Source organism: Mesomycoplasma ovipneumoniae ATCC 29419, assembly GCF_028885435.1.
In the GTDB taxonomy this organism is placed as follows: Bacteria; Bacillota_I; Bacilli_A; order Mycoplasmatales; family Metamycoplasmataceae; genus Mesomycoplasma; species Mesomycoplasma ovipneumoniae.
Genome location: NZ_CP118522.1, coordinates 230,687 through 288,357, shown reverse-complemented (window position 1 = coordinate 288,357; position 57,671 = coordinate 230,687). Strand labels below are relative to the sequence as shown.

39 protein-coding genes, 1 tRNA gene and 1 pseudogene (2 of these 41 running past the window's edge) are annotated in these 57,671 nt (G+C 28.9%); 25 read left to right on the top strand and 16 right to left on the bottom strand.

Features of this window, described 5'->3' with window-relative positions:
- A protein-coding gene (lysS, locus tag PWA39_RS01185) for a lysine--tRNA ligase (RefSeq protein WP_069099209.1) crosses the window boundary here: on the top strand, positions 1 to 642 show its 3' end. 825 nt of this gene lie to the left of the window's left edge; 642 of the gene's 1,467 nt are visible here — the last part of the coding sequence; its start codon lies off the left edge, out of view; its stop codon occupies positions 640 to 642.
- Between the two features lies 1 nt (position 643).
- Entirely contained in the window at positions 644 to 1,477 is an 834-nt protein-coding gene (locus PWA39_RS01180) for an HAD family hydrolase (protein ID WP_069099208.1), read from the top strand.
- Positions 1,478 to 2,143: 666 nt separating this feature from the next.
- Here PWA39_RS01180 and PWA39_RS01175 read toward each other — a convergent pair.
- The 4 genes from PWA39_RS01175 to PWA39_RS01160 all read right to left on the bottom strand — a co-directional run bounded on the left by PWA39_RS01175 (position 2,144) and on the right by PWA39_RS01160 (position 6,751).
- On the bottom strand, positions 2,144 to 2,842 hold the full coding sequence (locus PWA39_RS01175; protein WP_069099246.1) for an N-acetylmannosamine-6-phosphate 2-epimerase: 699 nt from the start codon (positions 2,840 to 2,842) through the stop codon (positions 2,144 to 2,146).
- A gap of 10 nt (positions 2,843 to 2,852) precedes the next feature.
- On the bottom strand, positions 2,853 to 4,697 hold the full coding sequence (locus tag PWA39_RS01170; protein WP_069099245.1) for a sodium:solute symporter family transporter: 1,845 nt from the start codon (positions 4,695 to 4,697) through the stop codon (positions 2,853 to 2,855).
- Positions 4,698 to 4,747: 50 nt separating this feature from the next.
- On the bottom strand, positions 4,748 to 5,629 hold the full coding sequence (locus PWA39_RS01165) for an N-acetylneuraminate lyase (protein ID WP_069099244.1): 882 nt from the start codon (positions 5,627 to 5,629) through the stop codon (positions 4,748 to 4,750).
- A gap of 258 nt (positions 5,630 to 5,887) precedes the next feature.
- Positions 5,888 to 6,751: an ROK family protein gene (locus PWA39_RS01160; protein ID WP_069099243.1), complete on the bottom strand. Its 864-nt coding sequence runs from the start codon at positions 6,749 to 6,751 to the stop codon at positions 5,888 to 5,890.
- A 388-nt stretch (positions 6,752 to 7,139) separates the two neighbouring features.
- Here PWA39_RS01160 and PWA39_RS01155 point away from each other — a divergent pair, with 388 nt between their 5' ends.
- Entirely contained in the window at positions 7,140 to 9,125 is a 1,986-nt protein-coding gene (locus tag PWA39_RS01155) for an AAA family ATPase (RefSeq protein ID WP_240534006.1), read from the top strand.
- 383 nt (positions 9,126 to 9,508) lie between these two features.
- Here PWA39_RS01155 and mnmE read toward each other — a convergent pair whose 3' ends face one another.
- Together mnmE and PWA39_RS01145 are read right to left on the bottom strand one after the other, a co-directional pair.
- Positions 9,509 to 10,837 (bottom strand): tRNA uridine-5-carboxymethylaminomethyl(34) synthesis GTPase MnmE, encoded by a 1,329-nt coding sequence (mnmE, locus tag PWA39_RS01150; protein WP_069099242.1) that lies wholly within the window; start codon positions 10,835 to 10,837, stop codon positions 9,509 to 9,511.
- A gap of 51 nt (positions 10,838 to 10,888) precedes the next feature.
- Positions 10,889 to 12,505: an ABC-F family ATP-binding cassette domain-containing protein gene (locus tag PWA39_RS01145; protein ID WP_069099241.1), complete on the bottom strand. Its 1,617-nt coding sequence runs from the start codon at positions 12,503 to 12,505 to the stop codon at positions 10,889 to 10,891.
- Positions 12,506 to 12,678: 173 nt separating this feature from the next.
- Between PWA39_RS01145 and PWA39_RS01140 the strand changes: the two genes are divergently transcribed.
- Positions 12,679 to 13,701, top strand: a complete 1,023-nt coding sequence (locus PWA39_RS01140) for a hypothetical protein (protein WP_240534005.1) — start codon at positions 12,679 to 12,681, stop codon at positions 13,699 to 13,701.
- Positions 13,702 to 13,895: 194 nt separating this feature from the next.
- Here the strand turns inward: PWA39_RS01140 and PWA39_RS01135 are convergent, their stop codons facing one another.
- Positions 13,896 to 14,507: a DDE-type integrase/transposase/recombinase gene (locus tag PWA39_RS01135; protein ID WP_274827461.1), complete on the bottom strand. Its 612-nt coding sequence runs from the start codon at positions 14,505 to 14,507 to the stop codon at positions 13,896 to 13,898.
- Between the two features lie 8 nt (positions 14,508 to 14,515).
- Positions 14,516 to 15,142 (bottom strand): hypothetical protein, encoded by a 627-nt coding sequence (locus PWA39_RS01130; protein WP_274827475.1) that lies wholly within the window; start codon positions 15,140 to 15,142, stop codon positions 14,516 to 14,518.
- 392 nt (positions 15,143 to 15,534) lie between these two features.
- On the opposite strand from PWA39_RS01130, the gene PWA39_RS01125 reads away from it, so the two are divergent.
- The 14 genes from PWA39_RS01125 (at position 15,535) to ruvB (ending at position 39,399) form a co-directional block, all read left to right on the top strand.
- Entirely contained in the window at positions 15,535 to 16,614 is a 1,080-nt protein-coding gene (locus PWA39_RS01125; RefSeq protein WP_069099227.1) for an ABC transporter permease, read from the top strand.
- Positions 16,614 to 17,579, top strand: coding sequence for an ABC transporter permease (locus PWA39_RS01120; protein ID WP_069099226.1), 966 nt, complete (start codon positions 16,614 to 16,616; stop codon positions 17,577 to 17,579). The genes PWA39_RS01125 and PWA39_RS01120 overlap by 1 nt, the downstream gene beginning before the upstream one ends.
- Complete coding sequence (locus PWA39_RS01115) at positions 17,580 to 18,989, top strand: ABC transporter ATP-binding protein (protein WP_069099225.1); 1,410 nt, start codon at positions 17,580 to 17,582, stop codon at positions 18,987 to 18,989.
- Positions 18,979 to 20,310, top strand: a complete 1,332-nt coding sequence (locus PWA39_RS01110; protein WP_069099224.1) for an ABC transporter ATP-binding protein — start codon at positions 18,979 to 18,981, stop codon at positions 20,308 to 20,310. The genes PWA39_RS01115 and PWA39_RS01110 overlap by 11 nt, the downstream gene beginning before the upstream one ends.
- Positions 20,297 to 26,398 (top strand): PDxFFG protein, encoded by a 6,102-nt coding sequence (locus tag PWA39_RS01105; protein WP_069099223.1) that lies wholly within the window; start codon positions 20,297 to 20,299, stop codon positions 26,396 to 26,398. The genes PWA39_RS01110 and PWA39_RS01105 overlap by 14 nt, the downstream gene beginning before the upstream one ends.
- A gap of 8 nt (positions 26,399 to 26,406) precedes the next feature.
- Positions 26,407 to 29,085, top strand: coding sequence for an ABC transporter substrate-binding protein (locus PWA39_RS01100; protein WP_069099222.1), 2,679 nt, complete (start codon positions 26,407 to 26,409; stop codon positions 29,083 to 29,085).
- Positions 29,086 to 29,420: 335 nt separating this feature from the next.
- Positions 29,421 to 31,082, top strand: a complete 1,662-nt coding sequence (locus tag PWA39_RS01095; RefSeq protein ID WP_274827474.1) for an IS1634 family transposase — start codon at positions 29,421 to 29,423, stop codon at positions 31,080 to 31,082.
- Positions 31,083 to 31,155: 73 nt separating this feature from the next.
- Complete coding sequence (locus tag PWA39_RS01090; RefSeq protein ID WP_274827473.1) at positions 31,156 to 31,278, top strand: hypothetical protein; 123 nt, start codon at positions 31,156 to 31,158, stop codon at positions 31,276 to 31,278.
- Positions 31,279 to 31,982: 704 nt separating this feature from the next.
- Positions 31,983 to 33,332, top strand: coding sequence for an asparagine--tRNA ligase (asnS, locus tag PWA39_RS01085; RefSeq protein ID WP_069099635.1), 1,350 nt, complete (start codon positions 31,983 to 31,985; stop codon positions 33,330 to 33,332).
- Between the two features lie 16 nt (positions 33,333 to 33,348).
- Positions 33,349 to 33,990 (top strand): RDD family protein, encoded by a 642-nt coding sequence (locus tag PWA39_RS01080; RefSeq protein WP_081311160.1) that lies wholly within the window; start codon positions 33,349 to 33,351, stop codon positions 33,988 to 33,990.
- A gap of 2 nt (positions 33,991 to 33,992) precedes the next feature.
- On the top strand, positions 33,993 to 36,251 hold the full coding sequence (locus PWA39_RS01075; RefSeq protein ID WP_069099634.1) for an ATP-dependent helicase: 2,259 nt from the start codon (positions 33,993 to 33,995) through the stop codon (positions 36,249 to 36,251).
- Between the two features lie 2 nt (positions 36,252 to 36,253).
- Positions 36,254 to 37,681, top strand: coding sequence for a hypothetical protein (locus PWA39_RS01070; protein WP_069099633.1), 1,428 nt, complete (start codon positions 36,254 to 36,256; stop codon positions 37,679 to 37,681).
- Between the two features lie 103 nt (positions 37,682 to 37,784).
- The gene (gene ruvA / locus PWA39_RS01065; RefSeq protein ID WP_069099632.1) at positions 37,785 to 38,450 is read left to right on the top strand and encodes a Holliday junction branch migration protein RuvA; all 666 of its coding nucleotides are present in this window, start codon (positions 37,785 to 37,787) and stop codon (positions 38,448 to 38,450) included.
- Positions 38,428 to 39,399 carry a Holliday junction branch migration DNA helicase RuvB gene (gene ruvB / locus PWA39_RS01060; protein WP_069099631.1) on the top strand — a complete coding sequence of 324 codons (972 nt, stop codon included), beginning with the start codon at positions 38,428 to 38,430 and terminating at the stop codon, positions 39,397 to 39,399. Before ruvA ends, ruvB begins: the two co-directional genes overlap by 23 nt.
- Positions 39,400 to 40,036: 637 nt before the next feature.
- Here ruvB and PWA39_RS01055 read toward each other — a convergent pair.
- On the bottom strand, positions 40,037 to 41,917 hold the full coding sequence (locus tag PWA39_RS01055; protein ID WP_069099630.1) for a DUF2779 domain-containing protein: 1,881 nt from the start codon (positions 41,915 to 41,917) through the stop codon (positions 40,037 to 40,039).
- A 22-nt stretch (positions 41,918 to 41,939) separates the two neighbouring features.
- Positions 41,940 to 43,097, bottom strand: coding sequence for a hypothetical protein (locus PWA39_RS01050; RefSeq protein WP_240534049.1), 1,158 nt, complete (start codon positions 43,095 to 43,097; stop codon positions 41,940 to 41,942).
- A gap of 205 nt (positions 43,098 to 43,302) precedes the next feature.
- On the opposite strand from PWA39_RS01050, the gene uvrB reads away from it, so the two are divergent.
- A complete protein-coding gene (gene uvrB / locus PWA39_RS01045; protein ID WP_069099629.1) occupies positions 43,303 to 45,297 on the top strand; it encodes an excinuclease ABC subunit UvrB in 1,995 nt (664 codons plus the stop codon).
- Between the two features lie 15 nt (positions 45,298 to 45,312).
- Positions 45,313 to 46,173: an L-threonylcarbamoyladenylate synthase gene (locus PWA39_RS01040; RefSeq protein WP_081311159.1), complete on the top strand. Its 861-nt coding sequence runs from the start codon at positions 45,313 to 45,315 to the stop codon at positions 46,171 to 46,173.
- Positions 46,174 to 46,290: 117 nt separating this feature from the next.
- On the opposite strand, the gene PWA39_RS01035 is transcribed toward PWA39_RS01040, so the two are convergent.
- The 6 genes from PWA39_RS01035 to PWA39_RS01010 all read right to left on the bottom strand — a co-directional run bounded on the left by PWA39_RS01035 (position 46,291) and on the right by PWA39_RS01010 (position 50,502).
- Positions 46,291 to 47,286 carry an IS30 family transposase gene (locus PWA39_RS01035; protein WP_274827472.1) on the bottom strand — a complete coding sequence of 332 codons (996 nt, stop codon included), beginning with the start codon at positions 47,284 to 47,286 and terminating at the stop codon, positions 46,291 to 46,293.
- A 112-nt stretch (positions 47,287 to 47,398) separates the two neighbouring features.
- Positions 47,399 to 47,475: transfer RNA gene (locus PWA39_RS01030), tRNA-Ile, on the bottom strand.
- A gap of 60 nt (positions 47,476 to 47,535) precedes the next feature.
- Complete coding sequence (rpsI, locus tag PWA39_RS01025; RefSeq protein WP_010321069.1) at positions 47,536 to 47,931, bottom strand: 30S ribosomal protein S9; 396 nt, start codon at positions 47,929 to 47,931, stop codon at positions 47,536 to 47,538.
- Position 47,932: 1 nt separating this feature from the next.
- Positions 47,933 to 48,370 (bottom strand): 50S ribosomal protein L13, encoded by a 438-nt coding sequence (gene rplM / locus PWA39_RS01020; protein ID WP_069099661.1) that lies wholly within the window; start codon positions 48,368 to 48,370, stop codon positions 47,933 to 47,935.
- A 117-nt stretch (positions 48,371 to 48,487) separates the two neighbouring features.
- A complete protein-coding gene (rsmA, locus tag PWA39_RS01015; protein WP_069099660.1) occupies positions 48,488 to 49,273 on the bottom strand; it encodes a 16S rRNA (adenine(1518)-N(6)/adenine(1519)-N(6))-dimethyltransferase RsmA in 786 nt (261 codons plus the stop codon).
- Positions 49,267 to 50,502 (bottom strand): TatD family hydrolase, encoded by a 1,236-nt coding sequence (locus PWA39_RS01010; protein ID WP_069099659.1) that lies wholly within the window; start codon positions 50,500 to 50,502, stop codon positions 49,267 to 49,269. Before PWA39_RS01010 ends, rsmA begins: the two co-directional genes overlap by 7 nt.
- Positions 50,503 to 50,586: 84 nt before the next feature.
- On the opposite strand from PWA39_RS01010, the gene PWA39_RS01005 reads away from it, so the two are divergent.
- From PWA39_RS01005 to PWA39_RS00985, 5 genes and pseudogenes are all read left to right on the top strand, one after another.
- Positions 50,587 to 51,579, top strand: coding sequence for a ribose-phosphate pyrophosphokinase (locus PWA39_RS01005; protein WP_069099658.1), 993 nt, complete (start codon positions 50,587 to 50,589; stop codon positions 51,577 to 51,579).
- 18 nt (positions 51,580 to 51,597) lie between these two features.
- A pseudogene (gene rsmG / locus PWA39_RS01000) lies at positions 51,598 to 52,205 on the top strand (16S rRNA (guanine(527)-N(7))-methyltransferase RsmG).
- Between the two features lie 75 nt (positions 52,206 to 52,280).
- Positions 52,281 to 52,496, top strand: coding sequence for a hypothetical protein (locus PWA39_RS00995; protein WP_044285877.1), 216 nt, complete (start codon positions 52,281 to 52,283; stop codon positions 52,494 to 52,496).
- Entirely contained in the window at positions 52,477 to 54,516 is a 2,040-nt protein-coding gene (locus tag PWA39_RS00990; RefSeq protein WP_069099657.1) for a heavy metal translocating P-type ATPase, read from the top strand. Before PWA39_RS00995 ends, PWA39_RS00990 begins: the two co-directional genes overlap by 20 nt.
- Before the next feature lie 923 nt (positions 54,517 to 55,439).
- Positions 55,440 to 57,671 carry the 5' portion of an AAA family ATPase gene (locus PWA39_RS00985; protein ID WP_069099656.1) on the top strand. It continues 705 nt past the right edge of the window, so the window shows 2,232 of its 2,937 coding nt (coding positions 1-2,232); its start codon is at positions 55,440 to 55,442; the stop codon falls past the right edge of the window.

Below are 57,671 nucleotides of genomic sequence, written 5' to 3'. Positions count from 1 at the left end.
CAAACTGAAAATTTAATTCGCTTTTTGTTTGAAGAACTCGGATTAAATCAATCAGAACACTGATATGGAGATAATAAAATTGATTTTTCACAAAAATTTGCACGGTATGATATGGTCCAAATAACTTCGGAAAAAATGAATTTTGACCTTAAAAATGCAGATTTTTCAGCTTTAGTTGAGGAAGCTAAAAAACACAATATAAAAATTGAACCATTTTTTACAAAAGGTCATTTAATCAACAAATTTTTTGAAAAATTTGTTGAACCTACTTTAATAAATCCGACTTTTATTACCGGTCATCCCATTGAAATTTCACCCTTAGCAAAATCTGATCCTAATAATCGCAATTTTACGCTTAGAGCAGAACTCTTTATTGCTACAAAAGAATTTGCAAATATGTTTGACGAGTTGAATGATCCTATTGATCAATTAGGTCGCTTTCAAGCACAAATTAACGAAAAAGAAAAAGGAAATCAAGAAGCTTCAGAAGTTGACCACGAATTTATTCAAGCTCTTGAGTATGGAATGCCTCCAGCGGCAGGCTGTGGAATTGGGATAGATCGTCTTGTGATGTTATTAACAAATAATGAATCCATTCGGTCAGTTATTTTATTTCCACAACTTAAATCTAAAAAGGATTAAAATGAAACTATTTTTTGCTTTTGATCTTGATGGAACATTATTGCGCTATGACAATACAATCCATCCTGAAAATGTTAAAATGCTAAAAAAACTCTATGAATTAGGGCACATTTTAGTTGTAGCAACTGGTCGAGGTTTGTCAGCTTGCATTGATTTAGCAAAACAATATCCATATTTTCATTATCTTGTTTCAAATAATGGCACTCTAATTTATGATATTAAAACCAAAAAAACAATAAACAAAGGCACACTTAAAAAATCAGTTGCACTTGATTTATTTAAAGATTGTAAAGATACTAATTCAATTTGTGCTTTTTCAACCCCACACAATCTTTTTGAATATTCTCCCCATAAAAATTATGATTGATTAAAAAATCAGCATATAATGGACCTAAAACACTATACAAAACTGAATGATTTTGAAATTATAGAAATTATTCAAGCAGATCCAATAACACAAATTGCCTTTCGGAATGATGAAAAAGCAATTATAAATCTTCATAAAAAATGGGCTGAAAAGCTAAATAATTTATATAAAGTAACAATAACAAACCGAATTTTTTTGGATATTAATCCTTTAAATGTCGATAAATCTACTGCAATTTTAGAATTACTAGAAAAAAATAACATAAGTACCAAAAAATTAATAACTTTTGGCGATAGTTCTAACGATTATGGAATGATAAAACTAGCTCGTTATGGTTTTGCAATGCAAGATGCAACTCCTGATTTAATTGAGGTAGCCTCAAGAAAAATTGGAAGCTGTAAATCTGACACAATCGCAAGAACTATCGATATTCTTTTAGAAAATAAAGACAAATTATTTTCTTCTTAAAATTACTCCCTAGTTTGCCAGTTTGATGAGATAATCTTAAAAAGTGTCTGATTTTGGGCACTTTTTAACTTTTTTGGCAAAAGTTAATTACCTATTTTAAAACACTGGTAAAAATCAATTTATGGATAAAACAACAAAAATCATAAAAAAATACAACTACTATTTAAACTCAATGCAAATAGAAAACTCGTTTTTATTTGCAGCGAGCCTAAAAAACATATGAAGTTTTGAAAGAACAATAACCAAAAGCCCTAAATTTAAAGATTTCTAAACGGGTAAATTTAAGGCATTACATCATATTTAAAAATATGACGTAAAATTCGCATTTTCTGATTTTATCATGCAAAAAACATAACTAATCCCCCCCTTAATTCTGATGTCTAAATTTATTAACTATTCTTAAGTGATGTTTATTATAACATAATTTTATTTTTGACCAAGCTTTTTTTTTTTTTTTTTGCAAAATCTTAATTTTAAAATAATAAAAATTAAGATTTTAGCGTTAAAAAACCCGTATTTACGGGTATTTTTGCATATTTATATTGACTAAAAATTGAATTTTAGCCATCAAACTGGTAAACTCAGCAAAATTTATGAAAATTTTAAAAATAAAAGCTTCTTGAATTAATCAACAAGAAGCTTTTATTTTTAAATAGGTCTAAATTCTTAGTTAATTTCTTTGCGAATTTTGTCAACAAAAAATTTAGTTATAACATAAGGTCTAGTTATCATTGAACCAACAACGACTGAATGAGCACCAATTTTAAAAGCGTCAATTACATTTTGAGGCTCATTAAAACCACCTTCAGCGACAACTTCTATACCGCTATTGCGGACTTTTTCAACCATTCAACGTAAAAATTCGTAATTATTTTCAATATTATTGTGCTTTTTTGTTGTTTCTGTATAACCGCGCAGCGTTGGGGCGACATAGTCAAATTTTAATCTAATTGCATTTTCAACATCTTCATAGTCAGCACAATCCGCAAGTAAATATTGGTTATTTTTTCGATTTTTATGGAAATAATCAACAATTTCATCAAGATTTTCGGCCGGCCTGTTGCGCAGAGTTGCATCAATTGCAATTATTTGGTTATCAAATTGCATTAATTCTTTGAGTTCTGCCAATGTTGGCGTAATAAAAACACTTGAATTTGGGTATGTTTTTTTAATTAAAGAAATTAAAGGTACTTTTTGGTTTAGTTCAAAAAAATCTTTAACATTGTCAATTTGTGAAGTTCTAATACCATCAGCCCCGCCTAAAAGTGCAGCTTTCATCATTTTTTGCATTATTTTTGGCCCATAAAGCGGCTCATCTTCAAGCGCTTGACATGAGACAATGAAACTATTTTTTAAAAGACGCATTTTTTACCCTTTAACTAGCGATTTTTGCTAATTTTTCCTTTATTTTTTCATATTGATCTAATTTTTCGTCTTGAACTTTTTGAATTTGAGAAAATTCTTGATTTGCTTGGATTGTCTCATTTTCTCTATAGTTAGGGTGCCCAAAAATTAGAATTTGATGCCATTTTGGCATTAAATTTGGCACGGTTTTTGCAACTTTTTTGGCAACTTTTTGCAATTTAGAATCGTTTTTTGCAATTTGTTTTTCTAAGGCAATTAGCTGGTCAAATTCAGGTGTTTTTGTTCAAATTGTTAAATTTGTTAAGTTTTTCTCCTTTTTACTAAAAAAAGTATAAATTATTGAACCGACATAGCCAAAAATAATTGTAAGGAAAAAGGAAATTAGCGCTACATATTCGCTAGCAAATTCAATTGCTAAATTTTCAGGAACAAGTCTTTTGTTTGTAAAGATTCATAAAAATAAAGCAGTAATAAAAGCAACACTAATTCCAAGAACGGCACCAAAAGAATTTGTTCTTCGAGTTAGAATTCCTAACATAAAAACAGCACCAATTGGCACACCAAAAAGTCCAACTACTGCAAGGAAAAGGTTAAATAAATTAGTTTGTTCTGAATATGCCAAAAGAAAAGCAACTAACATTCCTTGAATTCCGAAAAATGTGATTAAAATTTTTGATATAATCAACATTATTCGGTCTTTTATAGGTGCTTTTTTCCGGAATTTACGAATTGGTTGGATAAAGTCACTAACAATAACATTAACTAGTGAGTTCATTGAAGAAGAAATTGTTGACTGACTTGCGGCAAAAACTGCGGCAATAATCAAACCAGAAAGTCCGGTTGGTAAGACTTTTATGATGAAAAATGAAAGAAGTTGATTATTTGCCGCACCTTGACGACCAACAATTTGGTCAATTGCATTTTTGGCATCAACATCAAATCCTTGGGATTTAAAGTAACTATATAACATTGAACCAACGCCATAAAACACAAAAATAGTAATTAAAGTTAAAATTGCGTTAATATAGATAGTTTTATTAGTTCCTGATATGAATTTTGAGGTTTTATATCTTTGGACAATGTCTTGAGATGCTGTATATGAGAAAATAGTCTCAACATATTTTCCTAAAAAAAGAAGGAACATACCACCACTAGCGGCACTTATTTTTCATTGACCAGCATTAAAAATTGACTGATAAATATCACCTTTACTTCAGTCAGTCTGAACTAGTCCAAAAATCAAAATGCAAATAATTCCCAAAAGTAAAACCAGACCTTGGATTGCATCAGTTCACAAAACACCTTTAAAACCACCTAAAAAAGTGTTTAAAATTACGACTATCGCCATAATTCCGATAATCAAATAAATGTCTAAATCAACAAAAAGTGACAAAGTCAGTGCAGGAATATATAAAACAATTGCAATCCGGAAAATGTGAAAAATAGCAAATAAACCACCGCTTAAAGCCCGAATTAGATAATTATAACGACTTTGAAGATAAGCATAGGCGGTATTTGCGGTAATTTGTCGATAAAAAGGGATAATTCATTTAATTAAAACCGGACTAATCAAAATTATTGCCACTTGCCCGACAGATCACATTCATCCTGTTTTAAAAGCAAGTCCGGGGAGACCTAAAAATGTAAGGGACGAAAGCCCGGTAGCCCAAATTGAAAGAGCAATAACAATTGAAGGCACTTTAATTGACTTGGCTACTAAATAAGAATCAGTGCTTTTTTGCTTATTATTTTTTTCTTGGTACCAAAAAAATAGTCCAAGCAACAGCATTGAGAGCATATAAATTGCTAAAATAATTCAATCCGTTGTTGAAAAACTTGATTTATTTTCTTCCATATTTCCCCCTTTTTCAACTTTTTATAATTAAAAATTTGAAAAAGTTGAAGCTAGTCTAAAAATTTTTCTTTAATTTCAAGCGCCTTTTGATTTAGTGTTTTTTGGCAAATTTTCTTAAATGGAAGGCGATTATAACCAGCATTTACACCATAAAGTTGCATAATTGCTTTGATTGTTTGCATTAGTCCAACTTCCAAAAGTGATTGAATATAGTCATTATAGACATGAATTTCATTTTTAAAGGCTAGTAAATCACCTTTTTTTGCTAAATCAAGAATTTTTCTTGCCTTGATTGCGTTTGTGTTATAAGTTGAACCGATAAATCCACGAGCCCCTAAAAGGTAAGCAAGTCCAAAAGCTTCATCAAAAGCATACATTCAAATTTTTTCTGGATAAGTTTTGATTAGTCTTTCGAACAAAAAGATGTCATTTGACCCAAATTTGCAGCCAATAACATTTTTAAGATTTAAAATGCTGCCAAATTGTTCAATGTTAATTTTTGAGCCTGCAAGTTGAGGCAAGTAATAAATAAACATCGGTAAATCAACGTTTTTTGCAATTTCTTCGTAGTAGTTTTTGATTTCATCAAAAGAAAAATTATAATAAAAAGGTGTGATTGCACTGATTGCATCAAAACCAAGTTCTTTAGCTTTTTTTCCTAGTTGGATTGCTTCTTCTAGATTTAAACTTCCAATCTGTGCAATTAAAGTTACTTTATTTTTTGCTTTTTTAGCTACAATTTCATAAATTTTTTGTCGTTCTTCAACAGACATTAGCAAAAATTCGCCGGTTGATCCAGTGACATAAAGACCGTCAACCTTTTGGACATCAATTAAAAAATCAAGAATATCCTCAAGATTTTTAGTCATTAGTTCGCCTTTTTCATTAAAAGGACTTATTAAAGCAGGGAAAAATCCATGATATTTTTCCATTTTAGCCTCCTTCTTATAGAAAAATCTTTTATGTTGATTTTCCTATTTTTTGTATATAAAATAATTATATATAAAAAAACCCGTATTTTTTTCAAAAACGGGATTTTTCTTTATTTTTGTTAATTTCTCTTAATTTATCTATTAAAGATTAAATTTTGCCTTAAAAGATAAAAAGAACCAAGCATATCAGATATATAAAAAAACCCGTATTTTTTGCAAAAACGGGATTTTTTTTGTCAGTTTTTGTTAATTTATTTACTAAAAATTAAATTTTTGCCTTAAAAGATAAAAAGCACCGAGCATACCGGCATTATTTTTGGATTCGGCGATCAAAAGCTCGCATTTATAAGGAGTTTGCTCTAACATTTTTAGGAATTTTTGCTGAATTTTTGCAAAGTATTTCTTATTTATATAGGAAAAACCGCCACCAATAAAGATTTTTTCTAAATTTTGAAAAATTGCAAGTTGATAAGTAAAGTCAACAACTTTTTGGAAATAATCATCAATCATTTTTTGAAAATTAGCGTTAGTTTTATATAAATTATCAAACTTTTCATATTCAGAAATTCTAATATTATAAAGTTTACTAATTTCTTTATCAAGCAAACTAAAAGAGAGTCAATCATCAAGTCTTTGACCCTCATAAATTAGATAACCAAATTCACCAGCAAGAAAATTTTCACCTCGAATTAATTCATCCTTGACAATTCCAATTCCAACGCCGGTCCCTAAAGTAACAGTTGCGTAATTTTTTAGGTTTTTGTGATAAAATTTTTCTGAAATTGCAGCGGCATTTGCGTCATTTTCAACAACAACAGGTAAATTCAATTTTTTTTCTAAAATAGAAAAATCACTGCCAAAATATGGTAAAGTTTTATGATTTACAAAAATAATTTTCTTTTTTTCAACATCAACGCCGCCCATTGTAGCAATAGCGATTCCTTTTATGTCTTTAGAAAAATCTGACTTTTCTAAAATTGAGTTGATAATTTCTTCTAAATTCTCTAGAATTGAACTGATATTGGTTTTAAAAGTTTTTGTTTGGTGAAAAAAATTGTTATTATCAATAATTCCCATTTTAATGTTTGTGCCACCAATATCAAAAAGAATGAATTTGTCCATTTTGCCTCTCTTTTTTAAAATAACTTTTGTTTTTATAGCATTTTTTAAATCTTGCTAGTATAAATTTGGTTCTTTCTTTAAAAAATTATAACTTATAAAAGCAAAAATAAATTAGAATAATAATGAATTAGTATTAAAAATTTTTTGAAATTGTAGTAATTCCAAGCTAATTCGAAAAATCAAGATTTATGATAAAATAATTTATTAATTGTTTAATTAATTTATTTTGTCTTGTAGGTTTTAAAGATAATAAAAATTTACTCATTAAAAACTAAAAATACTGTTGAATCAGTTTTGCAAGATTTAATGGCTAAAAAAATTAAAATTAATTAGAAAAAATAGAAACGTATATTGAAATTATTAGATTTTACTTAATAAAAAAGTAATTATGGATAGAAAAAAAGAGACTAATTTGACATTTATGAACCTAACAGAGGAACAACAGAAAGTTATTGATTTAGCAAAAAAAGGCAAAAATGTTCTAGTTGATGCTTGTATTGGGAGTGGAAAAACAACAGTAATTCAAGCTTTGTGTAATGAATTTCCTGTTGGTAAAAAGATTTTGTACTTAACTTACAATACACTATTAAAAATTGATGCTCAAAACAAGATTAAAAACGATAATGTTACTGTAGAAAATTATCATGGATTTGCATATTCAATGTTAAAACAAAAAGGTATTAATCCTTCTTCCGGGGATCCGATTAAAATATTTTTAGACCACGATATATCTGTTGGAACCTTTCATGTTTTATTAATTGACGAGTATCAAGATATTGCATTTCTAATATCATTGTTATTAGAAAGAATAAAAACACAAAATCCTAACATCCAAATTGTTGCTGTAGGTGATGTCGAACAAAAAATTTATGATAACACTAAATTAAATGTTAAGAATTTTATTGATAAATTTTTAGGATCACATGAAAAAATTAGCTTAACAATTTCCTTCAGAATGCCTAAAGATCACGCTAATATGTTGGGCAGAGTTTGGAATAAAACAATTAAAGGGGTTAATAAAAATTGTCAGATCGAATATATGGAACTCGACCAAATTAAGGAATTCTTATCTAAGCAAAAACCTTCAGATATCTTATGCTTAGGTAAAAATTATGGGCAAATGTCAAAAGTACTAAATTACCTTGAAGATAAACATTGACGTATTTTTAATAAAAAAACTGTTTATGCATCAATTGGGCATGCCGAAAAAAATCTGAATCGTGAACAAAAACCGGCGATTGGAGATGTCGAAAAAAATCCGAATCACGAACAAAAACCGGCGATTTTTACAACATTTGATAGTTCAAAAGGACTAGAAAGACCTATTTGTGTTATTTTTGATTTTACTGAAAGTTACTGATTTAAACGCTTAGAAAAAATTGCTAGTAATTATGAAATTTTAAGAAATCTATTTTGTGTAGCGGCAAGTAGAGGAAAAGAAAAAATCATATTCGTAAAGCCGCCTTACAAAGTTAAAGATAAAAAATTAGTTAAAGATAAAATATTAGATGAAGATACTCTTATAAAAAGCCGATCTAGTAACCATCAAAAAGATAAACTAGAATATTCAATGTCTAGAATGTTTCAACATAATTATGATGAAGATATTATCGAAATGCGCCAAATGCTTGATGTAGAACAAATTCATAAAGAGGATAAAAAGGTAATAGAGGTAAAAAACCGTGATGGATTCATTAATCTTACTCCATGTAATGGAATTTTTCTTGAAGCATCTTATTTCTATGGCTACGACATTAAAAAAGAAATTCAAAATTTAATCCAAAACTGCGAGGATTATAAGCAAAAATTATACAATAAGTTTAATGAAAATAGAAAATCATTAAATGATTTAATACTATTTTATGTTTATTTAGAAACAAATCAAGAAAGATATATTAAACAAGTGCAAACAGATTTTGTCAATGATAATGCTATTCAACGAATGAAAGAAAGATTATCTAAGGAACTTAGTAGAGGAGAAAAAATTCAACAACATTGTTCATTAGAATATGATAATAACGTAAATAGTTTTACAATGAATGTTCGCGGAATAGCTGATGTTGTAAAAGATAATACAGTTTATGAACTTAAATTTGTTAACTATTTAACAGATGATCATTTTTTACAAACTGCTTCATATATGCTAGCCTTAAAAAAGGAAAAAGGTATATTATGGAATGTTAAAAAAAATGAAATGTACAAAATTAAAATTAAAAATCGAGAAAATTTTAGAGTCAAGCTTGCAGAAACAATCTCTAAAGGCCGGTATAAAGAAAAAAATCTCAATCAAAATCAAGCCAAAAAAAGATCATGGAGCATATGAAAACTATTGAGAATCAACAAATTATTGATTTGAATCAAAAATTTGCTATAAATTAACGTAGAAACAAATTTTCAAAATAAGATTTTTCTATCGGAGTTCTGATTGCTAACAGCACTAATCTTAATTTACTTGATAGTGCAACGTATATTTATAGTATTTTAGGCCCAGTTCCTGTTGAATTTAAAAAACAAAATGTTTTGATAAAAACTCATAAAGAAATGATTTTTAAGTTAAAAAATTTCTTAAAATATCACGATATAACAGATTTATTTTTATACACAAGCTTTGATTTTACACTAAACATTTAAAAAAGAATGGTTTTAACCACATAAATTAGCATAAAAATTTGCTCGTGTGATCGAATTTAGCATACATTTATTCATTATTAAAGATAAAACGCCGTCATATGATCATGCTAAAGTGGGAAATTTTTATTATTTTCCTAGACAAAACCGTGAAAAAATTGAATCTAGCAAGTTTTCATCGTCTGTTCTGCCAAAAATAGTTTGTAATTCTCTTCAAGCATTACGCAAATCTACAATTGCAATTTCAGGTCCAAAACCAGATTCTAGACTATTTTTAGCATCAATAATTGCTGTTTTCGCCAATTCTATCTGTGAAATTTGGAATGAATTAGCGACAAACTGATTTTCTTTTCCCAAAAAGGCAAAAATAGTTTTAATTTTTTCAATTAAGCTATCAATTTCTTTGTTTTTAGCACTGATTAATATTTTATCAGCAAATTCTTCCTTATTTTCAATTAGGTCAGATTTATTATATACTTGTAAATATACTTGATTTTTGCTAATTTTTTCACTTAAATCAAGATGTTTAGATTTTTTTTGACTTGCATCAATAACATGTAAAATTAAATCAGATTTCTCCATGTTTTCAAAAGTTTTATTAATTCCAATTTGCTCAATTTTTTGCTTAGTTTTTCTAATTCCCGCAGTATCAAAAACTTTAAAAAGCAAATTGTCGATCACAAAATTACCTTCAACAATATCACGAGTTGTGCCAGGAATTTCACTTATTATCGCCTTATTTTCGTCAATTAAAGCATTTAGAAGCGAAGACTTGCCGCTATTGGGTTCACCGATTAAAGATGTTCTTATTCCTTCATAAATTAGTCTTGAATTATCGGCTATTTTTATTAATTCATTAAAATTTTTTATTAATTCATCAATTTTAGGAATAAGAATCTGATTTGTTAGAATTTCAACATCATCATATTCGGGATAATCAATATTTACCTCAATAGTCCCGATAATTTCTTCTATTTGTTGAATTAATTTTTTAATAAAGTTTGAACTTGCCCCAGAAAACTGTTTAAGAGCAACATTGTGTTGTGATTTAACTTGAGCATGAATTAAATCATTAATCGCTTGAGCTTTAACTAAGTCAATTTTTCCATTTAAAAAAGCACGTAAACTGAACTCTCCAGGATTTGCAAGTCTAGCGAGTTTAGTTTTTAAAATAGTTTCAAGAATTAAATTTGTATTTAAAACTCCGCCATGAGCGTTTATTTCTACAGTTTCTTCGCCGACAAAATTTTTATCTCCAGCAAATCATAGAACTAAAACTTGATCAATTTTAGTTTGATTATCATGAATCCAGCCAAAAGTTATTTCCATGGAATTACCAATTTTCCCGGTAAAAATTTTTTCCATGATCTTAAAGGCATTTGGTCCTGAAATTCTAATAATCGAAATTGCTTGATTTATTGCTCCTGAAGCAATCGCACAAATTGTGTCAAAAACCATTTAATATATTCCTAAATTTAATTTAAAAGTTAAAAAAAGTACTTTTATAGACTAAATTCCTATTTTTTTCTCATATTCAGCCAGCGAACCTTGAAAAAACACAGCCGAATCTTGCTTAATATCCAAAATCGCATTTGCAACTTCTTTTATTAAGGCAAGATTATAAGTTGTAAAAATTGCTCCTGAATCATAAAGTTTTAAACCTTCAATGAAAGAATCAATTGATTCAGAATCAAGATGATTAAGAGGCTGGTCAAAAATTAAAAAATTTGATTCACTTAGCATCATTTTTGAAAACATTAGTCGAACTTTTTCGCCACCAGATGTAACATTGACTTTTTTGAAAACTTGGTCGCCGCTAAAAAACATTCTTCCTAAAAAAGCGCGCATTCTATGGGTTGAATTGTCTTTGTTTTCATCTTGTGTGTTAAAAATTGGCCACTGTGAAATTCAAGAGATTAAATCTAAATCTGAATTAAAAAAATCATCAGTGTTTGCTGGCAAATAATCAAATTTTATTGTTGAACCTCAAGTGATTGTCCCTGAAGTTGGGGCTTCTTTTCCGGCAATAATGTCAAGTAATTTAGTTTTTATCAAATCATCATCAACAAAAACTACCATTTTTTGACCTGGTAAAAGTGTAAATGACACATTTTTAAATAAAAATTCGCCAGTTTCAGGATTTTTATAACTCAAATTTTCAACGTTTAATATTTGTTTTCCAGGTCTTGGAAAAACATTAAAACGAATGTAAGGATATTTTCGCGATGAAGGTTTAATTTCCTCGAGCTGAATTTTCTCAAGGGATTTTTTTCGTGAAGTTGCCTGGGCAGATTTTGAAGCATTTGCAGAGAATTTTGCTATAAATGCTTCTAATTTTGCAATTTGCTCTTCTTTTTTTGCATTAGCATTTTTTTGAAGTTCTCTTAATAACTCAGAAGATTGTTTTCAAAAACTGTAATTTCCAGTAAAAATTTTAACTTCACCATAATCAATATCAACGGTATGAGTGCAAACTTGATCCAAAAAATCGCTATCATGGCTAACAACCAAAACAATATTTTTATAATTAATTAAAAATTCTTCAAGTCATTTAATAGCTTTAAAATCTAAGTGGTTAGTTGGCTCATCCATTATCAAAATATCAGGGTTTCCAAAAAGCGCTTTTGCTAAAAGTACCTTAACTTTATAGGAAGATTTTAATTCTGACATTTTTGAGTATCAAAATTCCTTAGGAATTTCAAGTGCTGAAAGTAAAATTTGTGCATCATTTTCAGCACTTCAGCCACCTAAAAGTCCAAATTGTTCCTCAAGTTCGCCAGCGCGATTATAATCAGCCTCTGTTGCATCCGGGTTTGCGTAAATTTGATCTTTTTCTTGTTGAATTTCGTATAATTTTTGGTTTCCCATTATTACAACGTCAGTAACAATAAAATCATCAAATTCATAGTGATTTTGTGATAAAACCGAAATTCTTTGATTTTGTGATGTTTGAATTGATCCTGATGATGGTTCGATAAAACCAGCTAAAATTTTTAAAAAAGTTGATTTTCCAGCTCCATTTGCGCCGATAATTCCATAAGTATTTCCTTCTGTAAATTTTAAATTTACATTTTGGAATAAAACTTTATCGGCAAAAATTTTTGATAAATCCTTAATTTCAATCATTTTGAGTCTCTTTAAATTATAATTTAGTAAAATATCTAAAAATTATATTACAATTTTTATTAAATTAAAGTAAAAACCTAATAAAAATAACTTCTAAAATTTAATATTAGACCTCTAATTTTCAATAAAGATTAAAAAAGCTAAAATAAAATGATTAAAAAGCGAGGTTTTTGGTGGCAATAAAAAAACATTTTTATAAATTTTTGAATGGATTAGCAATTTTGCCAATCTTTTTGATTTCCTGCTCTCAACCAGAAACAGAAACAAATGTTTCTTCTACTCCATCAATTATTATTCCTATTTCAGAAAACAAGGATGAATTCCAAAAACAAAATCCGCGCTCATTTGATCTTTATGTTTCGGAAGTAAATGCCATTAGGTTGAAATGATTTTTAAATAAACCTAGCTTAATTAATCTTCTACCTGAGGAAAAAAGCAAAATTTATGCTTCTGATGTTGCAAAAAGTTTTGTTTTTGATAATAAAAATCGAATTTTAGCTTTTCAGGACAACTTTGACTCATCTGAGGAAACTAACCCAAATTTTTTGAAAAATATTTTTCAAAAAACATCAGCAGTTTTTTCGGGTAAAAAAATAAATGACCAAAATACCGATCTGTTAATTGATTCAGATCAAGATAATTTTGAAAAACATAAAAAAATTTCTAAAATTTTCCCGCAAAATTGACGCTATATTGAAACTAGGTTATTAAAACCAAATATTATCCAAAAAGACAATAAAAATTATCTTTTAATTAATGCGTACAAATTTATTTTTTCATCCCCTATTACCAGTTCAAATTCTCAAACTAATGAAAAAACTGAGACAAAATCTGATAAAAAAGCTGATAAAAAATGGAAAATAAGTGCCCCAAACATAAAACCAACCCCTATTTTAAGGCTTTTTTGGCATAATCAAAGTTTAGAAAATCCATTCAAAATCAAACTTAATTCAAAAGAAGATTTAAATTCTGAGTATGATTTACAGCTAATTAATAATATTGATCAACCCGAATCTGTTGCTGATTATAGTTTTAATTTTTCTGATTTAAATCCAAAAATACCCGAGAATCCGCTCAAAATTTCAGACACAGACCCTATTTTTCGTGTTGTTATTCAAAGTTTTGCTATTCCATATCCAGACAGTGTCGCTAATTTTGAAAGTGATAATTTTAAATTTGATTATGAATTTGACTAATCAAAAAGCTTTTTCAAATATGAAAATTAGGTTATTTAGATAAGCTTATCGTTTCAGTAAAAAAAAAAAAAAAAACATTTTCGCTAAATAAGTAGAAAAATCTCAGACAATTAGTTTTTTACCTATGATTTTGATTGCACCACTTTTGTTAATTTTTTCTAGCATGTTCATTTTAAAAAATTTGGACAAATAATTTACCTCATATAATAGCTTGGAGTTTTATATGATAAGCAACTTTGAGGCCTTTCATAGTTATACCAATCAATAAATTCACTTATTTTTTGATAAGCAATAGCTACATTTTCAAAATTTTCGCCCTCAATATTAAGCAATTCTCGTTGAAAAACTGCATAAAAATATTCAATAGGTCTGTTTGCAAGGGCATTGCCTTTTGGTGACATTGATTGTTGGATATTGTTTTGTTTTAAAAAATTAGCAAATTTGTAGTTCGCATATTCCACGCCATGATCTGAATGGAAAAATTTTGGTTTAATATTATACTTTTTGATTGTTTGTTTTACTAAGTTTATAGTTTCTTCTGAAAATCTTGTTTTAGAAATCGAAAAATTGAGCAAGTAATTGGATTTTGTTTCAATAATTGAGTGTAGGTAAAATCATTCGTTGTTAATTTTGATAAATTTAATATCAGCAAATCATTTTTCACCAAAATTTTCTGAGCTAAATTCACCTTTGATATGATCTTCAGTCCAAATTCGTGTAAACTTTTTCTCTTTTGGTGCCGGTTTTCCTTGCTTTTTATAAGCAATTGATTTTAATCCTAAAAATTCGTAGTGTTTTTGAAACACGTACGTGCTTACATAATTTCCTGATTTATGTAAATATTATATAGGATGTCGCGGCCTTTTACCTTTCGATATAAATAGAAATTTTCACGAATTCACTCAAGTAAGTCTTCATCATAAATCATTTTCTTTGGTGGTTTTTTCACCCTTATTTTCTCATAAATAGAAGTGCGATTAACGTTAAAAACGCTACAAATTCTAGTGCAATTTTCGATTTTATCTTTATCTTTCTCTTGTTCTTGTTTTAATTTTTTGAGCTCCTCAAGAATAATTGCGGGGTCAATTCCGGATCTTTTAAGAACCCTCTCCACTATTTCTTGATAAATTCCACGATCATTTTCGGAAAGATCGTTAATTGTATATTTCTTTTTTGGTTTGCGTGGAGATTTGATTTTTCCACGAGTACTAATTAAACTTTTCATATCATTATTATAAAACTTTTTTTGCCAATTTCTTATCAAATTATTAGCGTATATATGCAACATTCATTCTTTATCCGCTTTTTTACTTTTAGATTTGTTTTTGTAAATTTCTCTAAATTCTTCTGCAAAATCCAAAATTGCGTTTTTTAGCCCTTTAGATTCGGCAATTTTAATGTATTTAAATTTGTCTTCAACTGTAAATTTGTATTGTTTCATTTTAACACACCTTTTTTGAATGTGTCTGAAATTAATATATTAACTTAAAAACATTTTCGCTTATTTTTTACTTTTTGTGTTAAAATGTTAATTGTTTTTCATAATATAAGGAAATTAATATGCAATTTATTTTAAATATTTTTAAAATGTGAGAGTTTATGTCCATGGTTTTTTCTAAAAAAATCAGTTTTTTTGCATATTCTTTTTTTAATGCCTTTTATAAATCCATTAACTCTTACAAAAATAAAAATATTTTTAATAATATTAAAAACTCGGCCATTTCAAATTTGATTTTGTGAAATTTTTAAAATAGCATTAAATTTAATTTGAAAACGGGCCAAAAACCCGTTTTTTTATTTAAAAACACTTAAAACTAAATAATAAGGAAAAAAATGACCCTAAAAAATGATGGTGAACATCGCAGAGATCTGTTAAAAATAGGCATAAACAGAAAAATTATTGATTATAACTTTATTTATACTATTCCGCCAACAAAGAAAAAGAAAAATCCACTATTTAAATATTTCGGTTTTGAATCGCTTTTTTTTCGCTTTTCGAAAAAAATTGTAAAAATTTTTCTCGAATTCGTAATAGTGGCTTGAATTGTTGCGACACTAGTTTTTCTTCTGATTGACTCAATTCCGGGTGAGCCAGGTTTTCTTCATGGTCTAAATGACGCTCAAAAAACAGCAGAAAAACATCTTTATGGACTTGATTTGCCTCAAGCACAACGATATTTTAATTACCTTTGGAATTTTATTAATTTTGATTTTGGAATTTCATATAGTCTTAGACCTCGTGTCGAAATTAGCGATTTTATTTGACAAAGATTTTTCACATCTTTTTCAATAGGTATCGTTTCAGTTATTTTAACACTTTTAGTTGGAGTTCCGCTTGGAATTGCTGTTGGAAAAAATCCAGGTAAGTTTTTTGACAATTTAGCGACAGTCTGAATTGCGATTTTTTCCTCAATTCCTTCGCTAGTTTTTGCAATTTTTCTTTTAATTTTTGGGCAAAAAGCCGGAATTCCTTACATTTTTAATATACAGGATTTCTCCACTTTTGTCCTACCTGCCATCGCCCTTTCAATTGGATCTGTAATTAGTTATGTGCGATACATTCGTTTTGAACTTAATAATGAGTTAAATTCTATGCATGCTAAATTTGCATATTTAAAAAATTTAACAAGAAATCGCTTCGTTTGAACTCATGCACTTAAGGCATCACTTTTCCCAATTGCAACATTTTTTCCTTTAGTTGTTTTAGGTTCTTTTGTTGGATCAATTTTTGTTGAGAAAATCTTTTTAATTTCAGGATCTGGAGGGATCATGATTGATGCAATTCAGTCAAAAGATAATAATATTATTCTCTTTTTAGTAATTATTTACTCACTTTTGACAATAATTTCTTATACATTACGTGATATTAGTTACGAATTGCTCGATCCGAGAATTAGAAGGAGGGCAAAATAATGAATCAATTTCCGTCAATTGAAAAATATATTGACCAAAACTTAAAACCTAATCCATTTTTACAGCCCTTTTCATACCAAATGTGAAAATTAATGGTTGCTCAGTCAAAAAGTTTTGACCGTAATTATTTTGGTAAGCCTCGAAATAATTTTTACGAAGTTTTCCTTAGATTTTCCCGTTCCTTTTCAGGTGTTTTTGGAATTGTTACTATTATTTTCATGCTAATTTTAGCAATTATTATCCCTTTTACAACTGGATCGCCAACTCAACTTCGACCTGATATGAAAAACTTAAACTATTTTACACAAGGATTTATTTTAGGTACTGATTCTCAAGGTCGTGATGTTTGAGCATTTTTATGACACGGATTGCAGTTTTCCTTAATTTTAAGTTTTATTGTTGCCCTTTTTGATGTTGCACTTGGAACTTTTTTTGGAACACTAATGGGTAATTTTGACCTTTTTGACAAAATTTTTACCTTTATTATTAAAATAGCTTCAAATATACCAACAATTTTAGTAATTATTTTGATGACTTTAGTGTTGCGACCAAGCTTTTGAGTTTTAGTTTTATCATTTTCACTTACTGGCTGAATCGGACTTGCAAATCAAGTTCGTGCTCAAATAAAAAGAGCTAGAAACTTTACATGAGTAATTGCCTCACGTGTTTTAGGGACTCCTTCTTATAAAATTCTCCTTAATTTTGTGCCAGTAATTATTCCACTTTTAATTACAAATATTGTTTTTGTAATCCCAGGTACTATTCTTGGCGAAACTGGTCTTGCCTTTATTGGCCTGTCACTACCAAATGTTCCAACTTTAGGAAATGCAATTAATTCAGGAATTCCAATTGTAACTTTGTATCCTCGTTATGTTTTAATTCCTTCATTCTTTTTAATTTTATTAACTTCCTCAATTCAAATGATTGGAAATTCAGTTCAAGACGCTCTAAGGAGGCAAAGATAAATGATTTCTTATTTTTTGGCCAAATTTTCTGATTGCAAAAATGCTGAAAATCCAACTTTGTGTTATAAATTAGCAAAAAATTTAGAAAAGTTTAAAAAAGACTTAGAACTTTTAAAGCAAAAAAACTTGGATCCAAAGCAATATCAAGAAAAATTCCTTGAACTTAAAGAAGAATTTTTAGCTTATGAAGTTAATATAAAAAAACATTATAAATCAAAAAAATCCTATAAAATCCAAGCTATTTTAAACAGAATTCAACAATATTGACACACAAGTTTTAACCGTTCTCACTTTGATTTTGAAGCTTTTTCGAAAAATGTTCTCTATAAACAAATTGGCAATAAAAAGTACAAAATTGTTGCCCAAATTAAAAATTTAAATTTATCCTTTGTAAATCCAGCCAATCCTTCAATTCGAAACATCGTGATTCGTAATGCTTCAATTGACTTTTATGAAGGTAAAATTCATGCAATAATCGGCGAGTCTGGTTCAGGAAAATCGGTAATTACTTCTTGTCTTTATGGACTTGCGGGTGAAAATGCTGTTGTTGAATCAGGAGAAATAAGATTATTTAACAATCCAGTTCACAATTTTGACTTTCGTGCTTGAGAACTTTCAAATTATCGGGGAAAAATAATTTCTGCTGTTTTCCAAAACCCGATGTCAACTTTGAATCCAACCAAAAAAATTGGTGCTCAAATAATGGAAGGAATGCTGTTAAATAAAATTGTCAAAAATAAAAAAGAAGCCTATGAAAAAGCACTTTTATATTTAAAAATGACAAAAATTGTCAATCCTGAAATGGTTATGAAATTATACCCTCATGAACTCTCAGGGGGAATGATTCAACGAATTGTCATTTCAGCAATTCTTTCACTTGAGCCAAAAATTATTGTTATGGACGAACCGACTACCGCCCTTGATACAACAGTTCAGGCTTTAGTTCTTGATATTATCCGTGATTTGCAAAAAAGACTGAAAATTACGATCATTTTTATAACTCATGACTTAGGAGTGGTTGCTTCACTTGCAAATTACATCACAATTATGTACGCTGGTCAAGTTGTTGAAGAAGGAACAAGAGACGAAATTCTTTTAAATCCAAGACATCCTTATACTTGAGGACTAATAACTTCAATGCCGGACATAAATAAAGGTGATCGTCTTGCCTCAATTCGTGGGGTAGTTCCATCTTCATTAAATTCAATTGTCGGTGATGCATTTGCGGTTAGAAATGATTATGCCTTAGAACAAGATTTTTTTGTTGAGCCAAAATTTTATAAAATAAGTCCAACTCACCGTATAAAATCAGCACTTCTTGATCCAAAAGCACCAAAAGTTATGCCGCCAAAAATTATTTACCAAAAATGACTCCAATTTCAAAAAATGAGGCAAAACAATGAGCAATAATTCTAAATTTTATCTTGAAAAAAACACTTATTTTTTTGGTAAGATCGTCCGTCAAACTTGGCGTCAGTTGACTCCTGGTGTTAAAAAAATGCTTGAATCTAGCGGCAAAAAGCCAATTGTTAGCTTTGAAAACGTCGATATTACTTATGGAAGTGGAAATCGAAAAAACAAAGTTATTCATGACATAAGTTTCAATATTTATGAAGGTGAGGTTCTCTCATTTGTTGGCGAATCTGGTTCTGGAAAGTCAACAACAGGGTCTGCGCTTGCTGGCTTAATTCCGCGAAGTTTTGGGAAAATCACTATTAATAATTTAGAATTGCCAAAAAATACTCGTAAAATCCGGGCTAAAATTCTTGATCAGTTAGTTTCAAATGTGCAAATGATTTTCCAAGATCCACTTTCTTCACTAAATCCTTATAAAAATATTTATGATGTAGTCACCGAAGGAATAGTCAACCTTGAACAGCGCAAAAAAGGCTCAATCAAACTACTATTTTCACAACATTATTATCAAAATACCTTTGAAATGTTAGTGAAAATTCTTAAAAACCAAAAAGTTCCCCTAAATTTAATAAACCAAATTAGCGATTTATTTTACAAAAACACAGCCCAGGCTTCAGTTCCTGAATTATTTACTAATTTAATCAATCACCTTAAAAAAATCAGTGCCATTCACCCAAAAATTACCGATTTTATTGAAAAAAAGTCATTGTTTTTAAACAATCTTTTACAAAAACCGACAAAAGATGTTACTTATAAATACGTTACAGACATGCTTGCATCAGTTGGACTTGATAGCTCAGTTTTATCAAGATTTCCTTTAGAATTTTCAGGAGGACAACAACAGCGAATCGGAATTTGTCGGGCTTTATTGCTTAGACCAAAAATTCTTGTTGCCGATGAGCCAATTTCGGCACTTGATGTTTCAATTCAAGCCCAAATTATCAACATTTTTAAAGATTTAAAGGAAAAATATAATTTGACCATATTTTTCATTTCCCACGATCTTCGAATGGTTGAATATATTTCAGACCGAATTGCCGTTGTTTATCGAGGTCGAATTTTAGAAATTGGCCCAACAAAAGAAATAACCCAAAAATTTTTACACCCTTATACAAAATCACTGATTGAATCAATCCCAACAATTGAATCAAAAGGTGAATCACTTGCTGGATATATTTATGATCCAAAAATGCACCAATATTCAGAATCTAACCAACCTGAGTGGATTGATTTAGGAAATAATCACTATATTTTAGCCACTTTTTCTGAAGTAAAACGTTGGAGATTAGGAGACTATAATTATGAAAAAAACTAGTATTTTAGTTAGTTATTTGCTTGCTGGCGGCGGCCTGACTGCAGCTGTTGGCGGAATTATGGGCGGAATTAAACTTTATGCAAACAATAACGAACTTGGAGTTTACAATCTTGATGTTACCTCAGACACCATTGATGAAACTAAGCAAGGCGAGTTAGTTTATGCTAATTTTTTTAACGCTCAAGGCGAAAATGTTGCCGCATTTGTGCCTGTAGAAGACAGTAAAGATGGCAAATACGAAATTCTTTTAAACCCAAAAATTAAATCAGAAAAACGAGTTTTTACTGAATCAGAGTTTGCTGACTGATTTGCCATAAATTACAACCGCCAAACCCCAATTTTTGAACTAAAATTAGGGGTTATGAAATTTGTTAACGAATACTGGGATGCTATTTCTCCTTCAGAATTTCTTGATTATGCAAAATGATTTACTAAAAATGTTGCATGAGGTCCAGATGCTTTAACTTTAGAACATTTTGCGCTAAAAAAGGGTGTAACACGATCAGGTAATAATTTATTATTAGGTCAACATTCAGCTGTTAGAAAAGAAGAAGCAAAAATAGAATTTTATCCAGATTCATTTTTTGGGTCATTTCCAATTTATTCAGAATTAGCCGGAAGAGGTAATGCACCTGACAATTTAACTTACAAAATTTTTGAAGATGCAATTTCAAAAGAAGCTCTTGATGAATATTTTAAAAAAATTCCACAACAACAAGTTTTAGCAAATTATGACAAAACCAAAGTTGTTGCCGGAATTCCTGCCGCTGATCTTGTTAAAAATGAAAAAATTTACATTTATGATATAGTTAAAATTTTAAAAAATTCATTTGATAATGATTCAGAAATTCTTGCTAAATTAGACAAATTTAAGCAGCCAGAGAATTTTTTTGTCTTTGAAAATGAAGGCCAGACAATTGAAGATGTTAAGAAAAAATTTGAATTGGCAGTTCTCATGTTTGCCCATGAAAATGACATTCAATTGCCTAAAAATTACAGTCTAAATTTCCCGCAAGATTTTGGAAAAACCTATAAAATACGTGATATTTATGACACAATCAGGTCTGATTTGAAAAATGATGAAAATAATACTCCGCGTGGAATTCTTTCTTTAGAACTTGAAGATCCTGATTCCGATCCAACCCCTGAAGACCAAAAAACTCCTGCTAATCGTGCAGAAACAACAGATTTTTTTATTACTCAGAATGTAAATCCTGATATTATAACGCTTATTGCCGCTGAATTAGCAACTAAAGTTTCCCAAAAAGTTGATGAAATTGTAAAAAACGGATTTTATGATCTTTATAATATAAATCACCCAGTTGGAAAAACAATCGGTATTTATCAAAAAGATTCTAATAATAGGCTATTTTTTCCACTTGGTGCTCGTTCTGAAAGTCCTTCAATTGAAGCTCAAAACGAATATCTATCTGAATTTGATGCTAATTTATGATCAGCATATCAAATTCAAGCACTCAAAAAACTATCAAATACTGAATTAGAAGTTGAATTAACAGATTCAAATGATCCTGAAGGTCCAACTAAAACAATAAAATTTAATCTGGATCCCGAAAACCCAGATTATGCCAAAAATGTTGAAGAATTTAATAGCTTTAAAATTGCTGTTGATTGAAAAAATCGAGCAATTCCAAAGGTTATTCAAGAAATTGAAACTCTTAAAGACGGAAAAACCACAACAGTTTATCAACTTTATGGCGAAATTTTTGACGGCCTAATTGATAAAGTTTTAAGAGATAAATTGACAAATGGTGAAGACCTTGTTGGAACTTATGTTGATTTTGAGATTGATCCAGAAACTGGTTTGAAAAAATATACCACAAAACATGGCGAATTTATTGGCTATTCACACTCATCAAGAATTCCGTATATTGCGCTTTTAAAAGCTTCTTCTCCATTTTTTAAAACAACTGGAATTAACTATTTAAAATATGTTGGCGCTCATGAGTACGGACATCACCAAACTTTAAATTATGCCCAAGATAATTCTGACCCTGATTCAAATGTAGTTCTAAACGCGATTTCGACAAATGCAGGACTAGGTTTACAGTCTTTTTATAATTTTGATGTTCTTCAGTTATACCTTAATGCAAGATCTTCAGGGCTAAGTTTGCGAAAAGCATCCCCTAGTTTAAACCCTGAAGATAAAGGAATTTATCCAAACTTTAGCTTTGATAATGGAAATAATTTTGAGAGTGAGTCACAAATTTTTGGTTCAAATGAAAATCAAAATATTGACGAGTTAATTTCTAAAAAATCTCGTAGATTTTTGCAAACTATTGAGGGTCTTAAAACTGCAGCAGACATTCGAAAACTAAAATTATACGATCTTTTTCTTCTAAATTCAATTGATCCAGATTCAGGAACAATAAATCCGGGAACTTCTGGAATTTCTAAATTCTTCCGAAATAGAAATTCAACTTCTCAAGAAAATACTGGAGATGAATCAGATCAAGAGACTAAAAAACAAAAAGGATTTATAAATTCTAACGATATTCAAGGCATTTTTGCTAATTCATTAACCGATGGAGCGGGAAATAAAATCCAATTTGACGAACAAGGAAAAATTCATGTTGCTGATTTTGAGCCAAGTTCGGACCGAAGAACTTTTAGCAATTTAAAAGTTCACTTATTTTATGAAAACGGTAAACCAGTAATTGATCCTTTAACATTTAATAATCCTAATAGTCTTCCTGAATTACAGCAAAAAATTAAGCAAATTCAGGACGAATTTGAGAATAAAATAGTCAAAAACTTTCGCGATAATGGATGAGACTCAAGCCCTCAGTCTTTTACCAGATTTTCGCCATCATCTCCATTCTTTGAAAAATCACTTAATTCAATTTTGCATAATCCTGTTGAAAATCAAGCATTTTTTGGAACAATTATTGGCAAAAACCCGAAAAATTTAAATGTTAGTGTTGAAATTCCTGATTCAGTTTTTGACTTGTCACAATTTCTTAGGCAAGTTGAATTTTCGCTTACCACACCTCAACCAGTTGCTGATTTAGCAAAAAAATTATTGGACAAAGAACAATCTTTCGGATTTAAGTTTCTTGACTTTTTTAAATTGCTTAAAGGAACTCAACCAAGTGCTTCAGGTGAAATCGCCACAATTATCGATGAATTTCAAAAAAACTTTAATTTCAAAGATAGAATTCAACCGCTTCTCAACCAAATTATTAGCATTTCTGGCCAAAGTGATTCAAATTTATATTCAGATTTAAATAATATTTCGACTTTTAAAGACTCGCTTTTCAAAAGAATAACTCAAATAGTCTCAATTCTTGATACTTTATATAGTGTTTATTTTCAGGCTTTAGTTAAATCTGTATCAGATAATACTGCGAATTCTGAATCAGCAGAAAGAATGTTGACTGGAGCATTTCCGAACCAGCTTACAGGCAAACTATATGAAAACTTAGACAAAATTATAAAATTCACTGACAAAAATGGTAATAACATTGCTCCTAGTCACTTATTTTTATCATTAGATGAATTTAACATTTTATCACCAAGAAATCCAGATATTTCACAATTAACTAACGGTCCAATTTTTTCTAGTTTATATTTTGGAAAAATAATTTCAGTAAATGGAAATCAATATTATCAAAATCCAAAATATGACTTTAACGTTAGAATTCAAACTCAACTTCAAACTCAACTTGACAACGTTCTTGATCAGAGTGAATTTGATGAGAAAAAAGATTTATCAACTCGCTGAACTTCACCTCTTGGAAGTCTTTTAAAATTTTCAAATGTTACTGCTGAAAAACCGTTTTTTGGAATTGCCCAAGATTTTAAATTTAATGTTAAAGATTCTAAAATTGATGGTTCTAAAATTTATCTTGATGCTTGAGACAAAACTCTTTTTGGTTTTGATTATCAAAATAATTATTTTGCATATCAAAATGAGAAAAATCAAACAGAATTTTCATCAATTTCAGATTTTTTAGAGTTTATTTCAATTGATCCATTTGCACTTAAAATTTCAAAAAAAGCTGAAGGCGAATTTGTTAGAGATTGAAATTTTGACTATGTAAATTCTAAGTTTGACCTTTACAAATATAGTTTTAATAAATTGTCTGAAAAATTCAAATTAAAAGAAAATCAAACTGAAAATTCAGCGCCTAAATGAACTAAAGGCGAAAAATTTGACTCAAAATTTCAAAAATTATTGTCAATTTTTGAAATTTCTGAAGAAGAATTGCAACAAAATTTACAAAATTTTGCAAATAATTTGATGGAAGCCTTTGAACAATCAACTCTAAACTTGTTGATCAAAAATGTAAAAATTGATAATAAAAATATTGATCACCTATTTTTATCATCTGTTGGATTTATGGGGTTTAAAAATTTTGCTCGAAAAACACAGACAAATTTACCGGCAACCAAATTTGGTAAACTTACAGACATTAATGATAAAATTAAAATTGCATGATTGACTTTTGCAGGATATGACCAAACAAATTCATTAGTTTTAGATGATGAATCATTTGTTAATTCAAATTTAAATGATCCAGAAAAATCAGAAGTTTTTAAATGACTTAAGGACTTTTTAAGTCAAGCAAAAATAGAGGCAAAGGACTTGGATTTGTTCAAATTGCAATACTTAGTAGGGACAAAAACCTTTGTTGACTATTCACTTAGCAGAGATAGTCGAATTCAGCAATTTCAGCGAATGAACTCAGACCTTGAACTTTCATGGTTCCGTGCAAAAAATTCAGCAAGATTTGAAACAAAACCAGATGATTTTTTCAGTAATTATGTCTATAATTTCCCTGAATCTTTAACAAGAGATTTTGTCCAAATTCATTATTCTCCAAGTGACAAAACGCTTGATAATATTATGCCTGGTTTTAAAAATATTTCCGAATCTAACACTGGTAATGAGTATTTTGTTGATGCAATTTATACAAGAAAATGGATTAAAAATTTCATCCCAGCTTTTGATATTGCCCAGGGATATTCACAAACTTTAGTTAGTCCTTTTACTAATTTTTTCCTAACTAATAATGTAACTTCAAAAAATTCAGAAAATTTAAATTCTTTATACAAAAATTTAACTGAAACTTTCAAAAAAGCCCAAGATCAGGAACTTTATAATCAATCTTTTGTAATTAGCCAGAAAGAACAACAAGAAATTGATGAAATAGAAAGTCAACCTAAACCTGAAAAATTCATTGATCAAACTTTAGCTAATATTGAAAACCAGGAAAAAATTCAGAAAATTAAAAACAAATATAAAACCCAAAAAGATGAAATTTTTGCCCAAATTTCAGTTGAATTATCTCGTGTGCTTTCAGCTTACAAAGGCGAGCTTGCTGATTCAAAAAAATATAGTGATGGAAATATTCAACCTGTTGTTGGTAATTTCCGTTGAAGAAATGGTTATATTAACCAAAATGTCTCTACAAATAACGGGTTTTTCAAAGATCGCTTCCAAAGAAAAGTTTTAAATTGAGAATTGTATGATGACAATCTTGAACCTGTTGAGGATAATACAATAAGAATAACTAACTTAAAAGGTGAAAAAGTTACAAACAGACCTGAAGCTTTTTGGTATTATTCTCTTAAAACTCAAGGTGTTGGCCAAAGATCTCTTTCAGGAATTTGACGTGATTCAAAACAAGACAGGGTTGCTTTTTGAGGCTTTTTAAAAAATGAAGATGCTGCTAAAGCTAAATATTTAACTCTTGAGGATGAACAAACAGCCCAAAAATTCTACATTAAATTAGCAAGTAATGACACAAACAACATTTTTTACTTAAAAAAACAGGCTGACTTATCAACAAAATGGACGCTAAAAGATGAAGGATATAGTTCTTGAATTTCATCTTGGTCAATTATTGGTGAGTTTAAAAATGCGCTTCTAAGACCAGGTGCTGAGGGTCTAAAAAAATTCAGAATTTACTTTTCAGACCAAAACAGGCATGAAATTGAAGGATTATTTACATTAGGTAAGTCAAAATATCTTGCTGAAAATGGTAAAAATTTTAATTTAGCCCCAACATACATTGAACAAAAAGAAAATCAATCATTCCTTGTAATTCGACCTCAATTTAAATAGGACTTAATATGAAAAAAATTAAAAAGTTACTAATTTTAAACTCTTTTGTTGTAGTTCCAACTTTTTTCTTGCTCTCATGTGCTTCTGCTCTTGAAAGAAATCGTCAAGAATTTGACTTTGGAGTTTCAACAACAACAATTAACACTTTAAATTACGTAAAAAATAATTCTTCCCACCAAATTCTTAATTCTTTAGTTGAATCTTTTGTAAAACCAGGTCCATCTGCTTCAAATTCATATGGGGCAAAATTAAATTTACCGGCAATTTCCTTTGAGCTTTATAATACAAATCTTCAAAGCACGGTCGGTGATGAAATACTGCAAAACCCAGCAGGTATTACTCCGGATGGTTCTTCTTTTACAATTAGTGATTTTGGACTGGCTCTTGGTTCAGTTGCACCCTCAAGTGGAGGAGCAAAATCCTTTGTTGGAATTCAAAATTCTTCGCAGTCAATTGTCTCAACTTCAATTTTTCTCAATAAAGGTGCCTCAAAATGAGCAAATAATCAACCTGTTATTGCCCAAAATTTTATTGACTATATTTTGTATGTACTAAATATTAATGTTGCATCCCCTAATTTAGTCAAAGTTCTTTCACTAAATATTAAAAATGCCCAAAAAATGATCTCGCTCCAACAAGATTATGTCTCAAAATTTGGAAATCCTTATCTAAATCCTTTTGGTCAAAAAAGATATGTAAAAGATGAAAAAACTGGCAAAGTCAGTCTTGATTTTAACCAAAAAGTCTTTGAATCTCAAAACTCTGGTGATGAAGAATATGTCGGACAATTTAAAGAAAATGCAAGAAATTTTGGAATGTATACAGGTCAAATTTTTGAACAAATGACAAACAAGGAAGTTGTTGAACTAGTTCAGGCTAATTTATCACTAAATCCAAATTTTAGTGCTAATTCAACCGAAATTAACGTTGTTCAAAACAACCAAAGATCAGTAATAAAACTGACAAAAAATCCATTTTTAGATCCTTCACAAGTTTTTGACGGTCCTAATTTGATTCCAAGATACGATTTTCTGCCCGGAGATGAATATGGACTCCGGATCCAATTTGAAGACTCAGCGGCAAAAAAATTCATTAACTTGTTTAGACAGATAATTCATCCTGATATAATTTTCCCAATAAATCGGGAATTTGTCGAGATTGAAGCTGGCGGGATTAATAATTTTGGAACCGATCTTTCAAAATTTTTAATTAATGGTCCTTTTGATATTTCTGAACTTAATTTAGGGTCTCAAGGTTCAATGATTCTAACAAAAAGACAAGGTTATTATTCATCAGATAAAACCATTCCTAATAAAATTAAAGTCTTTTTTGCCGAACAACCCGAACTTTTATCGTCACTTTTCCTTGATGGTTACATTGCAAAAACCAAAATTCCTTCAACTTTTCAGTCTAAATTCTGATCTGAAGAAAGAACAAGAAGATACATGGAAAAACAAACCGGATATGGTACAATTGGAATCCAAGTTAATTTAGATAATGTCAAAAAAGGAAAATCTTACCTTCAAGATTCAGATCTGCGAAAAGCGATTCTTTATGGCATAAATCGGATTGATTTACTGAATTTATACGGTCTTGACCACTCTTTTCCACAGACAACTTGAACTAATTTTGATAGTATACTAACTTCTCGGGGCTATCCTTTGGAGACCTTTTTGGAAAACAGAAACTACCGTTCAGAATTTCTAGATTCAAACGGAAAACAAGTTGAATTTCCAGTTTTAGCCCAAAATTATGGCTCACATTTAGCAAAAGGGGTTTGATTTGAATCTGTCCCAAGAGTCGATTCATCTTATAGTCCGCAGACTTCAAAATTTTTCCTTGAAAGATTTAAAAAGAATAATCCTAATGTTGAAAAGGTTAAACTAACTTTTATTTATAAAGATGATGCCGAAGAAAAAGTTGCTATTGGACTGCAGGACATTCTAGCCCGAAATACCAATAATTTTATCGAAATTGACCCTGTTAGACTTCCTGATGGAATTTACCAACAAAGACTTTCAACTGGTGACTTTGATTTGACAATGAAAAACTTTGACTTTTTCAATATCGGTGGTTCTCAACCTCATTCATATATAAAAGCGTTTTTCAACACAGATGAAATTTCGCCAAGTGATAATAAATTTTCAGGACTTGAGTCTAATCCGGCCTCTTCAATGACTTACTGGAAAATGTGAAATCAAATTTCACCTCAGCAAAGAGCTGAAATTGCAAAAAGACTCGAGATTTCTGACATTTTTTTAAAGAAATTTGAAGAACTAATCACCCGAAAATTGAAACTTGATGCCCAAGGAAAGCCGATTTTTAAACAAGTCTACCTTGACAAGGAACAAAAAATTCCTGCAACTGATTATAATAATAAGCCAATTTTAGTGCCAGAATTTTCTGAGCCCCTAGACGAATATAACAACAGAATTGACTCATTTTTCAATGCAATTTTTACACACAAAGAAAAACAAGAAGGCTGAACTCAGAACAGAGTTTTTGAATTTGTGCTAGTTTTTGAAAAAATAATTCGTGAATTTGCGCCAATTATTCCAGTTATGGAGGTCGATACTTTCTGAACTATCAACCGAATTAGGGCCGGATCAGGAAATTCTTTCCAGTTTGCTTTTGATGTTGAAAATATTAAAGTTAATTTTGTAACTGCAGAAGACGGAAAGCAATAATTTTTAGGATCTATATTTTTAGTCTAATTTTTATTGAAATTAAAAAAATAAATAAAATACCAGTATTTTCTGGTATATTTTTTAATATTTGGAAAATGGGCTAAATACCTGAGTTTGACAGTTTGATGGCAAAAATTCACTTTTTAGTGAATCTAAATATGAAAAAATACCGGTAAATATCCCGAGTTTCCCAGTTTGAAGGCAAAAATTCACTTTTTAGTGAATATAAATATGAAAAAAGACCCGTAAATCGGTGCTTTTTGAATGTAAAACCTTAATTTTAATTGGTAGCATTTGGTAGCATTTTAAGTAATTTTATGGTATAATTATACATTATGAAAAAACAAAATTTGTTTTTATTTAGTGTTTGAGGATCTTCAAAAGATAAACCATATAAATATGTTGGCTGAACACAAGGTTATTCCAAAGATCCAAAACGTTGATTTAGTTTAGGAAATGAGCGGAATTTGGAAAAAATTAATCCAAATGCTGTTCAAATTATCAAAGAAAAATTGAAATTGTTTTCAAATTTAGATGACAAAGATAAAGTCAAGGCTATTTTACTTGATTCTATTAAAAATTCAAGCATAATCAGAAGGTTCGGTTTTTGTTGGCGGGGAATTAATTGAAAAAACTTATTGAAAAGCACAATATTTTTTGAATCACTTCCTAAAAGTAGACATAAAAATATGAAGGAAATTTTTAACTACTTAATTTCAAAACGGATCACTGATCCTGGCAGCATTATTAATGCTTTTGATAAAAAGGATGACTACTCAAATCAAATAAATACTTCCAAAAATAGCTTTTATAGACTTTTAGATCTTGTCTATGAGTCACAAAATCAACTTTTAAATAGTGTCAACAAAATGGTTATAAGCGAACTTGGAAAAAGGGACAGTGAATTTTATTTTGATTCATCAACAGTCTATTTTGAGACATTTGAAAGAAATGGATTAAGAATTCCTGGTTATTCTAAAGATGCTAAATTCAAAGAAGACCAAATTGTCATTGGCTTAGCGTGTGATAAAAATGGTATTCCTTTTCATATTAAAGTTTTTAAAGGAAATACCGGCGATTCTAGTACATTAATCCCTTTTGTATTAGATGTTGAATCCAAATATAATATCAAAAATATGACAATAATCGCTGATCGTGGCATGTCAACTGCCGCAAATATTCGATTTCTTGAATCAAGAAACTATAATTTCATTATTTCTTATCGTGCAAAGGTAGGAACTCAAAAATTCAAAAATTATTTACTAGATCCAAGCGATTATGTTAATGTAAGTGCGGATTTTAAGTATAAAAAGAAGAATTTTATTCATCTTATAAGAATAAAAGATACACCGAAAATATTAGAAGAAGAATTATTACTTACAGTGCAAAAAAGAGCGATAAAAGACAGCAAAGCTCGCGAAGAGCAAATCGAAAGTTTTATTAAAAAGCAAAATAAAGATGGTTTTATTGAAGTAAACAAATTGTTTGGCAAAAAACCTAAATATTTTAAGGAAATTTCAAACATGAAATTTGAATTAGATCAAAGTAAAATTGACAAAGACAAACAATTTGATGGTTACTATGTTTATGAAACAAATATACTAAATTCAAATGTCTTAGACATAGTTGAAAAATACCAAAAACAGTGGAATATTGAAGCTAATTTTAGAAGTCTAAAAGGTTTGTTGAATATTCTACTCGTATTTTTAAGAATTGACGAGCACATTCTAGCTCATACACTTTTGTGTTTTATCTCACTAGTTATTTTAAAAACTATAATATTTAAAATCAACAAACATATTAGTGATAACAAGTTATTTCAAAACAATCAATTAACTGAGGTTAGTTTAGTAACGATGTTGCAAAAATTAAGACAAAGGGTCGAATTTAACACTTTAGATCAGCAAATGATATTTAAAAATCGAGATGGTGTTCCTAGTGATCCGAATATTTGAAATAGGTATGATTTTTACTATGATGTGTTAATAAATCAGTAAAAAAATTGTTATTAACTTTTACCGAAAAACTTAAAAAAGTACCTAAAACCAGATGCTTTTTTAAAATTACCTTATGAAACTGGGAAACTCAGGAAATACCTGAGTTTGACAGTTTGATGGCAAAAATTCACTTTTTAGTGAATCTAAATATGAAAAAATACCGGTAAATATGGGTTTTTTTGACCTAAAACTTTAATTTTTATTATTTTAAAATTAAGATTTTGCAAAAAAAAAAAAAAATGTTTGGTCTAAGAAAAAATTATGTTATAATAACTCTCACTAAGAATAAATTAATAAATTTTGACATTGAATTAAGGGGGACTTGATTATGTTTTTTGTCTAAAAAAGTCAGACATTGCGAATTATCCATTATATTTTTAATATGATGGAATGCCTTAAATTTACCCGTTTAGAAATCTATAAATTTAATGCTTTTGATTATTGTTCTTTCAAAACTTCATATATTTTTTTAGGCTCGATGTAAATAAAAACGAGTTTTCTATTTCCATTGAGTTTAAATAGTAGTTGTATTTTTTTATGATTTTTGTCATTTTATCATAAATTGATTTTTGCCAGTGTTTTAAACTAAAAAAGTAGTTTAGAAATTTCATAATTTTGCTTTTTAAGGTAAAAATTATAGCTTTTTTAGTTTATTTTATTTGATTAATAAGTAGATTTTTCTTTCGCGAGTGTTAGATTTAAAATTTAGTGTTTTTGCATTGATAGTTATTTTTCCTGAGTTTGCCAGAAAAGTTAAAAACCGGACACTTTTTTAAGATTATTTCATCAAACTGTGAAATTTGGGATTTTAATCTAATTTTTATATAATTTAAAAAAAATAGATAAAATACCAGTAATTTCTGGTATAATATTTAATATTTGAAAAATGGGGTAAATAAAATGTCGGTATCAATTAATGAAGTTTTTATACATCCTGAGTTGTATGATCAGAAGAAAATTACAGTTCAAGGTTGAATCACAAATATTCGCGGTAATCTAAAAATAATGTTCATCGAACTGAACGATGGTTCGTCATTTAAAAATTTACAATGTGTTCTTAAAAGTGATAATATTGACTTTACAAAAGTAGAAAATTTAGCAATTGGTGAAGCTATTGAAATTAGTGGTGTTTTTACAAGCACCCCTGAGCGCCAGCAAAATGGTGAGGTTTTAGTTGAGGATTTAGAAGTTAAAGGTCGCAATTATAACAATAATTTTCCGATTCAAAATCAAGAAATTTCCTTAGAAGTTTTAAGGCAAATTCCACATTTTCGTCACAGAACTCGACTTTTTCGTGTGATAATGAGACTAAGATCTTCACTTTTTTATGAAATTCATAAATTTTTTCGTCGTCAAGGATTTGTTAATTTTTCAGCACCAATTTTAACCTCAAATGATGGCGAAGGTGCTGGTGAAACTTTTATTGTTGACGATGAACAAAAAGACTTTTTTAACAAAAAAACAACTTTAGGTGTTACAGGGCAACTTCATGCTGAAGCCTATGCTCTTGGTTTTAAAAAAGTCTACACTTTTGCCCCCACATTTCGCGCTGAGAGATCAAATACTAGAAAACACGCTGCTGAATTTTGGATGATTGAACCTGAAGTGGCATTTTTTGATCTTGATGAAATTATTGAATTAGCGACAAAATTGCTTCAAAAAGTAATAAAGGCTGTAATAATTCGTAACAAAGATGAATTTGCATTTCTAGAAAAAGTTGGCGATAAAAACTTGCGCCGCCGTTTAATTCAATTTTGTGATTCTCAAGTTGCCCAAGTAACTTACGAACAAGCAATTAAATTACTTTCAGAACACATTGATAAATTTGAGGAAAAGAACCTGTTTTTTGGTGCTGATTTAAAAACTGAGCATGAACGGTTTTTATCTGAGCAAATTTTCCGCGCCCCTGTTGTTGTAATTAATTATCCAAAATCGCTAAAAGCATTTTACATGCACCAGAACGATGATGAAAAAACTGTAGCAGCTTTTGATCTTTTAGTTCCAGGAATTGGTGAGCTAATCGGTGGGTCTCAACGTGAAGTTCGTTATGAAAAACTACTTGAACGAATGAACGAACTGAATATGAAAGTTGAAGATTTCCAATGATACCTTGATTTGCGTAAATTTGGTAACCCTGGCTCAAGTGGTTTTGGTCTTGGTTTTGAAAGATTACTAATGTTTGTTACTGGAATTGATAACATTCGTGATGTAATTCCTTTCCCAAGAACAAATAAAAATATTTTAATGTAAGAAGGATAAAATTAAATTGAAAATTGATTTTGTAAAAGCAGGTTTTTGAAGACGTTCCTTTGCAGGATTAATTGATTTTGTATTTCTTTTTCTTACTTTTTTAGTATTTTTCTACCTATTTTTGGTATTAACTGAGTGATCAAAAATAAAATTTTATCTTTGAATTCTGACTGTTTTTTTACTTGTAATTTTTTACCGCATTTTTTTAGTTATTTTTTTAAAGCAAACAATTGGACTGTTTTTAACAAAAACTAAACTTGTTTTTTTTGATGAAAACCCTAATTTTTCCAAAAAATTCTGAATTTTACTAAAAAGGGAAGCATTTTTAAGTCTTAATTGAATATTTTCACTTTTGTTTTCCTCAATTATTTTAGATCTTAGTTTTGGAATTGATCTTAACTTTTTTCAAACTTTTAAAAGTTCAAGTCAAAATTTAACTTTTTTCCAACAAATTAGCTTAAGTTTTCCCGCTTTATTTTCAAAAGTTAACTTTTTCTTCTTAATTGTAAATAACCTCTCAATTTTAGGTTCAAAAAAATTAACAATTATTGATTCTTTTTCTAAAACAACTATTTGCTTGAAAAAAACGCTTATAAAAGCGGATTATTTAAGTTCAATTCATGCAAATTTTAGTTCAATTCATTGGGAGGTTAATTAATCATGTCATCACAAAATATTCTTTCACAACTAAATGACAAACAAAAAATCGCTGTTATTAGTAATAGTTCGCATCTCAGAATCGTTGCAGGCGCCGGAACCGGAAAAACAACTGTCTTAACAAAAAAAATTGCCTATATTATTAATGAATCCTTGGCATATCCCAATCGGATTTTAGCGCTAACTTTTACAAATAAAGCTGCCGAAGAAATGCGAACTCGTGTCGAAAAGTTGGTTCATGAAAAGGCAAAAGACATTCAAATTTTAACTTTTCACTCGCTTTGCAACTTAATTTTGCGAACTGAAGCAAAAAATATCGTTGAAATTGACGAAATTCAAATAGATGATTACCGTTTTAATATAATTGATGAGCAAGATCAGCGTAAAATTATTGAAAAACTTTTAGGTGCAAATCTTAAAACTACTGAAGATAAAGACGATAAAAAAATTAGTGCATTTCAAGCGATTGAATTTATTTCAAGAGCCAAAAATCTAGAGCAATCCCCAGCTCAAGCGCTCAAGCTCGCAAATACTGAGGCTGAATTAATTAAGGCCAATGTTTATAAAAATTATATCGAAAAAACAAGGGAAAATAACATAATTGACTTTGACGACTTACTGCTTTATACTAAGATAGCATTTGAAAAAAGTCCACAAATTGCAAAGCGTTGACAGAAAAAATTTGACTTTGTGCTAGTTGATGAATTTCAAGACACCTCGTTAATTCAGTATTCTATTTTAAAATATTTTATCAAAGATAATACAAAATTATTTGTTGTTGGCGATCCTGATCAGACTATTTATTCTTGAAGAGGTGCCGATCCATCGCTTATTCTTAATTTAGAAAATGACTATCCTGATTTACAAACGGTAATTCTTGACAAAAATTACCGTTCAACACAAAATATTCTTGATGCGGCCAACCATTTAATTGCAAATAATAAAAACCGAATAAAAAAGAATTTAGTAGCTCATTCAACCGAAAAAATTGATATTCATTTTGAAGATCTTGGCAATGAAAGAGGCGCTGAAGTTGATTGAATTTATGAGACTATCCAAAATTTAATCACAAAAAACAAAGTAAATTATCGCGATATTGCAATTTTAGCACGTTCAAATTTTTATTTTGCACAAATAATTAACAAATTTGATGCCTACAATATCCCTTATATAAAACACGGAAATTCTCCTCTTGCTGCAAAAAAAGAAGTTCGTGAAGCTATTTATTTTTTAAAAGTCATTGAAAATTCCGATCCTTATGCTTTTGAGCAAATTATTAATGTGCCTGCAAAAAAAATTGGCGCCATAACAATTAACAAACTGAATGATTTAGCAGCTAAATTTGAACTTAATTTGTACGATTTTTTATTTAAATACTATTCAGGAAAAATCAATTTATTAGATACTCACGGTAAAATTCCGCTAACTATTGAAAATCAAGCCAAAATTAAAAATCTTTTCGAACGAATAACCGCTGCAAGACGTTTCAAGATCGAAATTGAAGAAAAAAATCCGACAGTTTTTAAACTTTTTTCACAAGTTCTTGACTCTTTTTTGAAAAAAATTAACTATTTTAGTTCGATAAAAGATCCTAAACAAGAAGAAGACACAAAAGAACTTTTAGGAAAATATTATGAATCACTTGATAATTGACAAATCCAAAATCCTAACAAAAAATTAGCTGACTACCTTGATTATGCAGTTATTTCTCACTTTGAACAAACTGAAAGCCCAAATCGAATTAACTTATTAACTGTTCATTCTTCAAAAGGACTTGAATTTGAGTATGTTTTTTTAGTTGGGATGAATCAAGGGGTTTTCCCTTCGCAAAAAGTTCTTGACCAAAATCTTGAGAGCGAATACGAAGAAGAAAGAAGGCTAGCATTTGTCGCAGTAACCCGTGCAAAAAAAGTTTTATATATAACAAACGGATTTCGTGGTAGTTTTCATAATGATTTTGGTCGCCGTTGAAAATCTAATCAAAATTCAATTTCACCGTTTATTAAAGAGATGAAAATTAAGGCTGAACAGTTTTATCAATTTCGTAAACTTGATGCAACTGGAAAGCTTAATTACCAAAAAACTGATTCAGAAAATGTTGAATTTGCCCCTGGAAATCACATATCTCATCTAAAATTTGGTAAAGGAATCATTTTGGAAGTGCGCGCTGACTCAATTTTGGTTAAATTTTTCGATATTCCTGGTGATAAAGGGATAAAAACACTTGTTAAAACTCATAAGTCCATTGAAAAAATTTCGTAAAAATGTCTGCACAAGTTCAAACTTATTTAATAGTTGCGCTAATTTTGCTAATTAGTATTTTTTTTGTTTGCTTTTTGATAATAGTTTTACTTTTTGCCAATAATAAAAAAACAAAAATTCTCCCTTTAATTCCTTTTACTTATGATGCCGATTTAAAAAGAATCCGTGTGAGCGATGTTTTTTCACTTCCTAGTTTGAAATATATTGTTGAAAACAACAATTTACTAACAGGACTTTGGGTGAGTCAATCTGATTTTATTTCTCTCCTTGAAGAGCCATACCAAAAATTATTTCTTTCACGGATTGACCATTGAAGGAAAGGATCAATCACTGTCAAATTTCAAAAAAGATTTCTTTTTAACAATAATTTTCAAGTTTTTTTTCAGGATAGCTCAAAAAACGGATTTGTTCTGATCCAAATCCAAAAATCAATTTTTGACATAGCTAAATACAAAAAAACCTTTAAAAATCGACTAGTTGACAAACTAATTCTTGATTTTGCCAGTCCAAGTTTTCTGGTAAGTTTTAGCTTTCCTTTTGAAATAAGTGCCGATTTTGCCAAAAATTTTTATATTTCGTATAACAAAATTCTTCCGTTTTTTGTTAAAATTTCTAATTTTTCCATTTTTCACTTTGAAAATATTTTGATTATGCAAATATGTGCAAAATCGCCTAAAATGTTGGAAAAAATTAGAAATTCATACAAAAATTTTGCAAAAGCCCATAATTTAGGTAACTTTTTGTCTTGAGTCATTATAAATTTAGACAGTCAAATAAATTATGACTGAAAAATAGAAATAAAAAAATTTTTTAACCTAATAACAGCAAAAAAAGCCTCATTTCTTGAGGTAAATTCAAGTAGCGGCCAGTTTAAGTCAATTATTGACAATAAAAGTCAAGCTCAGCAAATATTTAATATCGAAAAGCATTTTCTTGCCCATATTTATCAATTTGATAATAAAAACCCTGTTTATAGCGTCTTTGACTTAGACTTTCATAGCAACCAAAAAATCGATGAAATATTAAAATTTTTAACCCAAAACCCGTCATATGATCATTCACAAAATATTTACAAAATTAACTATATAATCGCACAAAAACTGCGTAATTTTCCAATTGATTTTGGAAAATTAACATTTTTAATTGAAACAGAAATTAATATACCTGAGACAAATATTAGTCATATTCCTAATATTTGTTATCAAAAAATAGTTGATTCTAAGCTTTTTTATTATCTAGCAATTAATAAACCACCTTTTTTATTTATTAAGAATCTTAATGACTTTACCGATTTTAGCGATGGAAATGACATAGTTGTTTCATCACTTGGCGAATATGCTCGTCGCGAAAAAGTAAAAGTTGTTTTTAAAAAGCAAGATATAACAAAATTTAACTTTGGGAATAAGAATTTTCCTCTCTATTACTGATAAAAATAATAAAATTTGCTTCTTTTTCTTAATTTTTTCCTTTTTTTGGCCAAAAACGGTTAAAAAATTAATTTAGGTTGCAACAAATTACTATAAGGGAGCAAAAATGCAAATTTATCAATATGGAAAAATTGTCTCAAAAAATAAAAATTATTTAATTATTGAAAATCAAGGAAGCGGATATTTACTATATGTTCCGCGGATTGACCGTTTTAATATCGATGAAAATAGAAAAATTTATCTTTACGAATATGAAAATGATTATTCAAAAATAACTTACGGATTTGCAAGCTTCCGTGAAAGAATTTTATTTGAAGATTTAATTTCAATTCAAGGGGTTGGTCCAAAAACGGCTATTTCTGTTCTTAATGGCGGTGTGCAAAACACAATTAATTTAATAGCTGCAAATGATTGAAAAGCTCTTTCAAAAATTCCTTATCTTTCCGAAAAAAATGCTAAACAAATTGTTTTTGAATTTCACGGAAAATATAAAAAATTCCTTGAGAATGACAGAAAACAAAATCAGGAAAATATTCTTGAAACTGATTCTAAAGAAGTTGATAGAACTGATGATTTGAATGATGAAATTCTCCAAAATAATTCAGTCGAAGAAAAAACATCATCCGAACTTGAAGAAACGCTAAAAATGCTTGGCTTTAAACCTAACCAAATTAATTATGCACTGACAAAAGTTGAGCCTAATGAAAATTTCGAAAACTTAATAGAACAGGCTATCAAGATTATTTCAAATGCCAGAGAATTTAGAAGTTAGGCCAACAAATTTTGATAATTTTATTGGCCAACAAAAATTGGTTGAAACACTGAAAATTTTAATTTCATCTTCGCAAAAACGCAAACAGGCTTTAGACCATATTTTATTTTACGGACCTCCTGGAACGGGCAAAACCACCTTAGCAAATATAGTAGCAAACGTTCTTGAATCCAAAATTAAGTATGTACAAGGACCACTGCTCGAAAAAAAGGCCGATGTTCTTGCTGTTTTAGCAAATATTTCTCAGGACACAATTCTTTTTATTGACGAAATTCACGGAATTAATAAAAATATTGAAGAGCTTTTATATTCAGCGATGGAGGAGTTTGTTATTGATTTACAAATTGGGGTTGACGGCGAGCAAAAAATTATGCGAATGAAATTGCCACATTTTACACTAATTGCTGCCTCAACAAAACTAGCGCAAATTTCAACACCTTTGCAAAATCGATTTGGCTATATTGCTAAAATTGTCAACTATACAACTGAGGAAATGGTTCAAATTATTTCAAATTCGGCAGCGATTTTGAAACTGGAAGTCAACAAGGAAATTATTAAATACATTGCCAGTTTTTCAAATAACACTCCACGGATCGCTAATAATTTATTAAAAAGAATTCGTGATTTTGCGCTTGTTTTAAATAAAAAGAAAATTGACCGTGAAATTGTCAACAAAACTTTTGACAGCATTGGTATTTATAACCAAGGTCTTTCTCAAATAAACATCGAATATTTAAATACCTTATTCAAAATTTTTAAAGGAAAATCTGTCGCACTCGACGTTCTTGCTAATGTTTTAAAGGAACATCGTCAAACAATTATTAATATAATCGAACCGCCACTGATTGAAAAAGAATTAATTGAAAAAACCCCTAGAGGTCGCCGAATAACTTCAAAAGGTAAGCAATATTTAACTGATTTAACTACTAAAGATGAAAAAAACACCTAAAAAGCGCAACCTTTTTAGGTGTTTTTGTTTCAATATGTGCTAATTTATCCCTATTTTCCAGAGTTTCCTAGTTTAATGGTAAAAATTCACTTTTTATTGAATACAAATATGCAAAAATACCCGTAAATCCGGGTTTTTTGGCGTTAAAATTTTAATTTTTATTATTTTAAAATTAACCTTCGTAAAAAAAAAAAAAAATGCTTGGTTTAAAATAAAATTATGTTATAATGAGTCACACTAAGAATGAATTGATAAATTTTAATATTGAATTAAGGAGGAATTATTGATGTTTTTTGTCTAATGTGCTCTGATAGTGCGAATTATCCATTATATTTTTAAATATGATGGGATGCCTTAAATTTAACCGTTTAGAAATCTATAAATTTATGGCTTTTGATTATTGTTCTTTCAAAACTTCATATGTTTTTTTAGGCTCAATGTAAGTAAAAACGAGTTTTCTATTTGCATTGAGTTTAAATAGTAGTTGTTTTTTTAATGATTTTGCTTTTTAAGTTAGAATTTTAGTTTTTTTAGTTTGCTTTATTTGATAAATAACTAGATTTTTCTTTCATGAGGCTTAGGTTTAAAATTCTGTGTTTTTGCTTTGATAGTTATTTTTCTGGGAAACTGGGGACACCTAAAAAAGCACAACCTTTTTAGGTGTTTTTGTTTCAATATGTGTTAATTTATCCCTGTTTTCATAAACAAATTTCAAGAAATCTCAAACCATTATCATTGCTATAACATCATTTTGGCAATAGATTTGTAAATTTTTTCTAACTTCTATTCACTCAATGTCTCCAATGTAATTGAAATAACGATCAACGGCTTTAATCATTGCCTCAAGACCATTTTTTACGGCTAATTTTTTATAAGGTGTTATTAAGTGATCCAAATTGTAATTATATTTATTAATAAAATTTTCAATTTTTTTAATTGAATAAAAACCTTTAAGATCAGAAATTACAATTCAATATTTTGAAAATGGATCTTTTAAATCAATAGTTTTGGCAATTATTTCATCAACTTTTTTTCGATATGTTTGAATTTTTTCAATCGCCTCATGATATGAATTATTTTCTTGGTAATGCATAAAAATTATGTTAACCATTTCTTTAAGTCTTGTAAGTTCGTATGATTTGTTAAAAACAACGTAAAAATCAGCACTTTCGAGATAAATTTCATCAATTATTTTGCAAAAATTATCTCAACTATAAGTTTTAGGGTCAAAAACAACATTAGTTTTGTTAAAATCCTGAGGCAAAATTTTTCCATTATCAGTAACAACAATTGAAACTTGAGTAACAATTTGTTGAAAAGGTTGGGCATAATCTATAGCTGGAAAAGGCAAGGAAAGTGCTTCAAAATCATATCAAACAATTTTTTTGCCGTTCATTTTATTAATGAAGCTTTCTAAATTTTCAATTTCATTAATAATTATTGAATTACTTCTTTTGAAAAAATTATATCAATATGAATTTGTTTCAAAAGAAATGAGCCTAGATTCATCATTAACAAGTGATAAAATTTTTCTAGAATTTAAAAGTGTTCCACTAATACCAGTCAGTTGAGGATAAAACTGTTCAACAAGGAAAGCAAAGTTAGCACTTTTTTCAAAGGCGCTGTTATCAATTTCGCTAGGTTTAGTAAATTTTGTTACATTTTTAGCATCAATTATCTCATCAATAGCAATATTGACAGGGATCATGTGAACAACTTTTTTATCTTTAACCTTAGAAATTTTTTCAATTTGATTTCTGAATAAGTTGTTTATTATTTTATTGTTTTCCAAAAATGTATTATCCCAAAACTCATCTAAACTAAGGCCATTTTGCTTTGCAATTTTTTTTGCAAGGAAAATATTTCCACTTTCAAAATCAGCTTTGGATACAGTTTTTGCTGATTTATACCTTGAAATTCAGAATGTTTCATGAAATTCAATTTTATTTTTTATTGGATGTTCAACAGTGTTAATTAAAAAATAAGATACTTCATCAATCGGGTTCAAATCACCGGTAATTTCTCGAAGCATATAATTTGATATTCAAAAATCTCAATTTGCTCTTAAATAATCTTTGACTTTAGTTGAGGTAGAAAGTTTTAAAATACTTAATTTTTTGTTAAAAACAAAAAAAACTGACGGATTAGCCGATGCATTTTTATATTCAAAGGCAGGATTAAAAATTATATCACATTTTTGATTTTTGTAAAAATCAATGGTTTGTTCAATTTTTTCATCAATTGAAATTTTAGAAACAAGGCAAACTTTTTTGTCAGCAAACTTTTCTTTTATAGAAAAGTAAAATGTTTTGTTAAAACTTTTAAAAATATTTTCATGTAATTCGGGAAATTTTATTTCATTTTCATGAAAAGAGTCAAAATCTCAAAGTTCTTGACCAAAATCATCATTATCATCTATCTCAATTTCATCCGAATTTTGTGCATCTGGATTGTTTCAAATAAAATATTTTTGTTGAGTATGCAATTTAAAGTAACGAGAAAAATTAATTCTTTCCATTTAAATACAAAACCCTTGATAATTAAGTATCTATTTGAAATTTTTGGTCTAAAATTGCCGGGTTAATTTTCAAAATATTTGGTGAATCAACAAGATTTTGATCAAAAATATGACTGTCAGTAAAAAGTTTGTTATAACCGCCAACAATTTTGTAAAAATTATTTTGTGATCTTCAAGGCAATTTTACTCTAAAAATAAAAGTATTATCTTCATTTTCGACAGGTCTGACATAATTTGCTAAATATTCAATATCTTTATTGTTAATTTGATCAAATCCGGTTTGAACCCCAGTATTTTCACGCTTAAAAACAAGATTATAATTATTTACAGTGTTAGCATTAACTATTCCGCGGCTAAATTTAACCTTAAAATCAACATCAATATTCTGAAGATCACTATGAATTTGCCCCGGGAATTTACTATTAGAAACCTCGACACCAACGATATCGCCATCGGTTCTAAAAGTTAATGGGAATAAATTCTCATCAAAACTTAGCATGTTACCTTTTTGATCATAAAGACCGGAAATTATGTAAGTTGTGTCTCGCTCAAGATTTTTTAGGCTTACATGTAAAGACTGATCAGATCTTAAGTTATGTGTAAAAGTTTGTGTTTCAGGATTAGATCGAAGTGCGTTGGCTTTTCTATATTGAACATCGATTGGCTGTGAGTTCAAAGTTGTATCAGAAATTGAAACCTTAAAATCATATTGGCTTGAAGGGTCAGTTGCATCTAGTTTTTGGAATGAACCAGGAATTATTGTTGGATTTGGATTAGTTTGAAAAACATTTCCGCGAACAAATAATTGCTCCTCTTCTTGACCGTTAATGCGAGTAATTCTAACAACATATTTAGTTTTTGCGTCTAAATTGTTAATTTTTAGCAAAATTTTGGGCTTATTGTCATGAAGTGCGCGAAAAGCTGAAAATTTAACCTGCTCATAGTTTTCGGTGTTTTCTTTTCTCAATTCAACTTTGAATATTTTAGCTATATTGTCTTGTGGAGTTAGTGCAATATTATTTAGCAAAAGTTCGACAGATTTTGACTGTATATTCTGAATTGAAATTTCAGGAATTTCGCTATCTGTGCATGCAACAAAAATAACAGGCACGGTTGCAAATAAACCTGTCTGAAGTGTCAAAAATTTTATTTTTCTTTTAAAATTTTTTATTTTTTTCATTTTCCTCATTCCTAAATAAAAAAATTATACCACAAACTGCTAAAATTATTGCTTTTAATAGTATTTAAAATTTAATTTTTTTCCTTTTTTGTCTAAAAGCCAAAAAAAATCAATCAGACAAAGCACCACAAAAATAAATATAATCGAATAAAGGAAATTTGTGCTAAAATTTCTCTTATTCTCCAAAAAAACGGTCTGATTTCAAATGATAAGTGAAAAAAAATTTAATAAATTCAACCTTAAGTCAAATTATAAACCTAGTGGTGACCAACCCAAAGCAATAAAAAGCATAATTCAAAACATTGAAACTGGTAAAGAATCGCAAATTTTGATGGGTGTAACTGGTTCTGGAAAAACTTTTACAATGGCAAATGTAATTGCCCACTTTAACAAACCAGTGTTAGTTTTGTCGCACAATAAAACGCTCGCGGCTCAATTATATACAGAATTTAAGGAATTTTTTCCTGAAAACAGGGTTGAATTTTATGTATCATACTTTGATTTTTATCGCCCTGAATCATACCTTCCTTCAAAAGATGTTTATATTGAAAAAACAAGTAAAACAAATGCTGATCTTGAAGCAATGAGAATGTCAGCCCTCAATTCCTTGATTGAACGAAATGATACTATTGTTGTTGCTTCAGTTTCGGCAATTTATGGAACTCTAAACCCGAATGAATATCACGATAATTTTTTGCTTTTAAATGTTGGTCAGGAAATAAAACCAAAAGAATTAGCCTTAAAATTAACACGAATTAAGTATCTTAATAACCCAGTTGAGCAAAAACCGGGACTTTTTTCAACAAAAGGTGATGTAATTGAAATTTTTCCAGCATGAGATGAGACTTTTAATATCAGGGTTGAATTTTTTGGCAATACTATCGAAAAAATCAGCACAATTCAGCCAGTTTCAAAAAAACTAATAAAAACCTATTCGGTCTATACAATTTATCCTGCCACTGCATATAGTGTTAAAAAATCTATAATTGACAAAGCAATTGAATCTATTAAAATTGAGCTTGAAGAGCGCTTACTTTTTTTTGAGCAAAATAATAAACTTGTCGAAAAACAAAGGCTAAAAGACCGTGTTAATAATGATATTGACTCTTTAAGTGAATTTGGAATTTGCTCTGGAATTGAAAATTATGCCCGTCATATTGACGGCCGCCAGCAAGATGAACAGCCATTTTCCTTGCTTGACTATTTGCCCCAAGATGCCCTAATTTTTATTGACGAGTCTCACGAGATGGTCAAGCAAATTGATGGAATGTACAAAGGTGACCGAAGTCGCAAGCAAACTCTTGTTGACTATGGTTACCGTCTTCCTTCCGCGCTTGATAATCGTCCTTTAAAATTATATGAATTTGAACAATTTAGGCAGCCTAAAATTTTTGTTTCAGCCACACCAGCTCAATATGAACTTGAAAAAACTGACGGCGAAGTTGTTAGTCAAATTATAAGGCCAACTGGATTGCTTGATCCTGAAATTATAATTGAAAATACTGATAATCAAATGGCAAAAATTTCTAAGTATTTAGATTTGCAAAAAGAAAAAAAGGAACGTACTTTAATTTTAACAACAACAAAACGAAACGCTGAAGAAATTAGCAAATATTTGCAAGAAAAAAAAATGCACAATGTCTATTATTTGCACTCAGAAATGACAACTTTTGAACGTGATGAAATTATTATTAAATTACGTAAAGGAATTTTTGATGCAATTGTTGGTATAAATCTGCTTCGTGAAGGTGTTGATATTCCGGAAGTTTCATTGATTCTTGTATTAGATGCAGGTCTTGCTTCTTTTTTAAGGTCAAAAACATCATTAATTCAAATAATTGGTCGCGCTGCTCGAAATCAATCAGGAAAAGTAGTCCTTTTTACTGACGGAATTACAAAAATAATTCAAGAAGTTATTGATGACAATCTGGCTAAACGAAAAATTCAAATCCAACACAATGAGGAAAACAAAATAATTCCAAAAACGATAAAAAAACCAATTCCTGAAAGCATAAATCCAAATGCTCTAAAATTAAGCAAAGTTCTCCACGAGAAAAAAATGAATAAAAAAGAGATAGAAAAACAGATACAAATTTTAGAAAAAGAAATGAGAAACGCCTCTAATGCTAACCGTTTTGAAGAAGCTATTCAAATTCGGGACTTAATTGCCGAAATTAAACAAAAAGCAGATCAATTCTAAAAATAAAGTGTTAAAATGAAATTGGAATTATTTTATAATAAATCGCACTCATTGCTATGTTTTTATGATAATCAAAAACAAATACTAACAAAAGTAAAAACATCTATTTTTACAACATTTTTTTCAGATTTGGAGTCTAAAACCATTAGATTCAATTTTTGCTTTAATTTAAAAATTCCATATTTTAATAATTTTTTATTTTGACTTGCAAGTCAAAATTTAATTTCAGAAAAACATTTATTTAACGGACTTAATTTGTCTAAAAATAAAATATTTGTTCTAAAATTGTTGAATAATTTCCACATTTTGTTTTGAAAATATAAGATGAACAGTCTTGTCATTTTTATTGAAGATGACCATGAATTTAGCGATTTATTTGCGCAAAACTATGCCGTTTTTAAGGAGCAAATCCATAAAAATTCTAAACTATTTATTTGTTCTACAGATACTGTTGTTGGAATTGGTTCATTTTATCATGATTTGGATCTTGAGGCAATTTATAAAATAAAAAACCGTGATGTTAGCAAAAAAATCGTAACTTTAGTGGGGAAAATATCACAAATACAGCCATTAATTAGTTCAAGCAGTTACAAAATTCTTAAACAAAAAAGCAAAAAATACTGGCCTGGCTCAGTTACTTTTATAATTGAAAAAAAATCATTTAGAATTCCTGGGCTCAAAAAGTCTCAAGAATTATTTATAAAAAACGGACCTGCTTTTGTTACTAGTGCCAATATTTCTGGCCAAAAACCTCTTAATTTTCAAGAAGCACGCCAATTATTTTGACAGATCACAAAATTTTACGATTTTGGCCGTGGTTCAGGTCGCCCCTCAAAAATTTATGATATTGATCTAAAAACTTGAGTCCGAATTTAAAATTTACTTTTTAAAAATAAATTAAAAAAACCTTTCGAAAAAAAGGTCCCAAATTAAAAACATAAATGCAACACATAGATATTTTTGAAATCGCCGTTTGGCGATTTTTTTTAAATCTTAAATAACTAAGTTATCATTAAAGACCTCTAAAGCGGATTTTCAATTAAAAATTTCCCTAGGCATTGAGTTAATTTTACTTATAGTATTTTGTAAATCATCATCACTGATTAGGTTGAAATCAAAACCTTTTGGATAAAATCTTCTAATTAATCCGTTGGCATGCTCATTGGAACCTCTTTGAAATGAAGCATATGGTTCTGCTTTATAAATTATTACTTTTAATCAATATGCCAATATCGCAATTTCCTCAAATTCAATCCCATTGTCACAAGTGATAGTTTTGATATGTAAATTATTTTCATTTGCAAGATCTTTGATGGCTTTATTGATGGTTCTGGGATTTTTGTTTCGCACTTTTTTAGCAAATAATTTTCTAGTTTTTCTTTCTACTAAAGTTAAGATATTATCATGTCCGCTAGCCTTTTTGCCAACTACTAAATCTAGCTCTCAATGTCCAAAATCTTGCCTAGAATCTATGGATTTATCACGTGCTCATATGGGTTTTACATAACCTTCTGGAACTAATCTTTGCACGGCATTTCTGGTTCTTTTTCCGCCTTTTTTGTAATATTTTCTGAGTCTGTCACTCCTAACTAATACCCATTTATTAGTTTTAATTCAGTTAAAAACAGTCTTTAAAGATGGTCTTTCAATGTTCGGGAAATTTTCTGCTATATAAAAATATGTCGCTTTAACTCCGTGGACTTTTTTGTCATATTTTAGTGCAAAAATTTTGCTAAATTCCTCATATTTTCCTAACACAACAAATCTAAAATAATACCTATGATAATATCTTTTCCACCTTTTTGTTATTGCCAAATTAGCTTCATAAACCCCATATTCATTTAGATTTCTTTTAATTTCTCTTGAGACAGTTGAGGGTGCAACATTAAGTTGCCTAGCAATAAATCTAATACTTTTGTTCTGCTGCAATAAAAACTCAATTTTTACTAAATCTTCAAAACTAAAATGTTTAAATTTTCTTTTTTCCATGATACTCCAAAAATAAAAAAATGCAAGTATAATATTATTATACCATACGTTGCATTTTTATCTTCGATTTAGGACCTTTCGAAAAAAAGGTTTTTTTAAAGTCAATTAGATATGGTGGGAACGAATGGGATCGAACCATCGACCTCACGATTATCAGTCGTGTGCTCTAACCGTCTGAGCTACGCTCCCGAAGGTGATATAATTACATTGCTATAATTATATCATATTTTTTTAAAAAGGAAGAAAAAATTACCGTTTTGAAAATTGACGCGCTCTTCTGGCTTTTCTCAATCCGAATTTTTTACGTTCTTTAGCTCTAGCATCGCGTGTCAACATCCCAGACATTTTAAGACTTGGACGATAATCAGCTGAAATTTCTAATAAAGCTTTTGCAATTCCTAATCTAATCGCACCGGCTTGCCCAGAAATTCCACCACCATGAGCATTAACGCGAATATCAAATTCAGAAATTGTATTTGTAATAGCAAGTGGTTGTAGAGCGTCTTTAATTAAAATATCAGATTTTAGGTACTCTTTTGCTATTCGGTTATTAATTTTAAAATGACCATTTCCACGTTTTAAAATAACACGGGCAACTGAAGATTTTCTTCTTCCTGTTCCATAATAAGTTAATTCTTGATTCATTTTAATATTTCACCTCTAATTTTTCAGGGTTTTGACCTTGGTGTGGGTGTTCAATTCCGGCATAAACATAAAGATTTTTTCTTTGTTTGTCCCCTAGTTTTGTGTGAGGTAGCATACCATAAACCGCTTTTTCAATTAAAGCAATTGGTTTTTTTGCTCGAAGTTCTCTAGCAGTTCTAACTTTTAAACCACCAGGATAACCAGAGTGTCTATAATATAGTTTTTGGTCTTCTTTTTTTGCTGTTAATAAAATTTTTTCAGCGTTAATTATAATTATTTTATCTCCCATATCAACGTTAGGAGTAAAAAGCGGAGAGTGTTTTCCGCGCAAACGGCTAGCGACAAACGCGGCTAAACGCCCTAAAATTTGTGACTCTGCATCAATAACAAACCATTTTTTTTCAACTTCATGCGGTTTTATAAATGTAGTTTGTCTCATTTCTACCTTTCTATAAATTTTTTAAAAAGATTTTATAAAAATAATGTAACGACTAAGGGAGGGAGATTTTTAAAATTATACACTATTTTTTGAAATTCAAAACTAAAAAAATAAAAATTATTTATTCTTAATATTGTCAAAGTAAAAATTTGAAATTCTAGCGTAAGTTTCAACATCTATTTCTTGCGGACGTATTTTTTGGTCAAAATTGAAAAAATTAAAAATTTTTTCAATTTGTTCTTGTGACAAAGAATTTTTTAGATTATTATATAATGTTTTTCGCTTGAACTGAAAGCACAATTTTGTAAATTTAAAAAATTGTGCAACTTTTTCAGGGTTTAAATTTTTCCTTATTGAAAAATAAACAATAGCAGAATTTACCTTTGGAATCGGAAAAAAAGAACTTGGTGGCACAATGAAAAGCTTTTTTACTTCAGCAACATATTGGCAGGCTAGCGATAATTTTGAGTAAGATGCTGATCCCGGTGTTGCAATAATTCTATCGGCAACCTCATTTTGCACCATTATTAAGATTTCATCAAATTTCTCAAAATTATCAAATATTTTAAACAGAATTTTCGATGTAATATAATAAGGAAGATTGCCAATAACTGTTTGTTTTTCAGAAAAATTTAGATCTGAAAGTAAAAAATCCTCATTAATTATTTTTATATTCTTGTTTTTAAATTTATTTTCAAGTAGTGGAATTAAATTTTTGTCAATTTCATAACAGGTCAAAAATTTAGCTTTTTGTATTAAATATTTAGTCAAAAAACCGGTTCCAGGTCCTATTTCAACAAGATTTTTATTTGCTAGATCAATACTGTCGACAATTTTTTGTGCAATTTTTTCATCTTTTAAAAAATTTTGACCTAGATGTTTTTTAGGCGATATTTTTAGCATTTTTTTACCTTAAAAATTTTTAGTGCATTTTCATAAACTATTTTAGAAAGCTCCCTTTTTGTTAAATTTTTTAAATTAGCTATTGTTTGATAGGTATTTTCAATTTGCGGAGATGTATTTGGCCAAACTTGACGATTAGGTTCAGGACTTAAATATGGTGTATCAGTTTCACATAAAATTCTTGAAATCGGAGTTTGAGATACTATTTTTCTTAGTTCGACGCTTTTTTTAAAGGTTATTACTCCTGAAAACGAAAAGTAACAATTTTTTCTGCTGACTATTTCTGTAAATTTTTCATAATTTGTTGAAAAATTATGAAAAATAAAGTTAATTTCAGGAAATTTGTCAATTATTAAAAGTACTTCATTAATCGCTTTAAATTCGTCAAGTTTGTCGCGAATATGCAACATTACAGCAATATTATTGCTTTTTGCAATTTCAATTTGGGCAAAAAGTGCATTTATTTGTTCCTGTTGGCCAGGGTTATCTTCATAATAAAAATCAAGGCCAACTTCGCCAATTGCCACTACATTTTTGTCAATGTATTTCGAAAGGTTATTATAATTATCTGTTGTTTTTATTAAATTTGGATGTATTCCAATAATTTTATATATTTTATCAGAATATAAACTAACTTGATTAATTTCTTCAAGATCCTCTCAAGAAGTTCCAACAACAAACAAAAGACCAATATTATCGTCAAATCATTTGCTAATTTCTTGTTTTGGATTTTGAAAATATTCCAAAAAAGGATGGCAGTGCACATCGGTAAAGTTATATTTTTCAATCTCCTTAATTTGGAATGTCAAAACTGAAGAATTTGTTCCCTGAAACGCCGCTCCAAAAAAACCTTTAAAAATGATACTTTTTTGGTCAAGTTTAAGATAAAAATCCCGTAATTTATAGTGTTTTTTAATAAAATCAAGGATAAATTCTCCAATAATATTAATTCAGTTAGAGTCCAAAAGTTCACTAAAAAAAACCAAACTTAAATAGAAAGTTTGTTCTTTTTTAGAAAGAATAAAATGTGCTAAACTAAAGTCTAAATTTTTGTCAAAATCAATAACGGTAAATTCATGATTATTTTCAAAATTTTGGAAATAATCTAAATTGGCAACATTAGTTTTACCATTTTTAATTTTTAAATTTACTTCTAAATTAAATTTTTTAACTGCATTTAGAAGCAAATTTAAATGCCGCGGTGAAAATTGTTCGATTTTTAAATACATTGTAACTTTTCAAAATATTATTAAAATTAATTATATTTTATTATATAATAATATTTTAAATATAAAAATAAACAAGGCGAAAAAATGAACATAGATACAAAGAAAAATGTAATTCTTTTTGGAATGAGAAATTCACTAGATTTAGCAACAAAAATTTCAACTCTAACCGGAATTCCTCTCTCAGGGATTGAACGAATAGTCTATGCTGATGGTGAGGTTTTGCTAAAATCTAATGAAACTGTTAGAAATTCAACCGTTTTTGTTATTGCAAATACATCAAGACCGGTTAATGAAAATATAATGGAACTTTTAATTTTCATTGACTCTTTAAAGCGAGCTTATGCCCAAGAAATTGTTGTGGTTCTTTCATATTATGGTTATGCTAGACAAGACCGAAAATCATCTGGAAGAGAACCAATTACTGCAAAATTAGTAGCTAATTTACTTGAAAAAGCGGGTGTAACTAAACTAATTTTAGTTGATATTCACAATCCAAGTATTCAAGGATTTCTTGACATTTCAGTTGATGAACTTCATGGTCAATATATTCTTGCAAACGAGCTTGTCGGCAAAAACAAGGATTATGTTGTTGTAACCCCGGATCATGGTGGCGCTGTTAGAGCTAGAATTTTAGCAGAAATTCTAGGAAAACAAACAAATTTTGCCGTTATTGACAAGCGAAGAACCGGCACAAATCAAACTGAAGTTCTAGGACTAATTGGAAACGTTGAAAATAAAGATTGCATCATAATTGACGACATTATTGATACAGGCGGAACTATAATAAATGCCGCAAATGTTGTTAAACAAAAAGGTGCAAAATCAGTAATTTTAGCAGCAACACACGGTGTTTTTAGCCACGGATTTGACAAATTTCAAGAAAATGAAAATATTGACAAAGTAATAATTACTGATTCAATCGATAATAGAGAACTTGTAGCAAAATATGATAAATTACTAGTTACATCTTTAGCTGAATTTTTGTCAAAAAGTATACTAGCATGCATCCATTCAACATCAATTACAAGTATTTATAAAGAAATTAAGGAAAAATTAATATCAGCAAACAAAAATTAAAATATTTTCAATGTTTTTATGTATAAAGAAAAAGTAAAGTCACTTGTTGATTTAGAAGTATTTGAAAAACTTGAGCAATACGTAAAATTAATCGAATTTTATAATCAAAAATTTAATTTAACCGGTTTTTCAGGAGATATTCTTTGAAAAGAAGGCATTCTTGAGTCCATTGTTTCAATGGATTTTATAAGAAATTTGTTGAAAAAAGAAAATATTTCAGAAAAACCAAGAATTTTAGATATTGGAGCTGGTGTAGGCTTTCCTTCAATTCCGTATTTAATTTTTGACCCAAAAATAGAGTTGACCATTTGTGAGTCTATGCAAAAAAGGTGCCAATTTTTAAAAAAAGTATCTGAAACTCTGGGAATTAAATTTAATTTAGTTTGTAAATCTGTCCAAGAAATTGAAAACGACAATTTTGATCTTGTGACAGCCCGAGCAGTTGCAAATCTAGAAAAACTCGATAAAATTGTTAATAAAATCAAGGCTAAAAATACAATATTTGCATTTATTAAAGCCCAAAAATTTTTGAAGAAGTCAAAAATTGCAAAAACTGTGACTATCAGGTTGTAGAATTTGCAAATAATCTTGATAAAAAAATTTTTATAGCATTTAAAAAAATATAAAAAATTTAATACATTTATAATGTTTTTTATTGTAAAATTATATCCTAATCAATAATTTTAAATAAAGGAATTAAAATGAAAACAACAAGATATTTTAGTATTGACATTAAATGTGCAAGCTGCAAAGTAGTTTTTGAAAAACTATTTGCAAATTTGGAAGATTTTCAATGGACTGCAAATATCAGTGCTAAAGTTTTGAAAATTACTGCTGACGAAGAAAAATATCCTGACGAATTTATTAGTGAAAAATTAGCTTCTGTTGGTTATACAAGTGAAAAAATCGACGAATAATAGAAAATTTTTCGTTGACTCTAAACAAAAGGCAAAAATAAAAATATTTATTGAGTTATTAATTTTTATTTTTGCCTTTTTTTCTTTTATTTTTGATACTTTAAATAATTACAAAGTTCTAAATTTTAGTCACGATCACAAAATTCATCTAATTTTAGCGTCAATTTTGTTTTTCTTTGCATTTTTAGTTATTTTTCTAGAAAAAAAATATTTTTTAGCATACAAAAACCTTTTAAGAAAAATTTTTACAATGGAATTGCTAATAGCGATTGCAAGCCATGTTTCATTTATTTATTCAGCAATTTCATTTTTGTATAAAATAAGCACCGGTGAAAAAATTAGTATGGAATTTTTTGAAGTCTCAATTATTCTGTTCTTATTTTTTAATGCCGGTAAATATCTTGAAGAAAAACTACAAAAAAAATCAAGCACAGACTTTCAAGGCATACTAAAATTAAAAAATCGCTATTCGCATATAATAGTTGATGGCAAAAAAGAACAAATTTTAACTAGTAAAATTACTCCTGGCAATATTGTTTTTGTTCCAAAAGGCGAAGTTATTCCAACTGATTCAACCCTAAATTCTGATTTTGCAACTATCGATTACTCGTCAATTAACGGTGAGTCTTTGCCGATTGAATTTGTTAAAAATCAAGAAATTTTGTCTGGAAGTATCAATGTTGGCGAGCCGATTTACCTAACTTCAACAAAAAAAGCCCAAGATTCATTTTTAATGCAAACAATTAACAGGCTAGAGTCGATTTTTGAAACTCCTTCCAAAATTGAAAGAGTTTCAACTAAAATAGTTTCACTTTTTACTCCAACTGTCTTAATTTTGTCATTTTTGGCTTTTGCAATCTGAGTCATAATCGGTTATTCACTTGGTGATTTTGAAAAAATTTATACAGGCTTTACACCTCCGCGAAATTCTCATCCACTTTATGTTGGCGCTCATATCGGAGTTGCTGTTTTGGTAATTTCTTGTCCTTGTGCTTTTGGAATAGCAGCGCCGATGGCCATTTATTCTTCTTCGATTTTGGCCTCAAAAAATCGAATTTTATTTGCAAATTCAGAGATTTATGAAAAAATTATTACCACAAAAACAGTAATTTTTGACAAAACCGGAACTCTAACCGAGGGAAAACCAAAAGTTGTTGAATTTCAAGGTGATTCAAGTTTTTGGCCCTTGATTAAAGAAATGGCCCAAAATTCTAAACACCCAATTTCACTTTCAATTCATAATTTTTTACCAGAACATCAAGAAAAATTTGACAATTTTAAGGTTAGCGAAACTCCTGGCCAAGGTTTGGAACTTATTGATTCAGACTCAAATAAATATAGCCTTATTTCTCATGAGTTTGCAAAAAATAATAATTTTTTGATTGATGATAGTTTTAACTTTGACAAGATAGGAAATTACACAGTTTTTGCTAAAAATGATAGAGTTATTGCTGTTTTTTTAATAATTGATCAAGTTAAAGAAAGTGCAAAAAAAGTTGTTAAAAAATTTCAATCTCAAGGTATAAATTGCATTATTGCCTCAGGAGACAATCCAAAAAATGTCGAAAATGTAGCAAAAATACTAGGAATAAAGCAATTTTATGCAAATTTAAAGCCTAATGACAAGTTTGAATTAGTAGAAAAATTAAAAAAAGAAACACCAATTATTTTTGTCGGTGATGGTCTAAATGATATTTTAGCTTTAAAATCCGCCGATCTTTCAATCGCTTTTGAAAGTGGTTCTAATCTTAGTAATTCAATTGCCGATATTTCCTTATTTGAAACAGATCTTGTTATGGTTTATAAATCACTTGAAATTATCAAAAAAACTAATAAATTAGTTAAATTAAACTTTTTGTGAGCAATTTTATTTAATTCGCTTTTTATACCTTTGGCGTTTTTAGGTTTTATAAATCCAGTTTTTTCAATGTCATTAATGCTATTTTCATCAATTTTCCTTATTGTCAACACAATTATTTTCAAAAAAAGACATCAAAAGTTTCTCGAAAAAGCGATTTAAAATATTCATTTTTGTATTTGCCAATCTTACTTGTTTCCAATATTATTTTAATTTTAACCTATGAATTCATAGGTTTTTTTATGCTTTTTAGATTAAAAATTATTCTTTAGCTTTTTGAAAATAATATAAAAACTCCTGAGTTTGACAGTTTGATGGCAAAAATTCACTTTTTAGTGAATATAAATACGCAAGAAATAACCGTAAATTCGGGTTTTTTGAGGCTAAAACCTTAATTTTTACAGTTTTGAAATTAACCTTTTGTAAAAAAAAAAAAAATGTTTGGTCAAAAATAAAATTGTGTTATAATAAGTCACACTAAGAATGAATTAATAAATTTGATATTGAATTAAGGGGGACTTATTATGTTTTTTGTCTAAAAAAGTCAGACAGCGCGAATTATCCATTATATTTTTAAATATGATGGAATGCCTTAAATTTAACCGTTTAGAAATCTATAAATTTAAGGCTTTTGGTTATTGTTCTTTCAAAACTTCATATATTTTTTTAGGCTCAATGTAAATAAAAATGAGTTTTCTATTTGCATTGAGTTTAAATAGTAGTTGTATTTTTTATGGTTTTTGTTATTTTATCATAAATGATTTTTGTGATTGTTTTAGCTAAAAAAGATAGTTTAATGATTTTGTAATTTTGCTTTTTAAGATTATCTATCAAACTTGGAAGCACGGGAGAAAAATTAGAGTTTTATTCTTGAATTAGTATTTATACTGTGTTATTTTCAAAGTTTCTAGGTTCTAATTATTTTTTAAAAAATAAAATTTTAAAAAATTAAAAAAACAATGAATCGCTTTATGAGTCACTAATGCAAAAAAAATGCTTTTTTTAGCGTTTTTTAGGATAAGTTTAATATAATTTACTTATTTTAAAAATTTAATTTATCAATATTTATCAAGAAATACCAAATTATGAAGTTAATTAAAATTGAAATTGAAGGTTTTAAATCCTTTGCCGAACCCGTTAGCATCAAATTTGACGGTTCTATTGTTGGAATAATTGGACCAAATGGTTCTGGAAAATCAAACATAAATGATGCAATTAAATGGGTTTTAGGTGAAAAATCAGCAAAACAACTACGTGGATACAACATGGACGATGTTATTTTTGCTGGTTCAAAAACAGTCGCTCCTGTTGAAAAAGCGATGGTAAAATTAACATTTAGTGATGAAAGTCGCGAAGATTCTGCCCAAATTTTTACAATTTCACGACTTATTAAAAGAGGTCAGGGTACTAATGAATATTTTTATAATGATCAACCAGTTCGTTATAAAGATATCCGTAATTTAGCAATTGAGGCTGGAATTTCAAAGTCATCACTTGCGATTATTTCTCAAGGTACAATTTCTGAAATTGCTGAGTCGACCCCTGAGCAAAGAAAGCTTGTAATTGAAGAAGTTGCCGGAACTTCCAAGTACAAAAACGACAAACAAGAAGCTATTGTAAAACTTGATCAGACCCTTATGGGCATTGAAAAAATTGAAATTCGTGTAAAAGAGCTTGAAACTCAAGCAAAACAACTTGAAAAACAAGCAAAAAATGCCAAAATATATTTAGAAAAATCAAAACAATTAGAATCAGTTGAAGTTGGATTAATTGTTAGTGATATCAAAAAGTATCAAACTGAATTAGAAAAAATTGACGAGCAATTATCACGCCTTAAATTTGAAGAGCCTAAATTTGTAAGTGAAATTGAATCTAATGAAAGAATAATAAATGACAATGTCCAAAAAAGAACACAAACTGATCTAGAAATTACTGAAAAAAGCAATCAAATAAGTAATCTTAAAAGCGAAATTAACAATATAAACTTAACTTATGCTAAAATGACGCAACTTCAGGAGATGATATTATCCCAGCAAATTAACGTTAATTTTGAACAAAAAATAGCCGCTTTAAAGCAAAAGTATGATCAAATTCTAGTTGAGAAAGACAATTTTTCGAACCTAATTTACCAAAACAAACAAACAAAATCAGGAGTTGTTCAAAAAATTGCTGATTTAAGTGCCAAAAAATCTGAAATTGACTCAAAGTTAAACAATTTAAATTCAGAAAAAATTATAAGCCAAACACAAATTTTTGAACTGCAAAAAACAATCGAATCTAGGTCTTTTTTGCCCAAAGGTACAAAGGTAATCGTTGAAAATAGTCATCTTTTTTCAGGCTATTGTGGTGTTGTTTCTGATTTAATTAAAATTCCACAAAAATATACAGATGCAATTGAAACAGCTCTTGGCTCAAGTTTGAAACAAATTGTTGTTGAAAAACCAGAAAATGCCGTTGAGGCGATTAATTTTTTGAAAAAAAATCACGCCGGAAGTGCAACATTTATTCCACTTTCAACATTAAAACCACGATTTATTCCTGATTTGTATTTAAGCCACCTTCAGACTCAAGAGAGTTTTATCGGAATTGGTTCTAATTTGGTAAATTATGAGAAAAAATACCAAATTTTAGCTGATTTTTTGCTTGGTGGCGTTATTGTTAATGATACAATCGACAATGTTAATAAAATTTCGAAATTTGTTGATCATAAATTTGTTGTCGTCACTTTAGATGGCGATATTGTCCGCACAAGTGGTATAATTTCCGGTGGTTTTAAGCAAAAAAATGATTCAGTTCATTCTTTGGAATTAAGAATTAATGAACTTAAAAATAAAGTGAATTTTTTTGAGAAAAAAATTCAAGAATTTAAGGTAGAATCTAATAATCTTGAACAAACCATCAATAAAGAATCTTACTTTTTGCAGCAAACCCAAATTTCTCTTGATGAATTAGAAAATAAATATAGTGCTGCAAAAGTTGAGCTTGATAAAATTAGAATTGAAAATCAAGGAATTGAAGCTGTATCTCAGAGTGATGAAATCGATTCAAAAGTCAACGAAACTTTAAAACAAAAAATCGAACTTGAAAATTCAATTGTAGCCCTTGAATCTGAACTAAAAATTTTAAATCGTGAAAAACAAGAATATGATTCCCAAATTTCTAAATTAACAGTTTTAGTTCAGCAACTCAATCAAAGTCAGCGAAATGTTAATGCCGAATTAAATCAAAATCAAACAAACAAAGATAAATATGAGTTTCTTTTATCAAACCTAAAAACCACCTTGTCGCAAAAATATAATTTAACCTTTGAATCAGCG